We start from the raw sequence: 56,830 nt of genomic DNA, 5'->3' as shown, positions 1-56,830 counted from the left end.
GCAGCGCCGCGCCCGCCACACCGCCGAGGGCCGCGGCGGGCACGATGCGCATGAGCCACCCGCTCTGCCCCCGCAACTCTGGCTGTGAACCCAGTACCGAACCGATGCCGTTGAACACCAGCGACACCGTGTTCGTCACGTTGGCCGCCACCGGTGGCAGACCGGCGAGCAACAGGGCGGGATAGGTGGCCACCGACGCCAACCCGGCGATGCTGCCGGTGAGGCCGCCCAGGATGCCTGCGGCCAGCAACAGAGCGAATTCGGGCCAACCCATTGCGCAGACCTTAGTGCCGGGCGCCGTCGGCCTCTCGCGGCGGAAGTGCGGCGAGAAAGTGTTTGCACCGCGACCGCGCGGAGGTCTAGCATCGCCCACGTGCCAAGGCGACTCGTAGTAGCAACCCGCAGCGGGGTCTGATCCGGACCGACCCCTCGCTGTGGGTCGTTGCTACACCGTCGGTCACCTCCATCACGAGAAGACCGGCACATGACCAGCACATCGCCATCACCCGCCCTGACGCCCACATTCGCGTCCGTCGTTGCTGCTCCGCTGCCACGTGGACTGCGTGAGGAGGCCGACGAGATGACCTGGGAAGCGTTCCTCGACGAATACGCCCCGACGACCGGTCCGCTGCGGCTCGGTCAGTGGACCTGTACCGACACCGAACGCCCGGCGGGCCGGCTGGGCCCGCAGGCCCGCAACTACCAGGCGACGCTGGCGCTCGGCGACCGGATCAGCACCGCGACGGCCGCGGCGTGCGGTCCGATCGCGGCGCTGACCGCGATGCTGCACGACGAGGGCATCGCCGTCGAGACCGTGGACTTCCACCAGGTCCCCGCCGGGTCACACACCGCGACCTTCATCCGCGGCTCCGACGGTACGCGCACCGAATGGGCGCTGGGATGGTCGCAGGACGCCACTCAGTCCGCGTTGCGCGCTGTCATCGCCTGTGCCAACCGGCTGCTCGCCGCCTGACCCCCGCTCGGGGACCCGTCAGCGCAGGGGGCGCAGCACGATCGGCATACCGTCCATCGGCACCGGCATGCCCGCGTAGTCCAGCTTCGAGACGTAGCCGGGGCGCGGCGGCTCCAGCCGGTAGCGGCGCAGCAACCGGTGCATCACCGTCTTGATCTCCAGCTGACCGAACACCATGCCGATGCACTTGTGCGCCCCGCCGCCGAACGGCGCGAACGCGTACCGGTGCTGTTTGTGCTCGTTGCGTGGCTCGGCGAAGCGGGCCGGATCGAACTTCTCGGGGTCGGTCCACAGTTCGGGAAGGTGATGGTTCACCGAGGGCCAGAGCACCACATCGGTGCCGGCCGGAATGAAGTGGCCCAGCAGTTCGGTGTCGCGGACGGCCTGGCGCACGTTGAACGGCAGCGGCGTCACCAGCCGCAGCGACTCGTTGATCACCAGGTCGAGGGTCTCGAGCTTCTCCAGGGCCTCGATGTCGAGGGGACCGTCACCGAGGCGGTCGGACTCCTCGCGGCAGCGTTCCTGCCACTCCGGGTTGCGCGACAGGTGGTAGGCCATCGTCGTGAGCGTCGAGGTCGAGGTGTCGTGCGCCGCCATCATCAGGAAGATCATGTGGTTGACGATGTCCTGATCGGAGAACGTGTTGCCGTCCTCGTCGGCGGTGTGGCACAGGACCGTCAGCATGTCGGTGCCGTCGGAGCCGCGCTTCTCCTTGACCCGCTGCTCGAAGTAGGTGTCGAGCACCTTGCGGGCCTGCAGACCCCGCCACCACTTGAACGGCGGCAGTCCCGTGCGGATGATCGCCCCGCCGGCGCGGGTCGTCATCGTGAACGCGTCGTTGACCTTGGTGACCAGTTCCTTGTCGGTGCCCGGTTCGTGGCCCATGAACACCACCGACGCGATGTCGAGGGTCAGTTCCTTGACCGCCGGATAGAACAGGAAGCGCGGATCGTTCTCGACCCAGTCGTTCGCAATGACCTGCGAGGCGACCCGGTCGATGTGCTCGACGTACCCGGTCAGCCGGGTGCGGGTGAACGCCTCCTGCATGATGCGGCGGTGGTACATGTGCTCGTCGAAATCGAGCAGCATCAGGCCGCGATTGAAGAACGGCCCGATGACCGGATGCCAGCCCTTCTGTGAGTAGTCCTTGTTCTTGTTGGAGAACACCGCCTGGGTGGCGTCGGGGCCGAGCGCGACCACCGCCGGCAGCGCGGGGGAGTAGGCGTAGTGCAGCGGGCCGTAGGTCTTGTACACCTGCAGCAGGTAGTCGGGGCCGCCGCGGAAGGTCTCGATCATGTGGCCGAGCACCGGCAGCCCGGAATCGCCCATCACCGGCTTGAGTCCGCTGCCTGCAGGCGGTTCGGCCAGCACGAACTGCTTCCACTCCTGGTTCTGCAGTTTGTCGCGCAGGCGCTTCTCGACGATGCCCATGCCGGGGATGGTGTTCAGCGTCGGGGTGAACCGGCGCCTGGCCTGGTCGAGCAGGTACTCCGGGGTGCTGATGGTCGCCATCTGAACGCTCCTGGTCATCACAACGCTGTGGTGGACGTCACCGCCTCCACATCCTGACGGGCCGTCTTGACGCATGTCAAGTTTTGTTCTGGCGGGCCGCGGTGCCAAGGTTGAATGCCATGACCGCCGAATCCGCCACGCCCGAGATCCGCCGCAGCCGCGGCGACCGGCAACGCGACGCGATCGTGGCCGCGGTCCGGGCGCTGCTCGAGGAGCAGCCGTTCGCCGAGCTGTCCGTCAGCACCATCAGCGAACGGGCCGGTGTGGCGCGGTCGGGGTTCTATTTCTACTTCGACTCGAAATACGCCGTTCTCGCGGTGATCGTCGCCGAGGCGATGGCCGAACTCGACAAGCTCACCCACGACTTCGCACCCCGCGAGGCCGAAGAGTCGCCTGCCACGTTCGCGCGCCGGATGGTCGGTTACGCGGCCGCGGTGTTCGCCAGCAACAACCCGATCATGAGGGCCACCACGCTGGCGCGGAACACCGACGCGCAGATCCGCGAGATCATGAACGACTTCGAGGACACCGTCATCGACAAGGTCGTCGGGCTGGTGCGCCAGGACGACGGCGCCCGGCCGATCTCCGAGGACCTGCCCGCGCTGGTCCGGACGTTGATCGCGACGACGGCGCTGACCCTCTCCCACGACAGCGGCTTCATCGGTCGCGACGCGGACCCGGCGCGTGCGGTGGAGGTCGTCGAACGCCTGTGGCTGTACGGCTTGTGGGGCGGATCCGACCTGCGCGACGGCTGAGCGGCCGGGCCCGGCGGGTAGGGTCACCGCCATGACGCAGGGCAGCGGATTCACCGGTAAGCGTTGTCTCGTCACCGGTGCGGCCAGCGGCATCGGTCGCGCGACCGCCCTGCGGTTGGCCCGCGACGGCGCCGAACTCTTCCTCACCGACCGTGACGCCGACGGGCTGGAAACCACCGTGGCCGATGCGCGGGCGCTCGGAGGCGAGGTCGCGATGCACCGGGCGCTCGACATCTCCGACCACGACGCCGTCGTGCGGTTCGCCGCCGACATCCACCGCAGCCACCCCGCGATGGACGTCGTGATGAACATCGCCGGCATCTCGGCATGGGGCACCGTCGACCGTCTCACCCATCAGCACTGGAAGTCGATGATCGACGTCAACCTGATGGGGCCGATCCACGTCATCGAGACCTTCGTCCCGCCGATGATCGAGGCGCGCAGGGGCGGTCACCTGGTCAACGTCTCCTCGGCGGCCGGCCTCGTCGCGCTGCCCTGGCACGCCGCCTACAGTGCGAGCAAGTACGGCCTGCGCGGACTGTCCGAAGTGCTGCGCTTCGACCTCGCGCGCCATCGGATCGGGGTGTCGGTGGTGGTGCCCGGCGCGGTGAAAACCCCACTGGTGCAGACGGTTCAGATCGCCGGCGTGGACCGCGAGGATCCGAACGTGAAGAAGTGGACGGACCGGTTCGCCGGCCACGCCGTGTCCCCCGAGAAGGTCGCCGAGCGCATCCTGACCGGGGTGCGCCGCAACCGGTACCTGATCTACACGTCACCCGACATTCGGGCGCTGTACCTGTTCAAGCGCACGATGTGGTGGCCCTACAGCGTGGCCATGCGGCAGGTCAACGTGTTGTTCTCCCGCGCCCTGCGACCCAGCCGGTAGGTTTCAGCGCTTACCCCAGTCCCACGGCGGGGTGCTCAACAGTCCCTGGCCGTCGACCCGGGTCTCGCCGAATTCCTTGTACAGTTCGAGCCGGACGGCGTCGCCGTCCTGGTCCAGGGGTACGGCGCCCAGCAGGTCGATCATCGCGGGGGAGTGTGTGACGACGACGACCTGTGTCCGCGCGGCGGCCGCGGTCACCAGCGCGGCCAACGGGCCGACGAGGTCCGGGTGCAGCGAGGTCTCCGGTTCGTTGAGCACCATCAGCGTCGGCGGGTCCGGGCTGAGCAGCGCCGCCGCCCACAGCAGGAAACGCAGTGTGCCGTCGGACAATTCGGCGCATCGGAGGGGACGCAGCATGCCGCGCTGGCGCAACCGCAGGTCGAAGAGCCCGTCGTGGACGGCGATGTCGACTGTCGCACCGTCGAACGCGTCGGCGACCGCGCGGGCGAGGTCGTCGAAACCCGTCTCGATGATGGTCTGCACGGCGGCCGCCAGATCGCTGCCGTCCGCCGACAACACCGGTGTCCGGGTGCCCACCTGTGGACGGCGCGCGGGCGCCGCCGCGTCCACCCGGAACCCGTCGTAGAACCGCCAGTTGCGCAACCGGTCGTACACGGCCGTCAGTTCGGGGAGGGCACCGGTGTATTCGGCCAGCACGCTGCGGTACGACGGCAGCGACCGCGTCAGTTCGTCGAAGCCGCGTCCCGATTCGGCGCCGGCCTCGGCATACTGTCCGCCGCGCCGCACCAGTGTGGACGCGTTGCGCAGTACCGGACCGGCGAACACCGCTTCGCGTTTGATCTCCGGGTCGCGCGCGAACAGGGATCCCGGGCCGGCGTGCTGGGGCAGCCCGAGGTCGACGAGGTAGCCGACATCGTCTGCGGCATAACCGAGTTCGAGCGAAACGGGGCGGGTCCGCACGGTGCCTTCCGTGGTCCCGGTGCGCCGGGCGCCCGCGACCTGTTCGGGGCCGGCCCACAGCACCGACTCCAGCCCGCCCTCGCGCGCCAGCGATCCGATCACCTCACCGCGACCGCAGTCGGCCAGCAGGCCCAGTGCGCGGTACAGCGACGATTTGCCGCTCCCGTTGGCTCCGGTCACCACGGTCAGTCGGCGCAGCGGCAGCACCACGTCGCGCAGTGAGCGGTAGCCGCGGATCGCCACAGTCTGGAGCATGGGCTCCACGCTAGGGGTGGGCTCCGACGACCGGCATCGCCAGTTCGAGGCGGACGCCCAACAGTCGGATCGGCCGGTCGAGGTCGAACTGGGCGAGCACGTCGAGCGCGGTGGCGGTGACGACGTCGGAATCGGTGCCCGCGACGGGCAGCTTACGGATCTTCGTGCGGGTGTAGAAGCTGCTGGTGCGTACGGTCACCGCCACGCGGGTGACTACGCGGCCCGCCTCGACGACCTCGGTCAGCGTCCGCTCGGCCAGGCGCGTCACCTCGGCGTCCATCTCGGCGCGGTCGGTGAGATCTCGTGGGAACGTGATCACATGGCTGCGTGAGCGCGGCACCCATGGCTGCGCACTCACCTCGTCGTCGCCGCCGCCCTTGGCCAGCAACAGGATCCACAACCCGGTCGTCGGTCCGAACGCCGAAGTGAGCGCCGCGGCGTCGGTGGCGGCGAGGTCGGCCACGGTGGCGATGCCCATGGCGGCGAGCTTCTTTGCCGTCTTCGGCCCGACCCCCCACAGCGCGTCGACCGGGCGGTCGCCCATCACGGACATCCAGTTGGCGTCGGTGAGCATGAAGACCCCGGCCGGTTTCCCGAACCCGGTGGCGACCTTCGCACGCTGTTTGTTGTCGCTGATGCCGACCGAGCACGACAGGCCGGTGCCTGCGACCACCTCGCGGATGCGCTCGGCGACAGCAACGGGATCGGCCGTGTCGTCCAGGTCGGCACCGATGTAGGCCTCGTCCCAGCCCCACAACTCGACCGGGTGGCCCAGATCCCGCAACAGCCCCATCACCTGTTCGGACGCCTCGTCGTAGGCCGCGGTGTCCGACGGGAGGAACGTCGCGTCGGGACATCGCCGCGCCGCCGCGCGCAGCGGCATCCCGGCGTGGACGCCGAACTCGCGCGCCCGGTACGACGCGCAGGTGACCACCTTGCGCGGTTCGGTCGGGTCACCGCTGCCGCCGACGATGACGGGCAGCCCCTCCAGTTCGGGGTGCCTGCGCAACTCGACCGAGGCGAGGAACTGGTCGAGGTCGACGTGCAGGATCCAGCGCCGCACGCCTCACCGCCCGCACAGCTTGACGGCGACGTCCTCCCACGCGTCGGCGACCTCGTCGAGCGTGGCGCCGTCGGCGAGGCGGTGCTCGATGTAGTCGGCCTCCAGAAGGCCGGCGAGTGCGGAGGTCTGCGCGTCGAGGTCGCCGGTGGTGCCCGCCGACTGCAGCAGCATCCGCACGTGGGCGTGGTGCAACCGGAACGGTCCGTTGAACCGGGTCTGGGGATCACGGCCGGCATCGGAGAGCAGGGCGTGGTGGTCGTGGACGAATGTGTGCCGGGCGCGGCCGTACGCCAGTAACCGGTCCAGCGGCGGAGCGCCCGGCCCGAGCGGCGGCGGCCCGAACAGGAAGGCCTGCTGCAGCGCTTTCTCGTCCTCGTCCAGCAGGACCATCATCAGACCCGCCCGGCTGCCGAAGCGGCGGAACAGCGTGCCCTTGCCGACGCCCGCGGCCGCGGCGATGTCATCGGTGCTGACCGCGCCGGCGCCCCGTTCGGCGATCAGCCGGCGTGCCGCCTCGAGCAACAGCAGGCGGTTGCGCGCGGCGTCCCCACGCTCCTGTGGCGCGTCGGTCAGCGGGAGCGGGGCCATGCGGTCGGGGGCGCTCACGCTGTCGACTCTAGCCCGCCGGAATGAATCGGACCGTAGTCCGGTTGGCCTGAGGGAAGGTCAGCGATACGCGAAAGGAACTGTCATGTCGGATGTGAATGTCCTGGTCCTCGTCGGCAGCCTGCGGAAGGCGTCGATCAACCGTCAGCTCGCCGAGGTGGCGGTCGACTCCGCTCCGGACGGCGTCACCCTGCATGTCTTCGACGGGCTCGCCGAGGTGCCCTTCTACAACGAGGACCTCGACGCCGACCCGGTGCCCGAGCCGGTGCGGGCGCTGCGCGCCGCGGCCGCCGGCGCCGACGCGGCGCTGGTGATCACGCCCGAGTACAACGGGAGCATCCCGGCAGTGCTCAAGAACGCGATCGACTGGTTGTCGCGGCCCTGGGGCGACGGCGCGCTCAAGGACAAGCCGCTGGCGGTGGTGGGCGCCGCGCTCGGCCGCTACGGCGGGAAGTGGGCGCACGACGAGACGCGCAAATCCTTCGGCATCTCGGGTGTGCGGGTGATCGAGGATCTCGGGCTGTCGGTACCGGCGTCGTCGCTCGACGGCGCGCACCCCCGCGAGAACGCCGATGTCGTCGCGGCGCTGGGCGACATCGTGGGGAAACTGGTCGCCGCCGTCGGCTGACGCGTCAGGTGGCACGCTGCCCTGCATAACGACCGATGTGGCGAGGGCATACCGCCGCCATCGAGACGTCACCGGAGTAGTGCTCGAGGACCCGTCGGTCCATCACGCGCCGCCACCACGGCGGCACCGCAGCGATCAGCAGCATCGTCGCGTAACCGAATGGCAGTTGCGGTGCGCTGTCAGAGTGGCGCAACGTCTGATAGCGACGTTGGGGGTGCGCATGGTGATCCGAGTGCCGCTGAAGGTGGAAGAGGAAGACGTTGGCGATCACCGTGTTGCTGTTCCAGCTGTGTGAGTGCTGCACACGCTCATAGCGCCCGTCGGCGAGTTTCCGACGCCGCAGACCGTAGTGCTCGAGGTAGTTGACGGCTTCGAGGAGACACACTGCGACAACCGCCTGGCCGATGAGCCAGGGCAGCACGACAAGACCGAACCACACCACCATCACGGCGAAGAAGATGGCGCTGAGGAGCCACGCGCTCAATACGTCGTTGCGAAGACTCCACGGACTCCTGCTGATTCTCGCCAGGCGTGTGCATTCGATGCGCCAAGCGGATATCAGACCCCCCGTCACCGAGCGGGGGATGAAGCGATAGAGACTCTCGCCCAGACGTGAGCTGGCTGGGTCCTCTGGTGTGGCCACCCGTGCGTGGTGGCCACGGTTGTGTTCGACGTAGAAGTGCCCGTAGCAGGATTGCGCCAACGCCCACCTGCTCAGCCGCTTCTCGACAGTTTCCCGCCTGTGCCCGAGTTCATGGGCGGTGCTGATGGCAATGCCACCCACAATGCCCAGGGTGAGCATCAGCCCCCATCGGTCGACGAATGTCATCGTGACCCAACCGCCGCCGCTCCACAGCCAGCATGCGAGGACTACCGAGACGTACTGGTTCGGTACGTACAGGTAGGTGATCCATCGGTAGAACTTGTCTTCTTGCAGTCGATGCAGGGCGCTGTCGGGCGGGTTGTCCGCGTCCATGCCGACTACTCGATCGACGAGGGGAACGACTCCGAAGGGGAACAACGGCCCCCACCACCAGAACGCTTCGATTCCAGTCAGCAGAACGAGCAGCCAGGATTCCGCGACCAATGCGGGCACAACCGTCCCGAGTAGCCACAAGTGGCGCTTGGGGTCGCGCCAGGAGAGGCCGCAAACCGTCAGTCGTGCGTCCGGCATACCTCTCGATTGACGTCGTCTGTCGCCGAGTCTCATTTCCCCCCCTTGCGACGAGCTCGCGTAGCGGAATCGTAGGAAATTCAACCGCTTTCTTCAACACCCGAGCGAATTCATTATCCGATAGAGACCAGCAACGTCCTTTCGGAAAGGATTGAAGTGATCCGAGACCAATCTGGCGCGGTCCACTAAACGAGGATTTCCGGAAAAAGCCCAGATGGACAGACCGGAGGGACGGCATCGGCCACGGTTCGGGGCGCACCGATGCGGGTGCCGAGACTCGAATGACTTTTCCAAACGCAATTAATTCGACTCCGGGTGTCTCGGATTGTGCCGGGCAACCGTTGGCGGTCATTACTATTGACGGGTCGCCGTTGGCGAATGGCTCACGCTGACCGTCGAAGCTGTCGGATTCTCACGTAATTTTCGGAAGGTCTCGAATGGTCTCGTTATCTCGTCGGCAGTTGCTTGGATCAGCCCTCGGAGTTGCTGGAGTGGTCGCTGGCGCATCATTGTGGGACTTGCAACCGCGCCGAGCGCACTGGACCGCGATCGTCGTCGGCAGCGGGTACGGCGGAGGGGTGTCGGCACTGCGACTGGGCGAAGCAGGGGTGCGAACGCTCGTATTGGAGAAGGGCAGGCATTGGAACGTGCCGGACGAGGACGGCAGGCGGTTCTCGAAGATGCTTCCCGCGGACAGTCGAGCCGCATGGTTCTCGGAGGTTCCGCCGAGTCTCGTCTCGTCCTACCAGGGGTTGTCGGTCGAAGATGTCGCCCGCAACAATCCCTCACCACAGCCGGTGCAGGCGGGGATCTGCGAGAAGGTCGTTCACGGTGCCCACAGCGTTTTCCGCGGTGTCGCAGTGGGTGGCGGGTCCATGGTCAACGCAGGCATCGCGGCGGTACCGACGCCGGCGCAGGTGCACAGCACTTTTCCCGACATCGGCAGTTCGGAGTTCCTCGGCACGTATGTCGAGCGTGCTCTCGCGGGATTGCGGATCAACTATCGCGACATGGCGTGGTTCGAACGGACACCATGGTTCCAATATGCGAGAGTGGGCCGCCAGTACGCCGCCAACGCCGGTTACCCGGTCGACTACAACGGCAGCTCCTACTCGTTCGACTACATGAAGGGCGAGGAAGCGGGTGCAGTTCCGAGGTCGGCGTTCGACTTCGAGCAGCAGTTCGGCAACAACCACGGCCGAATGGGAAGTGTCGACCAGACCTACATCGCCGCGGCGCTCGCGACAGGCAACGTGTCACTGCGGCCCCTGACCGAGGTGATCAGTGTGCGCAGAGAGGACCGCGGATACGTGGTCACTGTCCGAGAAATCGACCGTTGGGGCAACGAGTTGGGGCGGGAGGAACTGGGCTGTGATCAGCTCTTCCTCGCTGCCGGGGTGCTCGGGACCAACCACATACTCCTCCGAGCGCGCGACAGTGGGGCGCTGCCCGATCTGAGTGAGGAGATCGGGCGCGGATACGGCAACAACGGGGATGTGATGGTGTCCCACATGCTCAAGGAAAGCGATCCGGCGGGGACGCAGCAATCGCTCATGGGCATGATCAACCTCGACGGCCGGGCCGACCCGGACAACCCGGTGTACGCGAGCATCTTCTCGATCCCACTGCCCGTCGAGACTCATGCACTCGGCTATTACGCGATGGTCGCGACCGGTGACCGGGCCGACATCGGGTACGACAAGGGAGCCGACTCGATCAGTATCGACTGGCCGGAGGCGCATACCGAACACTTGCAGGCGCGAGCCGCTGCGGTGTTCGACAGAATCACAGGTCGCAACGAGGTCGACTATCGCGATGACATCTTCTCGGGACAGGTGTTCGCGCCGAATACGGTTCATCCGCTGGGTGGGGTGATACGCGGAGCGGCAACAGACAATTTCGGGCGAGTCAAGGGCTACCCGAATCTGTTCGTGAACGATGCCTCGCTGATCCCCGGCCACCTCGGTTGCAATCCGTTCGTCTCGATCACGGCGCTCGCCGAACGCAACGTCGAAGCGATATTGCAGGACCGCCGGGAGGACTGAACGGCGGTCCGGCGGTCGTCACCGTCGCCCCGATCTCCCGGCCTGAGCGGTCGCGAGGAAACCGAAGGGCTCCACAGCAGCCGGCTTTCTCGACACCCTGGGTGCGTTTGCTGGCGCAGGCGGGTGCCATCGGCCCCGGGATGACTGTCGGTGCCCGGTGGTAGACCTACTCATATATAGCGACAGACGTCGCGTTCGGCGTGGCGACACGCCGGGCGGGCGGGTCTGCCGGAGCTTACGACCTGGGAATTCCATGAATGTTGTTCAGAACATCTTGTATCTGTCCGCGATGTCGGCCACTAGGTGTAGTGTCTTGCCTACCGACAGGCCACCAGGGTTCGGGGGCCGGCCGGAGCGCAGGATCCAGTGCAGTCGGCCATCCGGTCCGCCGGGGACGCAGGCAGCCGACCAGGAATTTCCGGAGCCTGCGGACCGCTGAACACCGTAGCGGCACGAAATACCGATGCAGTTGCCAGCCCGATTCGATCTCACCATCGCCGTTCGCGTAAGGAGCAGTACCGCAGATGACCGTCACCGTGTACACCAAGCCCGCATGCGTGCAGTGCAACGCCACCTACAAGGCGCTGGACAAGCAGGGCATCGCCTACGAGGTCGTGGACATCTCGCTCGACAGCGAGGCGCGCGACTACGTCATGGCGCTGGGTTACCTGCAGGCTCCCGTGGTGGTGGCCGGCAACAACCACTGGTCGGGCTTCCGTCCCGACCGGATCAAGGCGCTCTCCGGAGCGGTGACGGCGACCGCCTGACGGGTACGCGGGTTCTGCGGATCCGGCGGGAAGGACTGTGATGGGCAACCTGGTGTATTTCTCCAGCGTCTCGGAGAACACCCACCGCTTCATCGAGAAGCTGGGGTTGCCCGCGACCAGGATCCCCCTGCACGGCCGCATCGAGGTCGACGAACCGTACGTGCTGGTGCTGCCCACCTACGGCGGCGGCCACGCGAACGGACCCGATCCCGACGCCGGGGGTTACGTCCCCAAACAGGTCATCGCATTCCTCAACAACGAACACAACCGGTCGTTGATCCGCGGCGTCATCGCCGCGGGCAACACCAACTTCGGCGCCGAGTTCGGCTACGCGGGAGACGTGGTGTCCCGCAAGTGCGGCGTGCCGTACCTGTATCGCTTCGAACTGATGGGGACGACCGACGACGTCCTCGCCGTGCAAGCCGGTCTCGAGAATTTCTGGAAGGAACAGACGTGCCACCAACCGTCACAGCTGCAGAGCCTGTAACCACCGGCGCGCACGCGCTCCCCGGGGAGACCGACTACCACGCGTTGAACGCGATGCTGAACCTGTACGACAAGGACGGCAGGATTCAGTTCGACAAGGACGTGCTCGCGGCGCGGGAGTACTTCCTGCAGCACGTCAACCAGAACACGGTGTTCTTCCACAGCCAGGACGAAAAGCTCGACTACCTGATCGAGAAGGAATACTACGAGCGCGAGGTGCTCGACCAGTACTCCCGCAACTTCGTCAAGACGCTGCTGGATCGCGCCTACGCCAAGAAGTTCCGCTTCCCGACCTTCCTCGGGGCGTTCAAGTACTACACCTCCTACACGCTCAAGACGTTCGACGGGAAGCGCTATCTCGAGCGCTTCGAGGACCGCGTCGTGATGGTGGCGCTGACACTCGCCGCGGGTGACACCACGCTGGCCGAGAAGCTCGTCGACGAGATCATCGACGGCCGGTTCCAGCCGGCCACGCCGACGTTCCTCAACTCGGGCAAGAAGCAGCGCGGTGAGCCGGTCAGCTGCTTCCTGCTGCGCATCGAGGACAACATGGAGTCGATCGGCCGCTCCATCAACTCGGCGTTGCAGCTGTCCAAGCGCGGTGGCGGAGTTGCGCTGCTGCTGAGCAACATCCGCGAACACGGCGCCCCCATCAAGAACATCGAGAACCAGTCCTCGGGTGTCATCCCGATCATGAAGCTGCTCGAGGATTCGTTCTCCTACGCCAACCAGCTGGGCGCGCGGCAGGGTGCCGGCGCGGTGTACCTGCACGCCCATCACCCGGACATCTACCGGTTCCTCGACACCAAGCGCGAGAACGCCGATGAGAAGATCCGCATCAAGACGCTGTCGCTGGGTGTGGTGATCCCGGACATCACGTTCGAGCTGGCGAAGAAGAACGAGGACATGTACTTGTTCTCGCCGTACGACGTCGAGCGCGTATACGGCCTGCCGTTCGCCGACATCTCGGTGACCGAGAAGTACTACGAGATGGTCGACGACAGCCGGATCCGCAAGACGAAGATCAAGGCGCGCGAGTTCTTCCAGACCCTCGCGGAGCTGCAGTTCGAGTCGGGCTACCCGTACATCATGTACGAGGACACGGTGAACCGGTCGAACCCGATCGACGGCAAGATCACGCACTCGAACCTGTGCTCGGAGATCCTCCAGGTCTCGACGCCGTCGGAGTTCAACGACGACCTGTCCTACGCCAAGGTCGGCAAGGACATCTCGTGCAACCTCGGCTCGCTGAACATTGCGAAGGCGATGGACTCGCCGGACTTCGCGCAGACCATCGAGGTCGCCATCCGCGCGCTGACCGCGGTGAGCGACCAGACGCACATCACGTCCGTGCCGTCGATCGAGCAGGGCAACAACGACTCCCACGCGATCGGCCTCGGGCAGATGAACCTGCACGGGTACCTGGCCCGCGAGCGGATCTTCTACGGATCCGACGAGGGTGTGGACTTCACCAACATCTACTTCTACACGGTGCTCTACCACGCGCTGCGGGCGTCGAATCGCATCGCGATCGAACGCGGTACGCACTTCAAGGGGTTCGAGCGCTCGAAGTACGCCTCGGGTGAGTTCTTCGACAAGTACACCGAGCAGCCGTGGGAGCCCAAGACCGAACGGGTCCGCCGGCTGTTCGCCGACGCGGGTATCCGAATCCCGAACCAGGACGACTGGAAGCGGTTGAAGGAGTCGGTGCAGGCGCACGGCATCTACAACCAGAACCTGCAGGCCGTCCCGCCGACGGGGTCGATCTCCTACATCAACCACTCGACCAGCTCGATCCACCCGGTGGCCAGCAAGATCGAGATCCGCAAGGAAGGCAAGATCGGCCGCGTCTACTATCCAGCGCCGTACCTGACCAACGACAACCTGGAGTATTACCAGGACGCGTACGAGATCGGGTACGAGAAGATCATCGACACCTATGCGGCGGCGACCCAGCACGTCGACCAAGGGCTGAGTCTGACGCTGTTCTTCAAGGACACCGCGACCACGCGCGACGTCAACAAGGCGCAGATCTACGCCTGGCGCAAGGGCATCAAGACCCTGTACTACATCCGGTTGCGCCAGATGGCCCTGGAGGGAACCGAAGTCGAGGGCTGCGTCAGCTGCATGTTGTGACGTGCCGCGAGTGACGGGCTGTGCACCGAGGCGAACCAACAGGTCACTTTTCGCGAGCCTGTTCCGCACGCAGCGCCTTGAGACGTCGCTGCTCGCGCAGCACCTCCTGGTAGCTCTCTCGTTCGGCGACCAGCCACTCCGGCTTCTCCTCGAGCAGTCGATCGATCTGCTCGGTGGTCAGCGCGTTGTCGACCCCGTTGCGCGCGAGCGCGGCGATCGAGACGCCGAGCTTGGCGGCCACGAGGTTCTTCGGGTGCGGTCCGTCCTTGCGGAGATCCTTGAGCCACTGCGGCGGATCCGCCTGCAGGGCCGCCAGTTCGGAGCGGGTGATCGGGTTCTCCTGGAACTCGGCCGGTGTCGCGGGCAAGTACACGTCGAGTTTCTTCGCCGCCGTTGCGGGCTTCATGGACTGCGCGTTCGGCCTGCTCATGGCATCAGCGTATCGGTAGCCTGAGGCAGTGACCCCCTCGCTCACCCTCGGGTACATCCCCGGCGGGACGCCCGCGAAGTGGGCACGGAAATGGGCGGAGCGCCACCCCGACGTTCCCCTGCACGTGCGCGCCGTCGCCGCGGCGGATGCGGCCGCCGAAGTACGGGCCGGCACCGTCGACGTGGCGGTGCTGCGGCTTCCGGCCGACACGTCTGGCCTGGCGCTGATTCCCCTCTACGAGGAGACGACGGTGGCCGTGGTGCCGACCGATCACCTCCTCACGGCGGCCGACGACATCACCGCCGCGGACCTCGACGGCGAGCCGACGCTGCTGCCTCTCGACGACGTCGTCGACTGGCCGGACGTCCCCGGTACTCGTGTCGACCACCGGCCCGAAAACACCGAGGCGGCAGTGGAACTCGTCGCCGCAGGGGTCGGTGTGCTCATCGTGCCTCAGTCCTTGGCGCGGCTCCACCACCGCAAGGACCTCACCTACCGCCCGATCACCGATGCGCCCACCTGCCCGGTGGCGCTGGCTTTTCCGGAGGGGCCGCAGTCAGAGCTACTCGAGGAGTTCATCGGCATCGTGCGGGGCCGCAAACCCGGATCGTCGCGCGGTCAGGCCGAGCCGGCACCGAAGCGCACCGCACGCGAGAAGACCCTCGCCAAGCAGGCTGCCCGCGCCGCAGCGGGAAAGGTCGCCCGCAAACCGGGCCGGCCCGGACGCGGCCGCCGCTGACGCCTCAGCGCACGTGATCGGACCAGAACGCGACCGTCGGCTGGGCGGCGGGCGTCGTCGCACACCCACCCGGCGCGGCGAGCCTCGTGACGTAGTCGAGTAGGTTGGCGGCGGCGACCCGGATGTCGGCCTGATAGATCGACAACACGGGATGCCCGCGCGAACCGGGTCCGGCGGGCAGATAACAGTTCGAGTGCACTGGGACCAGTCGGGGAACGCGCGCCAACTGGTATGCGGCGCTGCGCAATGCGTGTTTCATCCGGGCCGGGCGCTCGCCCCACCCGTCGTCCCAGAACTGTTTCCACTCCACCGCGAACAGGACGCCGTCGACCGGAAGCTGCAGTTGCCGCTCTAGGGTCCGGTGTCCCTCGGCGCGCCAATCGGGCCAGCCCTCGCCGATGGGCAACCCCGCCGCGAGGAAGTCCCGGTGATCGTCGGCGAAGGCGAACCCGAACGTCGACTCGACGTGCGAGACCTCCTCGTCGGACAGGCCTGGCGCCATCGGCAACATGGTCTCAGGCTATGGCGCGTCCAGTGTGCGAACCCATACGGCCACCGGCGCGCCGCGGCCGAAACCGCACAGTCGGGGCGTCGGCGGAAAAGAAACGCCGGGTGCAGACCCGAAGGTCGGCACCCGGCGCGCGCCGACGACTCGGCGGGGCGGAAATCTCAGTACTTGTGCTGCGGGCCCTGCTCCTTCTTGTACAGCGCCTTGAGCATCCGGTCCCGGAAGAACGCGTTGTCGATCAGCTTGATGCCGTTGTTCGCGATGGCGGGGATGCCGGCCAGCTTGTGGAAGTAGCGGCCCCGCTTGTACTCCCGACCCCAGGCGGCTTCCATCCGCTGCGCGTAGTTCGTGAAGTCATCCGGCCCGCCGTTGGTCAGCGCGGCGATCGCACACTCACCGGCGGCCAACCCGGACTCGAGCGCCTTGGAGATCCCCGCGCCCGAGGCCGGTTTGCCCGCGCCGAGCGAGTCGCCGGTGAACAGCACGCCCGGACGCCACGGTGGCCAGGCCGTGAAGCCCATGGGCAACCGCCACGCCCGCACACTTTTGTTCTTCTTCAGTTCCTCGATCGGCGGCAGGTCCCACTCGCGCGGCAGCGTCCGCAGGAACTCGCCGAGGAACTGGGTGGCGTTGATCGACTGCCAGTTCTTGTAGCTGTTGACGTAGCCGAGGCCGATGTTGAAGATGCCGTCGCCCATCGGGAACACCCAGCCGTAACCGGGCAGCTGATCGCCCTGGAACGCGAGCTTGAGGTAGATGTCGAGGCTGTCGGAGTCCGGCCGGTTGGCGTGCATCTCCGACCGGATCGCGATCGCCGAGTAGCCGTTGTACTGCGAGTCGATCTTCAGGGCGCGCTTGATGGGGGAGTAGGCGCCGTCGGCGGCGATCACCGCATCGCCGTAGACCTTCTCGCCGCCCTTGAGCGTCACACCGATCACCCGGCCGTTGGCGTCGACCTCGGGGCCGGTGACCTCGGCGCCCTGGCGCACCTCTGCGCCCGCGGACTCGGCGTGCTTAAGCAGCAGCGTGTCGAGGTGCTCGCGGCTGACGGTGTGGCCGTGGTCGGGCATGCCGGGCCGCTTGGGGAACGACAGCTCCCACTGGCTGGGGCTGAAGACCGTCACGCGGTCGACCCGGTGGAACGTGGCGACCTCGTCGGCCAGGCCCATCTTCTGCAGGTAGCTCACGGCACGTGCGGTCAGGCCATCCCCGCACGGCTTGGCGCGCGGGAACACGGCCTTGTCCAGGACGACCACCTTGGCGCCGGTCTGCGCGGCCTGCCACGCCGCGGCCGAGCCCGAAGGGCCGCCACCTGCGATGACCAGGTCGTATCGCTGTGTCATGAATCTCGTCTCGTCTGTCGGGCTGTCGCGACAGATAGTACCCAAGGTACGTCGTGGCGGCTGCGCGGGCGAGCGCCCCACCGGCTTGCCTGCGACCTCGCCGCGAGGGGGTTCTGAGCAGGTCAGCGGCACCGAAGCGAGTACAGTGAGCGCGTGCGACGAGCTTCGAGAGCACGCACCGGGGGTGAACCGGGCGGCAAAGTGGACGCGCGCAGCGAACGCTGGCGCGAGCACCGCAAGAAGGTGCGCTCGGAGATCGTCGACGCCGCGTTCCGGGCCATCGACCGGCAGGGTCCCGAGGTCAGCCTGCGGGAGATCGCCGAAGAGGCCGGCACCGCCAAGCCCAAGATCTACCGCCACTTCACCGACAAGTCGGACCTCTTCCAGGCCATCGGTCAGCGGCTGCGGGACATGTTGTGGGCGGCCATCTTCCCGTCGATCGACCTGTCCGTGGACTCCGGGCGGGAGGTCATCCGGCGCAGCGTCGAACAGTACGTGCGGCTGGTCGACGAGCATCCCAACGTCATCCGGTTCCTGATCCAGGGCCGCTTCGCCGAGCAGAGCGAATCGACCATGCGCGCGCTCAACGAGAGCCGCGAGATCACGCTCGCGATGGCCGAACTGTTCGACAACGAGTTGCGGGAGATCGAGCTGGACGCCGCCGCGCTCGAACTCGCCGCCTACGCCGCATTCGGGTCGATCGCCTCGGCCACCGACTGGTGGCTGGGGGTCGAACAGGACAGTCCCCGGCGAATGCCTTCGGAAGAGTTCGTCGCCCACCTCACGACGATCATGATCGGGTCGATCAACGGGACGTGTGAACTGCTCGGCATTGCCATCGACCCGGACCTCCCCCTGCACGAGGGTGTGCGCCGACAGGAACACGTCGCCTGAGCGCGCGACACGCCACGAACCCAATATGTGGGGTTCGCTCGTGGTGTCGGCTACTACGAGTAGTGTCGGCAGTAGCCGCGGGGCCTGCGGCGAACTGGCGAAAACACCTGGTGAAGTGGGGTTCTGGTGAGTGATGGCATGAAGCTGATTGACCGCGTCTCGGCGATCAACTGGAACCGCCTGCAGGACGACAAGGACGCCGAGGTGTGGGAGCGGCTCACCGGCAACTTCTGGCTGCCGGAAAAGGTGCCGGTGTCCAACGACATCCCGTCCTGGGGCACCCTGAACGACCACGAGAAGCAGCTCACGATGCGGGTGTTCACCGGCCTGACCCTGCTCGACACCATCCAGGGCACCGTCGGCGCGGTCAGCCTCATCCCCGACGCGCTCACCCCGCACGAGGAGGCGGTGTACACCAACATCGCGTTCATGGAGTCGGTGCACGCCAAGAGCTACAGCAACATCTTCTCCACGCTGTGCTCGACCGCCGAGATCGACGAGGCGTTCCGCTGGTCGGAGGAGAACCCGAACCTGCAGCGCAAGGCGCAGATCGTCATGGACTTCTACAAGGGTGACGACCCGCTCAAGCGCAAGGTCGCCTCCACGCTGCTGGAGAGCTTCCTGTTCTACTCCGGCTTCTACCTGCCGATGTACTGGTCTAGCCGGGCCAAGCTCACCAACACCGCCGACATGATCCGGTTGATCATCCGCGACGAGGCCGTGCACGGGTACTACATCGGCTACAAGTTCCAGCGCGGCCTGGCCCTGGAGACCGAGGCCCGCAAGCAGGAGCTCAAGGACTACACCTACGAGTTGCTCTTCGAGCTCTACGACAACGAGGTCGAGTACACCCAGGACCTTTACGACGGTGTCGGCCTCAGCGAGGACGTCAAGAAGTTCCTGCGCTACAACGCCAACAAGGCGCTGATGAACCTCGGCTACGAGGCGCTGTTCCCGAAGGACGAGACGGACGTCAACCCGGCGATCCTGTCCGCGCTGAGCCCCAACGCCGACGAGAACCACGACTTCTTCTCCGGCTCGGGGTCCAGCTATGTGATCGGCAAAGCCGTGGTCACCGAGGACGAGGACTGGGACTTCTAGGCCCTGCTCAGCCACGGTCGCCCGCTGACCTCCAGCACCGTGCCGGTGAGGTAGCTCGCGTCGTCGGAGGTCATGAACAGGATCGGGCGCACCTGCTCCTCGACCGTGCTGTAGCGCATGAGGAAGGTGCTCTCGGTGCTCTGCACCACCGTCTCCTCGTGCCAGCGCTGTTCGTCGGCGCTGAGCGGTTCGGGGTCAGGCGGGATACCGGTTGATGCTCCGCGTCGCGTTCGACGAGACGTTGACGATCACGCCGGCTCCGCGGTCGATCATGTGCGGCAGCACCGCCCGTGAGCACCACAGCGTCGGCAGCAGCGACCGGTGCAGGTCCGCCAGGATCTGCTTCTCGTCGTAGTGCTCGAACGGCTTGCGCCAGATCGTGCCGCCGACGTTGTTCACCAGCACGTCGACGCGTCCGAACTGGGCGATCGCGACGTCCATCAAATCTGTTGCGCCGTAGTATGTTTCGAGACCGCACACGAACGCGCGGGCCTGGGCTCGGGTGCCGGCGATCTTCTCGCACGCGGCGTCGGCCGCGATACCGACGGCCACGCCCCGGCCGATACCCGGCGCCGCCGCGGACGCAGCGCCAGCGTGGCCAGCGCGGCGATCGCGAGCGGGACCGCGATCAGACCGAAATGGCCGCCGACACCGAAACTGCCCAGCATCCACCCGCCCAGTGCGGAGCCGATGCCCGTCGGTATCTGTCGGTGTTGAACGCCGACGGCAATGACGCACTCATCGAGCTGATGGCGCAGATACACCACAGCGGACGCGCCATGAAGGTCTTGGCGGCAACGGCGGTGCAGGCGCTCGACTTCGCCCAGCTGTCCGCGGACCGTCTCGGCGGCGATGTCCAGAAGTGGCTCGACGGGTCGGCGATGGCCCAGGACACCGCCGAGAACGACCGGGACGACACCGAACTCGGCGGCGAGGGATAACCTCCGGCGCACCCGCTGGCATGATGTGCCGGTGCCACACCCGGTGGCAGGGGAGGGGTGTGGCATGACGAGCGACGCCGTCGACACGGACCGCGCGGCCGGCGAGCTGGTGGGCGGTGTACCCCGCCGGCGCATCGTGATCGCCTCGATGGTCGGGACGACCATCGAGTTCTACGACTTCTACATCTATGCGACCGCGGCCGTGTCGGTCTTCCCGCACCTGTTCTTCCCGAAGAGCGACTCGACGACTGCGCTGCTGGCGTCGCTGGCCACGTTCGGTCTCGCCTTCGTCGCGCGCCCGCTCGGGTCCGTGCTGTTCGGCCATTTCGGCGACCGCGCGGGCCGCAAGACCACGCTGGTCGCCTCGCTGCTGGTGATGGGCATCGCCACGTTCGCGATCGGCCTGCTGCCGACCTACTCGCAGGTGGGAGTCATCGCCCCGGCGCTGCTGGCGATCATGCGTTTCTCCCAGGGCCTGGCCCTCGGCGGGGAATGGAGCGGTGCGGCCCTGCTGGCCACCGAAACCGCCAAACCCGGCAAGCGCGGCTGGGCCGCGATGTGGCCCCAACTCGGCGCCCCGCTGGGCTTCCTGCTGGCCAACGGGGTGTTCCTCGGGTTGATCCTCCTGCTCGGGCACAGCAATGTGAGCCCGGACATGGACGGCGCGTTCCTCACGTGGGGCTGGCGCGTGCCGTTCCTGCTGAGCGCCGTCATGGTCGCGCTCGGGCTGTACGTGCGCCTGCGCATCATGGAGACCCCGGTCTTCACCCGCGCGGTCGCCCGCGGCGAGAAGGTCAAGGCGCCACTGGCCAAGGTGTTCCGAACGAGCTGGCGGCAGCTGATCATCGGCACCTTCGTGATGCTCGCGACCTACACGCTGTTCTACATCGTCACGACGTGGGCGCTGAGCTTCGGCACCGGCAAGAAGCCGCCCGAGGGCACCGGCCGCGGCTTCCCGTACGTCGACTTCCTCGAGATGCAGCTGATCGCGGTGCTGTTCTTCGCGGCGGTCCTCCCGCTGTCGGGCCTGTGCGCCGACCGGTTCGGGCGACGCCGCACGCTGCTCGCGGTCACCGCGGGCATCATGGCCTACGGTCTGCTGTTCGCTCCGCTGCTCGGCTCCGCGGACACCTCACCGGCGACGATGGTGGTGTTCCTGATCATCGGCATGACGTTGATGGGTTTCACCTTCGGCCCGATGAGCGCCGTGCTGCCCGAGCTGTTCCCGACCAATGTCCGCTACACGGGATCCGGCATCGCCTACAACGTGTCGAGCATTCTCGGCGCGGCGGTGGCCCCGTTCATCGCCACCTGGCTCGCGACGACCTACGGCGTCGGCTGGGTGGGCGTGTATCTGCTGATTGCCGGTTCGCTCACGTTCATCGCGGTCCTGGTCATGCGCGAGACAAAGGACGCCCCGCTGGATTCGGTTCAGCCGGTCCGCTGAAGCCCGCGCGGTGCCTTCACCCGTTCGGATGATGTCTCGAGCGGCGCATCCCGCGACCATGGCGTAGGAGGCGGCACCGACGCGTGCTTTTGGGGGAGGCATCGATGACCAGAACCGGCCACGACGACTGGGACGTGTCGGAGAGCGTCGGTGCCACCGCGATCGCCACCGCCGTCGCGAGAGCCCGGGAGGCCGGCTTCCCGGAGCCGTTGTTCGCCGACCCGTACGCCCAGATGTTCCTCGATGCCGCGATGCAACGAGGTGCCGCGTCACAGTTCGGCGCCGTGCTCGCCGGGGTACACGACGACGATCCGCTGGCCTGGCGCAGGCTCGAGGCGTTGTGGGATTACATCGCGGCGCGCACCAGGTGGTTCGACGACCAGGTCCTCGCCGCCGGCGAGTCGGGAGTGCCGCAGGTGGTCGTTCTCGGCGCCGGACTGGACGCGCGGGCGTGGCGCCTGCCGCGACCCCCAGGAAGCGTGGTGTTCGAGATCGATCAGCCCGCTGTGCTCGCGTTCAAGAACGCAGTCCTGGACGAGCGCGGTGTCGTCCCCGCTGAGCCGTATGTTCCCGTACCGGTCGACCTACGCGACGAATGGTGTGACCCGTTGTGTCAGGCCGGTTTCGATCCCCGTCGAGCGACCCTGTGGCTCGCGGAGGGACTGCTGGTCTACTTCTCGGGAGCCGAACAAGACCAGCTGATGAATCGGCTCGATGGCCTGAGTGCGCCGGGCAGTCGGATCGCCGTCGACGTGCTCACCCCCGAGTTCTTCGAGCCGACGAATCTGGCCTTGATCAAGGATCGCTTCGACCAGGGGCGGGCGGCGGCGGCCAGAAGCGGCGGCGAGTTCCCCGATGCCTCGGCCCTCTGGGTCGTCGATGAGCGCGCCGACGTCGCGGACTGGCTGGCGGGACGCGGATGGACCGTCGACGTCGTCGACGTCCGCGACGCCATGGGCGGATACGGCCGGAAGGCCGACGACGACGTCGCCGACGTCGTCCCGCGCAGTGCCTTCATCAGCGGTCGGCGGTGACGCGACCTGCCTCGGAGTCCTCGGGCCGGCGCACCCGCAGCAGGCTCGCGAGGAGGAGCAGCAGGGCGGTCTGCGCCAGGATCCCGGGCGCGAGGGTCGGCGCAGGCCCGACGGCCTTGGTGATCGCCAGCCACCACTGCTCGGTCACCGGCATCGCCTCCCAGGTCTCCGCATACCGCTGATCGAGGGGTCCGGAATTGTGGTTGACCGCCACGTGGTCGACGACGCCGTAGATCGACGCGCAGACCACCAGGACCGCCAGCGCCCGCGCCAGCAGGTGCGCGGGCCCGCTGCGCAGACACGCGAGAACGAGCGCGACCGTGAGCACGGTCAGGGCGAACCAGGGGATGAACTGTTCCAAGCCGTTCCAGTGACGTTCCGAGGCCAGTTCGAATGCGGTCGCGAGGATACCGGCCAGCGTCAGCCCCAGCAGCGCCCGCCGCACGACCGTCGTCCCCGGGGCGGACGGCCTCGTCCGCGTGACCGTCACGGCGTCAGAGCCGAGACGATCTTGTCGACGGTGTCTTCACCGGGGTTGTATTTGGCGAGGTTGTCCCGCAGTTTCCGCAGATCCGGATCATCCGGCGGGTAGGGGCGATACTCGACGACCTCGTCCGCCCACCGCTGCGCATTGGGGACACCGGCAGCCTCCAGTCCGGCCGTGATGTCCTCCACCGATGCGGTGTTGGCCGACACCTTCTCGCCGAGCGGGCCCGCCTGCGCCGAGCTGGTTGCTGGACTCGCTGATCCGGTGTCTTCCGTCGTGGTCGAACCACCACAGCCCACCGCCGACAACGTCACGGCGAGGATCAGTGTGATCAAGGAAAGCCTTGCCTTACCAGGCATTTTCGTCTCCTTCCTGGTCGCGCCCCGAGTGTAGGACGCCTGCGCGCCGCCTCGGAGGGCTTTGATGATCTGCACGCTCGAGCACCGAGCGGCGTTCGCTGTCGTACGGAGCAGCGTCATGCGGAGGTGAACCGACGGAAACTCCGGGGACGCCGGCGTGTTTCGTTGACGTAACGCCGGGGCATCTCCGGGCGACGTATGAGGTGCGGCATCGGTTCAGCGATGAACCGCTTGCGAACGCGGCGTGCCGAGCAGGGGCACTGTCCGCTCACCTTTCCACGGAACGCCCGCCGCACCGGCGAGCCTCAAGAGGATGGCGAACACGAGATGAGATTCCTACAGAGTTTCCGGCGCAGGCTGATGGCCGGCGCCCTGGCAGCCCTCCTGCTGCCGGGCCTGATCGCCGTCGCCGGTGGTACGGCGACGGCCGGTGCGTACTCGCGTCCGGGACTGCCGGTCGAGACGCTCATGGTGCCGTCCGCGGCCATGGGCCGCGACATCCCCGTCAAGTTCCAAGGCGGCGGTAGCAAGGCCGTCTACCTGCTCGACGGGTTGCGCGCACGCGACGACAACAGCGGCTGGGACATCGAGACCGCGGCATTCGAGAACTACTTCGAATCCGGACTGTCGGTCGTCATGCCGGTCGGCGGCATGTCCAGCTTCTACACCAACTGGCAGGGTCCGGCCGTCGGCAACGGAACCACGTACAACTACCAGTGGGAGACGTTCCTGACCTCCGAGCTGCCGGCGTACCTGGCGGCCAACAAGGGCATCTCGCCCAGCGGCAACGCCGTCGTCGGACTGTCCATGTCGGGCAGCTCGGCGTTGATCCTGGCCGCCTACTACCCCGGGCAGTTCAGCTACGCGGGCTCGCTCTCGGGATTCCTCAACCTGTCGCAGGGCATCTGGCCGACGCTGGTCGGGTTCGCCATGCGCGACTCGGGCGGGTTCGACGCCACCGCGATGTGGGGCCCCGGCGGCGGCCCGGCGTGGCAGCGCAACGACCCGACGCTCCAGGCAGGCCGGCTGGCGGCCAACGGCACCCGCCTGTGGGTGTACACCGGCAACGGCAGGCCCGGTGACCTCGGCGGCGGCGGCGACATCCCCGGCCAGCTGCTCGAGAACATCACCCAGGACAGCAACCAGGCCTTCCAGCAGGCGTACCGGGGTGCCGGAGGCAGCAACGCGACCTTCAACTTCCCGCCCAACGGCACGCACGGGTGGGGCTACTGGGGTTCGCAGCTCAACGCGATGAAGGGCGACATCCAGCGCACACTGGGCGTCTGAGCCCGAAACGACAGCGGCCGGATTGCGGGATCACCGCAATCCGGCCGCTGTCGTCGGCGGTCAGCTCCGCAGTGCCGACGTGTCGATGACGAACCGGTAGCGCACATCGCTGGCGATCACCCGCTCGTAGGCCTCGTTGATGTAGGCCGGTTCGATCAGCTCGATCTCCGGACGCACCCCGTGCTCGGCGCAGAACTCGAGCATCTCCTGGGTCTCGGCGATACCACCGATCAGCGAGCCGGAAATACTGCGGCGGCCGCCGATCAGCGCGCCCGCGGCCACCGACATCGGATGCTCGGGCATCCCCAGTTCGACCAGCGTGCCGTCCACGCGCAGCAGGCTCAGCACGGCGCCGAGGTCGATGTTGGCCGAGACGGTGTTGAGGATCAGGTCGAAGGAGCCCTTCAACTCGCCGAAGGTCTCCCGGTCGGAGGTGGCGTAATACGCGTCGGCGCCCAACCGCAGACCGTCCTCCATCTTCTTCAGTGACTGGCTGAGGACGGTCACCTCGGCGCCCATCGCCTTGGCGATCTTGACCGCCAGGTGGCCCAGCCCGCCGAGGCCGATCACCGCGACCCGGCTGCCCGGGCCGGCGTTCCAGTGCCGCAGCGGCGAGTAGGTGGTGATGCCCGCGCACAGCAGCGGTGCGGCGGCCTCGAGGGGCAGGGCGTCGGGGATGCGCAGCACGTAGTTCTCGTCGACGACGATCGCGCCGCTGTACCCGCCCTGCGTGCGCTCACCGTCGCGGCCGACGGCGTTGTAGGTGCCGACCATGCCGGAGCCGGTGCAGTACTGCTCGATGCCGGCGCGACAGTTGTCGCATTCTCGGCACGAGTCGACGAAACACCCGACGCCCACCCGGTCGCCGACCTTGAACCCGGTGACCTCGGCGCCGACGGCGGTCACCACGCCGGCGATCTCGTGTCCGGGCACGATCGGATAGGTCGACCGGCCCCATTCACCCCTGACGGTGTGGATGTCGGAATGGCAGATGCCGCTGAAGTGGATGTCGAACGCCACATCGTGCGGGCCGACGTCGCGGCGGGTGATCGTGGTCTCGGTCAACGGTTCGGTCGCCGACGTGGCGGCGTACGCGGAAACAGTGGTGGCCATCGGTCCTCTTGTTCGGAATTCGCATTTCGGGCCGCGACGATGCGGCACCCCCGTCAGACCAACGGGTCGCGGGAACCGATCGATTCCCGATCGGGACGTGAAACCGATCCTAAAGGCCCGGCGCCCGGAAGGCCCCGTTGAACGACGTGCGCGTATACGACACCACCCCGGCCGTCGAGTACGGGTCCGCGGCCACGATCGCGTCGGCCTGCTCGGCGCTCATATCGCCGGTGACGAGCACGGCACCGGTCTGGGCCTCGACCCGGCCGGCCAGCAGGATCCGCCCCGCCTCGACCTCGCCGGCCAGCCACTCGAGATGGGCGGGCCGCGACTCGTCGATGACGTCGAGCGGTTTCAGATAGGTCAGGGTCAGCACGTGGAACACCGGCCGAAGGGTAGTCGACCGTGCCCGGTGACCGGAAAACCTGTCACATGACAGACACACCGGCACCGCTTTCTTAACGCCGCGGGAAAGATCAGTTACCTCGCGGCAACCACCGCCGGCCCGCTGCCACGAAAACTGTCAGGTGACAGAAATGCCGCCGTCGACGTCGGCTCCGCGAGCCCACGGGAGCACCGGTGACCAGCGATCTCCACCCGCCCGACGGCGCCGAGGCCCCGTCGTCGACCGCCACCACCGCGGGGGCCCGCGCGCATGCCCGCGCCCAACACGGACGCACGGCCGACCACATGCGCCACATCCCCGCGTCGAGCAGTCCGTGCGCACCCGACGGTGTCCCGACCGAGCGCCTGGTGTGGTCGGAGTCGGTGGCGCCGGGCGGCTACACCGCCGCGGTGCTGGCCCGCGGCACCCGCATCCGCCTGACCGACGTCGACGGCGACGCCTGCGCGCATCTGCTCCTGCACCGTGCCGACGCGCCACACGAACGGCTCAACGTCGCCGACACCGTCAAGGTGCCGTGGCAGGCCTACCTCGGGACGGGGCATCCGTTGCTCAGTGGATTCGGCCGGGTCCTGGCGACGGTCGTGGCCGACACCTCCGGACACCACGATGCACTGGCGGGGACGACGACGCGTGACGGCAACGACGCCAGGTACGGATCGGGCGCACCGCACTCCGCGACACCGGCGGGCCGCGAACTGCTGCTGCTCGCCGCCCTGAAAAACGGCCTGGGACACCGTGATCTGGTGCCCTCGGTGTCGTTCTTCCAAGGTGTGCGGGCCGACGCCGACGGAGTCCTGCGATGGCACGGTTCGGCGGGACCCGCCACGACGGTCGACCTGCTGCTGCACGTCGACACCATCGTCTCGCTCGCCAACACCGCCCACCCCCTCGACCCCCGCCCACAGTTCACCTGCACGACAGTGCGTCTGCACGCCTGGCCCGCCGCAACCGAACTCGAGTCGCTGGCCGCCGGCGAGCTCATCGGGGCGCTCGGCCCCGAGCACCGTCAGGCCATCGCCAACACCGACGCCGATCTCGCCGCCCGAGGAGCACTGTGACCCCCACCTCCGACACCGTCGCCGACGCCCTCGTGCCCGGCTGCGTCATCCTCGACGAGGCCGTCGCCGCCAGGGCGCCGTGGTCGGCGGTGGTGGCCGCGGGCGACGTGCTCACCATCGTCGACCTCGACGGCAATCAGGCCGTCGACTGCCTTCTCTACTCGGCCGCCGACACCACGGTCCGGTACTCGGCCCCGGAAACCATTGCGCGACAGGGCAAGATCGCGTTGACCACCGGATCGGTGCTGCGCGCCGACACCGGGGCGGCGCTGATGACCGTCGTCGCCGACGAGGTGGGAGTCCACGACACCCTCGGCGGCGCGTGCTCGAAGGAGTCGAACACGCTGCGCTACGGGCAGCACACCCGCGCCCAGCACGGCTGTATGGAGAACTTTCTCATCGAAGGCGCCCGCTACGGCCTGTCCGCGCGCGACCTGTCCGGCAACATCAACTGGTTCATGAACGTCCCGGTCGACCCCGACGGTGCGCTCGGCATCGTCGACGGGCTGTCCGGGCCCGGTAAGCGGGTTGCCCTGCGCGCCGACATCGACACCCTGGTGCTCATCTCGAACTGCCCGCAGATCAACAACCCCTGCAACGCCTTCGACCCCACACCCGTCCGGATGATCGTGACGCGCCCGTGAACACCGCCCTGATCGCCAACCGCGGCGAGATCGCCGTACGCCTCGTACGGTCCGCGCGCCGGCTCGGACTGCGCACCGTGGCGGTGTTCTCCGACGCCGATCGCGGGGCCCCGCACGTGCGGATGGCCGATCACGCCGTGCGGCTCGGACCGTCCGCGCCGGGGGAGAGCTATCTGCGGGTCGACGCCATCCTCGGCGCCGCACACGCCAGCGGTGCGGACATGATCCACCCCGGATACGGGTTCCTCTCCGAGGACGCCGAGTTCGCCGCGGCCGTGGAGGCCGCAGGGTTCGCATTCGTGGGGCCGACCCCCGAGCAGTTGCGGGTGTTCGGCACCAAACACACCGCCCGCGCCGCGGCGCGGGCCGCCGGAGTCCCGGTCTTTCCGGGCTCGGACCTGCTCGCCGACGCCACCGCCGCGCTCGACGCCGCTGAGTCCATCGGGTATCCGGTCATGCTGAAGGCGACCGGAGGGGGCGGCGGCATCGGGATGCAGGTGTGCCGCAACCCCGTCGAACTCCGCGCGGCCTTCGAGCGGGTGGCGCGGCTGGCCGAACGCAGCTTCGGCACGGCGGGGTTGTTCGTCGAGCGGTTCGTCGACAGCGCCCGCCACGTCGAGGTGCAGATCTTCGGGGACGGACGCGGCGGCGTCGTGTCGCTCGGCGACCGGGACTGCTCGCTGCAGCGGCGCAACCAGAAGGTGCTCGAGGAGGCCCCGGCTCCGGCGCTGCCCGACTCGGTGCGCACGCTGCTGCACGAGTCGTCACGCGCGCTGGCGGAGTCGGTGGCCTACCGTTCGGCAGGCACCGTCGAATTCGTCTACGACCCCGTCCGGCAGCAGGCGTCCTTCCTGGAGGTCAACGCCCGGCTACAGGTCGAGCACCCGGTGACCGAGTGCGTCACCGGAATCGACTTGCCCGCGTGGATGTTCCGTCTCGCCCGCGGCGAATCCGACGTGCTGGGCCCCTACCTCGACAGCGGTGCCGTGCCGGTGCGCGGCCATGCGGTCGAGGCCCGGGTGTACGCCGAGGATCCGTCGCGCGACCATCGACCGAGCACCGGAACCCTCACCGCCGTGAGCTTCTCCGACGACGTCAGGGTGGACACCTGGGTGGAGGACGGCACCGAGGTGTCGTCGTTCTACGATCCGCTGCTGGCCAAGGTGATCGCCACCGGCTCCGGACGGGACGAGGCGTTCGCGCGGTTGGGCGACGCACTGGACGATACGGTGCTGCAGGGCATCGAGACCAACATCGGCACACTGCGGGCCGCGGTCGTCCACGGTGACGTCCGCGCCGCCGGGCACAGCACCGCGACGCTGGCCGACGTCGCCGACCCGCGTCCCCGCATCACCGTCGAACGGCCCGGACTGCTGACCACCGTGCAGGATCTGCCCGGACGGATCGGCCTGTGGCACATCGGCGTTCCACCGAGCGGCCCGATGGACGACCTGTCCTTCCGGTTGGGTAACCGCGCGCTCGGAAACCCCGACGGCGCAGCGGGTCTGGAGTGCACCGCATCCGGGCCTGCCCTGCGCGTCAGCCATCCCACCACGGTGTGCGTGACCGGCGCCGAATGCACGGTCACCGTCGGCGGACGGCGCGTGCCGATGTGGGAACCGGTCGACGTCCCGGCCGGGGGAGTGCTCGACATCGGCGCGGCGGAGACGGTCGGCCTGCGCACCTACGTACTGGTGGCCGGAGGCCTGGACGTTCCCCACTACCTCGGCAGCGCCTCGACCTTCACGCTCGGACGGTTCGGCGGCCACGGCGGCAGACGGCTGGTGGTCGGCGACGTGCTGCGGGCCGGCGCGTCGGCCGAGATGCCGAGCGGCCGAGCCCCGGTCGAGCCGGCGACACGCCCCGCCCTGGTCTCCCAGTGGGAGTTGGCCGTCACCGAGGGCCCGCACGGCGCCCCCGACTTCTTCACCCGCGCCGACATCGACACGCTCGTCAGCGCGGAATACCGCGTGCACTTCAACTCCGCGCGCACCGGTGTGCGCCTCGAAGGACCCACACCGCGTTGGGCGCGACCCGACGGCGGCGAGGCCGGGTTGCACCCGTCGAACATCCACGACACCCCGTATTCGGTCGGCGCACTGGACTTCACCGGCGACACCCCGATCCTGCTCGGCCCCGACGGCCCCAGTCTCGGTGGTTTCGTGTGCCCGGTGACGGTGGTGGCCGCCGACCGGTGGAAGCTCGGGCAGCTGCGTCCCGGCGACACCGTGCGGTTCGTCCCGGTCCGCGCCGCCGGCGCACCCGCGCGCGGCGACATCGGCGCCACCCGCGGGGCCGCCACACCGGCGGTCCTCACCACCGGCGGTGACGGTGACGACGGCGTCCTGGGCCGGCGCGAGGGACTGCCCGGCGTGACGTATCGCCGCAGCGGCGACGACAACGTGCTGATCGAGTACGGCGACATGGTGCTCGACCTCGCGCTGCGCGCGCGGGTGCACGCGCTGCACACGCGGTTGTCCGAGGCTCGGGTGGACGGGATCGTCGACCTGACGCCGGGGATCCGGTCGTTGCAGGTCCACGTCGATCCGCAGCGGCTGCCGATCGACCGGCTGCTCGGGTTGCTGACCGAACTCGAGGACGACCTGCCCGCCACGTCGGAGCTCGTGGTGCCGAGCCGTGCGGTGCGGCTGCCGCTGAGCTGGGACGACCCGGCGACCCGGGAGGCCATCGCCCGGTACATGTCGGGCGTGCGGGACGACGCCCCGTGGTGCCCGTCGAACATCGAGTTCATCCGCCGCGTCAACGGACTGGCCTCTGCGGCCGAGGTCGCCGACATCGTGTTCGCCGCCGAATACCTCACCCTCGGCCTCGGCGACGTGTATCTCGGTGCGCCCGTGGCGACGCCGCTCGATCCGCGGCACCGGCTGGTCACCACGAAGTACAACCCCGCCCGAACGTGGACCGCCGAGAACTCCGTCGGGATCGGCGGTGCGTACCTGTGCATCTACGGTATGGAGGGTCCCGGCGGTTACCAGTTCGTGGGCCGCACGACGCAGGTGTGGAGCACCTACCGCCACACCGCGCCGTTCGAGGCCGGCAGCCCCTGGCTGCTGAGGTTCTTCGACCGCATCTCCTGGTATCCGGTGTCGGCCGAGGAGCTGCTCGACCTGCGCGCCGACATGGCCGCCGGCCGCGGCACGGTCGAGATCACCGAGGGCACCTTCTCGCTGGCCGACCACGAACGGTTCCTGTCCCGCAACGCCGACTCCATCACCGAGTTCCGGGCCCGTCAGAGCGCCGCGTTCTCCGCCGAGCGCGCCGCATGGGCCGCGGCGGGCGAGTTCGACCGCGTCGAACGGGCGCAGTCCCGTACCGCCGCCGCCACCGCCGATCTGGTCATCGACGACGGCGCCCAGCGCGTCGACGCACCGTTCTCCTCGAACGTGTGGAGAGTCGATGTGGCTGTGGGCGAACGGGTGTCGTCCGGTCAGGCGTTGCTGGCGCTGGAGGCGATGAAGATGGAGACCGTCGTGACCGCGCCGGCCGACGGTGTGGTGACCCACGTGCTGGTCGAGGCGGGCAATCAGGTGGACCCCGGCACACCGCTGGTCGTGCTCGACGCCGGGCGTGGCGTCGCGGAGATCCCCGCATGACGGCGGTCGAGCGGGTCCGTGCCGCCTACGCCACCATCGACGCCGCCGCGCGTCCCGAGGTGTGGATCTTCCTGCGTCCGTTCGCCGAATCGGTCGCCGACGCCGAAGCCGTCGACGCGGCCGTCGCCGCCGGCGGCGACCTCCCGCTGGCCGGGCTGACCGTGGCGGTCAAGAACAACGTCGACGTCGCGGGTCTGCCGACCACGGCGGGATGTCCCGGCTACGCGACGGCGCCCGCCGAGGCGGACGCGCCGGTGGTCGCGCGACTGCGGGCAGCAGGCGCGGTGGTGATCGGGGCGACCAACCTCGACCAGTTCGCGACCGGGCTGGTCGGCACCCGCAGCCCGCACGGCGCCGTCCGCGACGCGCGGCGCCCCGAATACATCTCGGGCGGTTCGAGTTCCGGGTCGGCGGTCGCGGTGGCACTCGGCATCGCCGACCTCGCGATCGGGACGGACACCGCCGGATCCGGGCGGGTACCCGCGGCGCTGCAGGGCATCGTCGGCATCAAACCCACCTACGGTGTCGCGCCCACCGACGGGGTGGTGCCCGCCTGCCGGTCCTACGACTGCGTCACGGTGTTCGCCCGCGATCTCGACACCGCCGACACCGCGATGGGCGTGATGGCGGGCGCCGACCCGTCGACCGGCGTGCGGGCGCGGGCGTTCCCGCCGGACGCCCCGCTCGCGGCGCCGGCCGTCCCGCTGGTGGCGGTGCCGCGCGACCTGCCCGGGTTGTCACCGGGCTGGCGGCATGCGTTCGGCGAGGCGCGGACCCGGCTCGAGCAGCAGGGCGTGACCGTCCGCGAGATCGACATGGGGGCGTTCCTCGAGGCGGCCAGGCTGCTCTACGACGGCGGCCTGGTGGCCGAACGACACGAAGCTGTCGGCGATTTCGTGGATGGGCACCGTGACGGGGTCGACCCCACCGTCGGGGCGATCATCGCCGCGGCCGGTTCGGTGCCGGCGACGCGACTGCTCCGCGACCGGGTGCGGCTGGCCGCACTCACCACCGCCGCGATGACCGAACTCGGTGACTGCGATGCGCTGCTGATCCCCACCACCACCGACCACCCGACCATCGCCGAGGTCGAGGCCGACCCGATCGGGGTCAACTCCCGTCTCGGCACCTACACGAACTTCTGCAACCTCCTCGACATGTGCGCGGTCGCCGTCCCGTCCGGGAACGCCGAGGGCGCCCAGTTCGGCGTCTCGGTGGTGGCCCGGTCCGGTGCCGACGCCGTGGCGCTCGACCTGGCGCGCCGCGTCACGACGCTGGAGAGCGCGAATCCCGTTGCCCCGCAGACACCGTGGCCGGTCCACGCCGGTCTCGGCGCGGCACCGCTGCTCGTGGTGGGGGCGCACCTGAGGGGCCAGCCGCTGGCGTGGCAACTCGAAGAACGGGGCGCGCGGTGGCTCGGCCCGGCCGTCACCGCACCGCTCTACCGGCTCGCGCGCCTGGACACCACCCCGGCCAAACCGGGTCTGGTGCGGGTGGGGGCCGACACCGGGACCGCGATCGGCGGTGAACTGTGGTTGCTCGGGACCGCTGCGCTCGGGGACTTCCTCGCCACCCTGCCGTCACCGATGATGCTCGGCCGCGCCACGCTGTCCGACGGCACCGAGGTCGTCGGGTTCGGCTGTGCTCTCGACGCGTGGCAGGCCGGTCAGGACATCTCGTCCTACGGAGACTGGCGCCGCTACCTGGACGACGCTCACCTCAGCGAGCGCGTGTAGCCCGCCACGGCCTCGCTGCTGCGGGCGCGCAGTGCGGCGGTGGCGCCGTCGGGGATCCCGAGCACCCGCAGGCAGGCGTCGGCGACGTGGACGGGCAGTTCGTCGCGCTGCCGGCCCGGCGGGGTCGACCACATGTTGACCAGCGACTCCACCAGGCGGAAGGGCAGATCAGCGGCGGCGGGGTGCACGCCGGTCTGGTCGACGACACCACGGCTGAGCGCAAGGTAGTGCAGCCGGAGCCGCTCGCGCTCGGACCAGAACGGTTCCAGCCGCGCATCCCTCAACTCGGGCAGCAGGTACAGCGCACCGAGATTCCACCGCCCGCTGAGCAACTGGTCACCGTCGAACACCGCCAGCGCATGGAGGTGCTCGGCGGCGGTCAACGCCGGCTGTGCGCCGAGCAGGCCGGGGATGAAACCCAGTGTCGGGCCGACGGTCTGGCTCAACAGGGCGCACAGGATGTCGTCCTTGGTGCTGAAGTAGTGGTACAGCGACGCCTGTCTGATGCCGACCAGCTCGGCGATGTGGCGCGTGGAGGTGCTCGCATATCCCAGAGTGGTGAACAATTCGCCTGCGGCGTCCAGGATTTCGTCGCGGGCGGTCATCCCGGGACGTCGCGCGGTGTGCAGGCGTGGGCGACCGGCCCGGGTGAGCGGCATGGTTCCATCGTGGACCATGAAGCCGCCGATCGGTACACCGCGGCGTTTCTGTCACACGACAGAAACGCTCGATACGCATCAGTTACGTGTGCCGTCAATTGGTTACGCGCGCGACACCCACCACGTCGGTGGCCGGACAAAACTGTCAAGTGACAGGCGGGCGGTTCACCGGTGTGCCGCCCCATCCCACGTCGAACCGGCCGGTTCAGGCCTCCTTCGACCACAGCCGCAGGAGCGTATGGATGGGCATCGCTGTCTCCGAAGCCGACGCGCCCGCCGCGGTGGCGTCGGCGCCGGACCCCGTCGCCACCGTCGGTGACCTGCGGGTGACGTTCCGCCGCAACGGGCGCGCGATCCACGCGCTGCGCGGTGTCTCCCTGGCCGTCGCCCCCGGCGAGATTCTCGGTCTCGTGGGTGAATCCGGCTCCGGCAAGAGCGTTCTCGGTTTCAGCCTGCTCGGACTGCTGCCCGACAACGCGACCATCGCCGGTACGGTCCGCGTGGCCGGATCCGACATGGTGCGCGGTGATGCGAAGGCGCTGCGCACGGTGCGCCGCCTCGACCTGGGTGCGGTGTTCCAGGACCCCATGACGTCGCTGAACCCGACCATGCGGATCGGCCGACAGGTGGCCGAGGCGGCGGGCAGCGACGCCGAGGCACTGCGCCTGCTGACCGCCGTCGGGATCCCCGAACCCGCTCGGCGGATGCGGGCGTTCCCGCACGAACTGTCGGGTGGGCTGCGCCAGCGGGTGATGATCGCGATCGCGATCGCGGGCGACCCCGACCTCATCATCGCCGACGAGCCGACCACCGCACTGGACGTCACCGTGCAGGCGCAGGTGCTGCGGCTGTTGCGGCGCCTGCGCGACGAGATCGGTTGCAGCATCGTGCTGATCACCCACGACCTCGGGGTGGCCGCGCAGATCTCCGACCGCATCGCGGTGCTCTACGCCGGGCGCATCGCCGAGATCGGCCCGAGCGCCGCGGTGCTCGCCGCCCCCGCGCACCCCTACACCCACGGTCTGCTGCGCTCGCGCCTGACGCTCGACACCGCGCGGGACCGCCCGTTGGCCGCACTCGCCGGCGCGGTGCCGAACCCGGTCACGCCCCTGCCCGGATGCGCCTTCGTGCCCCGGTGCGCGCTGGCAGGTGACGAATGCGCGACGGCCCCGCCCGATCCGTTGGCGGTGGCGCCCGGCCGGGTAAGCGCGTGCATCCGCCCGCCCGGCGAGGTCGTCGAGCGGTTGGGGTCCGCCGCGACCAACACCGACGCGTCGTTTCCGACCGCGGCCGCCGACCGGACACCGATGCCGCCCTCGGTGGTCCTGCGCGACGTCACCAAGACCTTCCCCGTGGCCCGCCGGTGGTTCGACCGGTCCGCCGACGGCGACGGAAGACTCCATGCGTTGCGGGGGGTCTCGCTGCGCGTCGGGCACGGCGAGTCGGTCGCGCTGGTGGGGGAGAGCGGTTCGGGCAAGTCGACGCTGCTGCGCGTCATCGCGGGTCTCGAACCGCCGTCGTCCGGGCTCGTAGACCTCGCGGGAGACCGGCGACCCCAGATGGTGTTCCAGGACGCGGGTGCCTCGCTCACCCCATGGCTGTCGGTCGGTGAGTTGATCGCCGAACGTCTGCGCGGCACCGGCCTGTCCCGGGGGCGGCGCCGTGACCGGGTGGCCGAGGTGCTCGAGCGCGTCGGGCTGCCCGCCGAGGTGGCGAAGTCGCGCGCGGGCCAGCTGTCCGGCGGTCAGCGCCAACGGGTCTCGCTCGCCCGCGCGACGGTGGTGCCGCCCTCGGTGCTGCTGTGCGACGAGCCGACCAGCGCGCTCGACGTCTCGCTGGCCGCGTCGGTGCTCAACCTGATCGGCGACCTGCGGCGCAGCCTCGACATGTCGGTAGTGTTCGTGACTCACGACCTGTCCGTCGCACGGGTGGTCGCCGATCGCATCGCGGTGATGTACCTCGGACGCATCGTCGAGGTCGGGCCCGCCGATGAGGTGATCGCCCGGCCCGCGCATCCGTACACCCAGGCCCTCGTCGACTCCATCCCCGATCTGGGCCGCGAACCGCGCTCCCTCGCCGGTGAACCCGCCAGCCCGCTGTCACCGCCCACCGGGTGCGCGTTCCATCCGCGCTGCCCGTCGGCGATCGACGCGTGCGGCGACACCGGGCTCGACGTCCGCCTCGAGGGATTCCCCGGCAACCCCCACCAGGTGGCCTGCATCGAGCGGAAGGCCGGCTGATGGCGGTCGCGCTGCCGGCACCGGCCATGGCGCGCACCCGGCGGCGGATGCCGGCGCTGCCGCAGTCGCGCTCGGCGCTGGTCAACTGGGTGGGGTTCTCGCTCATCGGCATCGTCACCCTGATCGCGATCGCGGTGCCGGTGCTCGCGCCCCACGATCCGCTGCTGCCGGTGGGGATGCCGCTGCGGGCGCCCGGGGTGGACGGATTCCTGCTCGGCACCGACAGCATCGGCCGCGACATCCTGTCCCGGGTGCTCTACGGCGCACGGTCGAGTTGGTTCGCCGCGCTGGCCGTGGTCGCGCTCGGACTGCTCGTCGGCGGTCTGGTCGGGCTGATCGCCGGAACGGCGGGGGGCTGGATCGACTCGGTGCTCATGCGGATCACCGACGCGTTCCTGTCGCTTCCCGCACCGGTGCTGGCGATCGCGGTGGTCGCCGCGCTCGGCCCGGGGTTCCTGCACACGCTGATCGCGGTGTCCATCGTATGGTGGCCGTTCTACGCGCGGCTGGTGCGCGGCGAGATCACCCGGCTCGCGGCCAGACCCCACGTAGAGGCCGCCAAACTCGCCGGCGTCGGACCCATCCGGCTCGCCCGCCGTCACCTGCTGCCCGGTGCGGTGCCCAACGCGGTCGTCGCGGCCAGCCTCGACATCGGCACGCTGATCCTCACTCTCGCCGCGCTGTCGTTCCTCGGCCTCGGTCAGTCCGCGCCGGCACCCGAGCTCGGCGCGGACTCGGCACGCAACCTCAGCTATTTCCTGCAGCAGTGGTGGATTCCGGTGATGCCCGGACTCGGTGTCCTGGTGCTCGCGCTGATCGGCAACGTGGCCGGCGACAGCCTGCGCAACCTGATGAAGACCACCTAGCAGGAGGACACGCACATGCGGACCTTCGTCACGACCCGGATCGCCGCCATGTTCGCGATCCTCGTCGCGCTGACCGGGGTGATGTTCGTCCTCGCCCACGTCTCGCCGCTCGACCCGGTCAAGGCCCAGTTGGGCGCGCAGGCCTCCCAGGAGGCCGTCGCCGCCCGCCGCGAGGCGCTCGGGCTCAACGACCCGATCCTCGTGCAGTTCTGGAACTATCTGACCGGCGCGGTGACCGGCGACCTCGGGACCTCGTACCGCACCCGCCATCCGGTGGCGTCCGATCTCGGCGACTTCCTGCCCGCCACACTGGAACTCGCGATGCTCGGAATGGCCATCGCCCTCGTGCTCGCCGCGCTGCTGGCGTTCAGCACTTCCCTGAAGTGGCGCGGCTCGGCGGTGTTGCGGGCCGTGCTGTTCACCGGATCGTCCGCGCCGATGTTCCTGCTCGGCATCCTCGGCCTGATCGTCTTCTACCAACAACTGGGCTGGGTCCCGGCCAACGGGCGCCTCGGCGTCGCGAATCCGCCGACCGGCCCCACCGGCCTGCTGACCGTCGACGGGCTGCTGCACGCACGGTTCGACGTCGTCGCCGACGCGCTGCACCACCTGATCCTGCCCGCGCTGGTGATCGCGATCGGCCCGGCGGTGGCGATCGGCCGGGTGCTGCGGTCGAGCCTGCTCGGTGACACCGACAGTGATTACGCCAGAACCGCACGCGCCAAGGGTCTTTCGGAGAGCCGGATCATGGTCGGGCACATCCTGCGCAACTCGGTCGGCGCGGCCCTGTCGATGACGGGTCTGCAGATCGGGCTGATGTTCTCCGGTGTGCTCGTCGTCGAGCAGGTGTTCGGGTGGCCGGGAATCGGCCAGTACATCGCCCAGAGCATCCCGGTCGCCGACTTCCCGGCCATCGCCGGCGTGACGCTGATGCTCGGCGCGCTCTACGTCTTCATCAACACCGTGGTGGACCTCCTGCAGGCGGCCGCCGACCCCCGTATCACCGTCAGAGGAGGATAAGTGCCCGAACAACCACTCATCGTGGGCAATCCCGTGCTCGTGGTCGTCGACATCCAGCAGGGCGGTGACATGCCGGCCGACGAGGTGGGCATTGCGCACATGTCCGGCCACGCCGAACGGGTCGCCCGCGCCGAACGGTTGGTGGCCGCCGCGCGCGCCGCCGATCTGCCGATCGTCTTCTTTCAGGAGGTGCACCGGCCCAGCGGCGTCGACTTCGGCCGCGAACTCGACGGCGCCGAGGGGGTGCACTGCGTCGAGGGACGAGCGGGCACCGACCTCGAACCGTCGCTGCGTCCGCGGCCCGAACGCGACGACAAGGAATTCCACATCGTCAAACGCCGCTACTCGGGTTTCATCGGCACCGAGTTCGACATCGTGTTGCGCGGTGTGAAGGCCTCCACCCTGATCCTCATCGGCGGACTGACCGACGTGTGCGTGCACTACACGTTCGCCGACGCCCATCAGCGTGACTACTACGTGCGCGTGGTGACCGACTGCGTCGGTGGGTCGTCGCAGTACCGCCACGACGCCGCCCTCGACGCGATGGAGTACCTGCAGACAGGGGCGATGCGGACCACCGACGAGATCCTCGCCGCATTCGCCGCGCTGGCGCCCACCGACACGCTCGTCCTCGAGGGAGCTGCCCGATGATCCGCCGCCTGACCACCGTCGCCGCGATCGCGGCCACCGCCGCCCTGACGCTGAGTGCCTGCGGCGGTTCGGATTCCGGTGGCGGCGCGCCGAACGCCGCACCCGCCGACAAGGTGCTGCACCTGTCGTTCCTGCAGGATCCCGGGCAACCGCCCGATCCGGACGTGTTCTACGCGGGGCAGGGACTGCTGCTGACGACCAACGTCTACGAGGGCCTGCTGCAGTACAAGGGCGGCACCGAGAAGCCGGAGATCGAACCGCTGCTCGCCACCGAGTGGACCGAATCGCCGGACCACCGCGTGTTCACCTTCAGACTTCGTGAGGGGGTGACGTTCCACGACGGCACACCGTTCACCTCCGCCGCGGTCAAGGCGTCCTTCGACCGCAGGCTGGCCGTCGACCAGGGGCCCGCGTACATGGTCCAGGACGTCGAATCCATCACCGCCGACGGGGACTACGCGGTCACGATCACGCTCAAGGCCCCCAACTCGGCGTTCCTGGACTACCTCGCCTGTCCCTACGGCCCGCGCATGCTGAGCCCGAAGGGGTTGCAGGACAACGCCGGTGGCGATCATGCGCAGAACTACCTGACGACCCACGACCTGGGCACCGGTCCCTACACGCTGGCCGCGGCCGAGGTGGGGTCGCGCTACGCGCTGACCGCCTACCCCGGATACTGGGGCGAGAAGCCGTATTTCGAGCAGGTCGAGATCCCCGTCATCACCGACGTGTCCGCGCAGCAGCTGCAGTTCAACAACGGCCAGATCGCCGCGATTCTGCACGACCTTCCGTCGTCGGCGGTCGAGTCGTATCTGAACGACGACAAGTATGCGCACTACTCGCTGCCGACGATGATGTCGAACTATCTCTACGTCAACCCGCGCCGCGGCATGCTCACCGATCCCAAGAACCGCGCCGCGCTGCTGGCCGCGATCGACGTCGACGCGCTGGTCGAACAGACCTACTTCGGGCGCGGCAAGAAGGCCGAACAGCTCTATCCGCCGAACATGATCGCTCCGGAGCTGGCCAGACAGAACGTGACCCACGATCCGTCGCTGCTGACCGAGATCGCGGCCGCGCTGCCCGCCGACCAGAAGACCGTCACCGTCGGCTACGACTCCTCCAACCCCGACAACCAACTGATCAACAACCTGATCCAGACCCAGTTGGCCGCGGCCGGGCTCACCGCCAAGGTGCAGAGCTACCCGACCTCGGAGATCTACGGCTGGATCGGTAACGACGCGCCGAACGCGCCCGACATCCTGACCTCCACCGCGTGGCCGGATGCGCCGTCGCCCTACACCTGGGGTCACATCACCTGGGACGCCGACGGCGGGCTGAACTACCTCGGCTGCTCCGCGCCGCCGGTCACCGGGGCACTGGCCCGCGGGCTCGAGAACGGTGATCCGCAGATGTTCTCGCAAGCCGCCGCGGCCGCCGCGGACACCGGATGCTGGCTCAACATCGCCGACGTCGACGACTTCATGGTCGCCCAACCGTGGCTGCAAGGGGTCGAGCAGGCGCACGTGGTGACGAACCCGAACTCGCTTCGGCTGTTCGAACTGTCGGTCGCCTGATGGCCACTCTGGTGGGGCGGAGCGGCGTCCGCCGCATCATCCTGCTGACGCTGGGCTGGGAGGAACTGCCCAAATCGGTGTCGGTTCACGGCGCGCCTGCGGATGAGCGGATGCGCGAACCGGTGCCGGGTGTGCTGCTGGAAACCGACGGCGGGTGGGTGCTCCTGGACACCGGTTTCAACACCGCGCTGGTGCGCGACCCGTATCTCTACCGGCGCTTCTTCCCGACGGTCGAATACCGGCCCGTGCTGCCGGGTCCCGGGGAGCCGATCGAACAGCGGCTGGCGGAAGTGGGTGTCGACATCGACCGGATCCACACAGTCGCGGTGAGCCATCTGCACCACGACCACGCCGGCGGGCTCAAGCTGTTCGCAGGCAAGGTCCCGGTGCACGCGCAGCGCCGCGAACTCGAATACGGGCTGTCGAATCACCCTGAGCCCGAACACCATGCGATCGTGCGGGTGGACTTCGACGATCCGCGCATCGACTGGCGGCTGGCCGACGGGGAGGCGGAGATCGCACCCGGGATCACGGCGGTGCCCACCTACGGGCACACCCCCGGACACCAGAGCTTCGTCGTGGAACTCGACTCCTCGGTCGGCGGGGACGGGTTCGTGTTCGCGTTCGACGCCGCCGACCTGACCGAGAACATCGAGCACGAACTGGCGATCGGCGGATTCATCGACGTCGAACCCGAGGAGACCGTCGAACCGATACGCAGACTCAAGAAGCTGGCCGCCGACAGAGGTTTCCCACTCATACCCGGCCACGACCCGCATGTGTGGCCGGAGCTCACCCAGCAGTTCCACGAGCGGTTCGGGCCGGTGAATCCGTGAACGACGTCGCGGTGGTGATGCAGGAGTGCACCGGGCTGTGGCGGCGCACCCTGCTGATCGAGGCCGACGGATCACGCGACACCGGCACCGATGTGGTGTGGCTGCAGGGCATATCGGCCTATGTCGATTCGCGGGGGTTCGCCGGGGTGCTCACCCAGCGCCGTACCGGACGCGACGACGTGTTCGAGTGGCGCCGCGACATCGACCTGCAGCCGCCCGGCGAGTTCCCGGATGCGGGTTCCATGCGCTGGCAGGGCGAGACCCTCGTCGAAGAAGGTGTGCACGCCGACTACGTCGAACACTGGGTGCGCGACGCCGGCACCGCCGGACCGAGTTGGGCGCTGTCGCTCACCTCCGGCGCCGAACCCGCGCTGTTGCTGTGTGTCGGGGACCGCTTCGGCTGGGCCGGCGGCGACTCCGTGCTCATCGGCACCGTCGGCGACGACCGGTGGAATGGGCTCGGCATCGCGATGTCAGGACAGTGTCTTCGCGCCAACGGTGTGCGCTGGGATGTTCAGCGAATCGAAGGGGAAGTGAATCTATGAGCGCAGCAACGTCGTTCACCTCCGTACCGACCGTCGACATCAGTGGGCTGCGGTCCGCCGACCGTGCCGACCACGAACGTGTGGCGGCCGACCTCGGCGCCGCCGCACGGGACGTCGGCTTCTTCTACGTCAGCGGAAGCGGTATCGACGAGTCGCTCTTCGACCGAATGCTGACCGCGACGAAGGAGTTCTTCGCGCTGCCGCTGGAGGAGAAGATGCGCAGCTACATCGGCCTGTCGCGGTGCCACCGCGGGTACGTGCCGGTCGGTGAGGAGGGTGTCGAGCAGGGCACACCGGACCTCAAGGAGGCGTTCGACACCGCGCTGGACCTGCCGGCCGACGACCCCGACTACCTGGCGGGCAATCCCATGCTCGGTCCCAACACCTGGCCCGACCTCCCGGGTTTCGCCGAATCCGTCACCGCCTACTACACCGCGGTGCTCGAGGTGGGGCAGCGGCTGCTGTGGGCGTTCGCGATCGCGCTGGGGGAGGACCCCGACGTGTTCACCCGGCACGCGACGAAGACGCCGAGCCAACTGCGGTTGGTGCACTACCCCCACAACCCGGACGCCGAGGACCACCTGGGCATCGGCGCGCACACCGACTACGAGTGCTTCACGCTGCTCAAACCGACCGCGCCGGGTCTGGAGGTGCTCAACGGGGCCGGGGAGTGGATCGACGTGCCCCCGGTGCCCGGCACCTTCGTCGTCAACATCGGCGACATGCTGGAACTGTGGACCAACGGCGCGTTCGTCGCCACCAGCCACCGGGTCCGCAAGGTCAAGGAGGAGCGGTACTCGTTCCCGCTGTTCTTCAACGTCGACTACCACACCGAGGTCAAACCGCTGCCGCAGTTCGCACCCCGCGACGGCCGGCCACGTCCGGCGCTGCGGGCCGGTGAGCATCTCTTCGCCCAGACCGCGCAGTCCTTCGCCTATCTGCGCCGCCGCCTCGACAACGGGGACCTCGTGCTGCCCGAGGGGTCCCTGGCGCTCGGCCAGTTCGGCCAGCAGGCGCTGCAGGGCACGATCAGTTGATCGGTGCGTTGACCCAGCGGAGATCGGCGAGCATGCTGCGTGCTGCCACGATGCCCTGACCGGTCTGCCACACCTCGTTGTTCACCACGTACACCCGGCCGTCCTGCGCGGCCGACAGCGCGCGCCAGGCGTCGCCGTCGAGGATCGCCGGTGCGTTGTCTCGAGCGGCCGGCGAGTCGAACGAGACGTAGACGATGTCGGCGTCGGCGATCGCGTAGTCCGGGGCGTCGCCGGTGCCGAGTTCCACGAACGGCTCGTCGGTGAAGCGCTGGGCGGCCGGCCGGTCGAGGCCCACCTCCGCCAGCACGCTGCCCGCGAAGTTGCGGGCCCCGAAGACCCGCACCGCGTCGTCGGTCAGTTGGACCACCGACACCTGGTAGTGGGCGGCGTCGTTGTCCGTCCCTGTCCTGCGGGCGACGTCGGCGAACCCGTCGAGCAGCCCGCCCGCGGCGCCGAACCGCCCGGTGGCGGCCCCGACCGTGCGCAGGTTCGCCTGCCAGTCGGCGCCCGAGGGCCCGGTGAACACCGTCGGCGCGATCTGTCCCAGGGCGTCGAAGAGCTCCGGGGTGAGCGCCTGCGACCCGAGGATCAGGTCCGGTGCGGCGGCCCGGATCGCCTCGAGATCGGGGGCCGACCGGGTGCCCGCCGGCGCGACGTCGTGGATCACCGCCCCGAGATACGACGGCTGCTCGTCTCGGCCGTCGGGCAGGGCGGCAGCCACGACGCGCGACTGCAGTCCCAGCGCACACAGCGCGTCGAGCTGGTCACCCGAGAGCGCCACGATGCGCTGGGGATCAGCCACCACCCGCGTCTCGCCGGCGGCGTGGCGCACCTCGCGCTGCGGTGGGCCGGGGTCGACCCGGGCGGGTTCGGGCGCGCACGACTCGTCGGGCCTGCGGTCGTTGCCGAGCACCCCGGCGCCCGCGATGCGGGTGGTGCTGGTGATGAGCGACGACATCGGCGCCGACGCGGCGGGGTCGGCGTCGGTCGATCCACACCCGGTCAGGCCCGTCACGAGCGCCGCGATCAGCGCCGCCGACACCGTCGTCCTCGCCCAGGTTGGGGTCCTCGTCTGCGGTCGGCCGATCAGCACGGGCCCGACGGTAACATCCTGGTCGTGACCCTTCGGGGGGCCGAGCCGTGGCGTGCCCGACGAGCGATTACGACACTTTGTAGGACCCAGGCTGACCCGGGCCGCGCCGAACGATAGGATTCGTGGCAGCAAGGCGGGGAATCGCCGACAGAACTTTTGGAGGACCTCTTGGTAGCCGAAGCGCCCCCAATCGGAGAACTCGAGGCACGTCGTCCGTTCCCGGAGCGCCTCGGTCCCAAGGGCAACCTGTTCTACAAGGTCATCACGACCACCGATCACAAGCTGATCGGCATCATGTACTGCATCGCCTGCTTCGCGTTCTTCTTGATCGGCGGGTTGATGGCGCTGTTCATGCGCACCGAACTGGCGGTCCCCGGCCTGCAGTTCCTGTCGAACGAGCAGTACAACCAGCTGTTCACCATGCACGGCACGGTGATGCTCCTGTTCTACGCCACCCCGATCGTGTTCGGGTTCGCGAACCTGGTGCTGCCGCTGCAGATCGGCGCCCCCGACGTGGCGTTCCCGCGCCTCAACGCGTTCTCGTTCTGGCTGTTCCTGTTCGGCGCGCTGATCGCGCTGGCCGGGTTCATCACCCCCGGGGGCGCCGCGGACTTCGGCTGGACCGCGTACTCGCCGCTGACCGACGCCATCCACTCGCCCGGTGCGGGTGGTGACCTGTGGATCATGGGTCTGGCCGTCGGCGGTCTGGGCACCATCCTCGGTGGCGTCAACATGGTCACCACCGTGGTCTGCATGCGCGCCCCCGGTATGACGATGTTCCGGATGCCGATCTTCACCTGGAACATCCTGGTGACGTCGATCCTGGTGCTGCTGGCCTTCCCGCTGCTGACCGCCGCGCTGTTCGGCCTGGCCGCCGACCGCCACCTCGGAGCGCACATCTACGACCCGGCCAACGGCGGTGTGCTGCTGTGGCAGCACCTGTTCTGGTTCTTCGGCCACCCCGAGGTGTACATCATCGCGCTGCCGTTCTTCGGGATCGTCAGTGAGATCTTCCCGGTGTTCTCCCGCAAGCCGATCTTCGGCTACACCACGCTGATCTACGCGACCATCGCGATCGCCGCGCTGTCGGTGGCGGTGTGGGCGCACCACATGTACGCGACCGGCGCGGTGCTGCTGCCGTTCTTCTCGTTCATGACCTTCCTCATCGCCGTGCCGACCGGTATCAAGTTCTTCAACTGGATCGGCACGATGTGGAAGGGCCAGTTGACGTTCGAGACACCGATGCTGTTCTCGGTGGGCTTCCTGCTGACGTTCCTGCTCGGTGGTCTGTCGGGTGTGCTGCTGGCCAGCCCGCCGCTGGACTTCCACGTCACCGACAGCTACTTCGTCATCGCGCACTTCCACTACGTGCTGTTCGGCACCATCGTGTTCGCCACCTACGCCGGCATCTACTTCTGGTTCCCGAAGATGACGGGCCGCCTGCTCGACGAGAAGCTGGGCAAGCTGCACTTCTGGCTGACATTCATCGGCTTCCACACCACCTTCCTGGTGCAGCACTGGGTCGGTGACGAGGGCATGCCGCGCCGCTACGCCGACTACCTGCCGTCGGACGGGTTCACCACGTTGAACATCGTGTCGACCATCGGCGCGTTCATCCTCGGGATCTCGACGCTGCCGTTCCTGTGGAACATCTTCCGCAGCTGGCGTTACGGCGAACCCGTCACCGTCGACGACCCGTGGGGTTACGGCAACTCGCTGGAGTGGGCCACCAGCTGCCCGCCGCCGCGGCACAACTTCACCGAGCTGCCCCGGATCCGGTCGGAGCGCCCGGCGTTCGAGCTGCACTACCCGCACATGGTCGAGCGGATGAGAGCCGAGGCCCACGTCGGCCGCGACCACCACGCGGACGAGCCCAAGCCGATCGACGCGTCCAGCTGATGGGCCGCTGCGGAAGCCGGGGGTGAACGCAGCTGCCAAGGTGTCGGTCCTCATCACCGTCACCGGAGTCGACCAGCCGGGTGTGACCTCGGCGCTGTTCGAGGTGCTGTCGCAACACCGTGTCGAACTGCTCAACGTCGAACAGGTCGTGGTCCGCGGGCGCCTCACGCTCGGTGTGCTGGTGGCGGCGGCAGAGGACGTGGCCGACGGCGACGCGTTGCGCACCGACGTCGAGGAGGCGATCCACGACGTCGGCCTCGAGGTGACGATCGAGCGCAGTGCCGACACCCCGGTGATGCGGGAGCCGTCCACCCACACGATCGTCGTGCTGGGCCGGCCGATCACCGCCGGCGCGTTCGGTGTGGTGGCCCGTGAGGTCGCCGAGCTCGGCGTCAACATCGACACCATCCGCGGGGTCTCCGACTACCCGGTCACGGGTCTGGAACTGCGGGTGTCGGTGCCGCCGGGCGCGGCTTATGGACAGCTGCAGAAGGCGATGGCCCGGGTGGCCGTCGACGAGGGCGTCGACATCGCGCTCGAGGACTACAGCCTGTCCCGACGGGCGAAACGGCTCATCGTGTTCGACGTCGACTCGACCCTGATCCAGGGCGAGGTGATCGAGATGCTCGCCGCGCGGGCCGGGGCCGAGGCCGCCGTCGCCGAGGTGACCGAGGCAGCGATGCGTGGCGAACTGGACTTCGCCGAATCCCTGCACCGGCGCGTCGCCACGCTGGCGGGCCTGCCGGCGTCAGTCCTCGACGACGTGGCCGAGCAGATCGAGCTCACCGCGGGCGCGCGCACGACACTGCGCACACTGCGCCGGCTCGGCTTCCACTGCGGCATCGTCTCCGGCGGCTTCCGCCAGGTGATCGAACCGCTGGCCCACGAGCTGATGATGGACTTCGTCGCCGCCAACGAACTCGAGATCGTCGACGGGAAGCTGACCGGCCGCGTCGTCGGTGAGGTCATCGACCGGCCGGGTAAGGCCAAGGCGCTGCGGAACTTCGCGCAGCAGGCCGGAGTGCCCATGGAGCAGACCGTCGCGGTCGGTGACGGCGCCAACGACATCGACATGCTCTGCGCGGCCGGGCTCGGCGTGGCCTTCAACGCCAAACCCGCGCTGCGCGAGGTCGCCGACGCCTCGTTGAGCCATCCCTACCTGGACACCGTGCTGTTCATCCTCGGCGTCACCCGCGGCGAGATCGAGGCCGCCGACGCCGTCGACGGGCTGCTGCGCCGCGTCGAGATCCCCGAGGACTGACCCGCCGGGTCAGACCACGACGACGCGCTGCGACACCGCCGTCGCACCGGTCACGGCGTGCCACGCCCGCGCCAGCAGGGTGACGGCCTCGGTCATCTGTTCCGGCGGCAGCGTGTAGGGAATGCGGATGAAGCGCTCCAGCGAACCGTCCACGCCGAAACGCGGGCCGGGCGGCACGTCCAGCCCCATCCGCGACGCCGCCGCCGACAGCGCCGAGCTCATCGGGGAGGGCAGCCGCACCCACAGCGCCAGACCACCGCCGCCGGGACACGGCTGCCAGTCCGGCAGGTGTTCGTCGAGCAGGGACACCATCAGCGCCCGACGGGTGCGAAGGATCTCGCGGCGCTCGGGCAGCACGTCGTGGCCGGCGCGCAGCAGTTCCGCCGCGGCGAGCTGTTCGAGGATCGGCGTACCCATGTCGATGGACGGACGCAGCGCCGCGATCGAGGCCAGCGTGGCCGGATCGGCGCGGATCCACCCGATCCGCAGCCCGCCCCAGAACGATTTGGACATCGACCCGATGGTCAGCAGCAGATCCCGGCGGCGGGTCATCGCCGTCGCGACCGGCGGAGGGACCGGCTCGTCCAGCCACACCTCGGTCATGGTCTCGTCGACGATGGTGCGGGTGCCGGTGTCGGCGATGAGCGCGGCGAGTTCCCGACGCTGCTCCTGCGGCATCGTCCGGCCGGTGGGGTTGTGGTTGTCGGGCACGAGGTAGGCGAGGGTGGGGGCGAGTTGGCGGATCGCGTTCTGCACCACCCCGAGGTCCCACCCGTCGTCGCCGATGGCCACCGGGACCGGGCGGGCGCCCGCGGTGGTGATCGCCGCGAGTGCGCCGTGATAGGTCGGCTGCTCGACGAGCACGCGGTCGCCGGGCTGCGTGTAGGTCGCCAGGATCAACCCGATCGCGTGCAGCGCCCCGGTGGTGATCATGATGTCGTCGGGTTCGGTGGGAAGTCCACGCGCGCAGTACTTTTCGGCGACCGCCTCGCGCAGGGGCAGTACACCGGCGAGTTCGATGCCGGTGTCGTGCAGGTAGGGCGTCATCTGCTGGGTGGCCGTGGTGAGCGCGGCCAGCACCGCGGGGGCCGGAGCGGCCAGCGCGGCGTTGGCCAGGTTGACCGCACCGCGGGGCGCGACGGGCGGGGCGGGGGTGTCGAGGGTGGCCGGGAGCGCGGTGGTGCTGCGGGCACCGCGGCGGGCCAGCAGGTACCCGTCCTCGCGTAGGTGGGCGTATGCGCTGGTGACCGTCGTGCGCGAGACCCGCAACCGGTCGGCGAGGGCACGCTCGCTCGGCAGGCGGGCGCCGACCGGAAGCCGCCCGTCGACGATGAGCATCCGGATGCCGTCGGCCAGGCCCTGATAGACCGGGCCACTGGAATTGGATGTGCGCCAGTTCCCCAGCTCGCGGGCCAGTCTCTCGACATCGAGCGTCCTGGCAGGCATTTCCAACGTCATCGTGGCCAGTATGCGCCAACTGGCTATTGAAGGGCAAGCCAAACGTTCGAACAATGGACCACATGACTTCAAACTGGATATTTCGACTTGGAACTGGCCTTTCATCACTGTTCACTTTTCGGCCCGGGGAGTTCGCCAGCCCCGAACTGGACGCCGATCTGCGCCGGATGCGCAGCGAACTGGATGCCATCCGGATCCGCTTCCCGGACCACTCCTAGTGCGGGTACGGCCCGCGACGGGCGCGGCGCGGGCCGCGCTCCTGCTCGTCGGACTGGTTCTCTACGGCTTCTCCATGGCGCTCATGGTGCGCGCCGGCCTCGGACTCGACCCGTGGGACGTCTTCCACCAGGGCCTGGCGCGGCGCACCGGCGTGAGCATCGGCACCGCGACGGCCCTGGTCGGCGTGGTGGTACTGCTGGCCTGGATCCCGCTGCGCAACCGGCCAGGGGTGGGGACGGTGGCCAACGTCGTGGTGATCGCGGTGACCGTCGATGCGGGCCTGGCCGTCATGCCCGACGCGTCGACGCTGCCTGTACAGGTCGTGTGGATGCTCACCGCGGTCGTGCTCAACGCGCTCGCGACCGTGCTCTACATCGGCGCCGGACTCGGACCGGGCCCACGCGACGGACTGATGACGGGGCTGGTCGCCAAAACCGGCCTATCCGTGCGGCTGGTGCGCACCGCGATCGAGGCGACCGTGCTCACCGCGGGATGGCTGCTCGGCGGCACGGTCGGCGTCGGGACCGTGGTCTACGCGTTCGGGATCGGGCCGCTGGTGCAGCTGTTCATGCGGCTCGGCGAATTCGGTGCGCACCGCCGCGCCGAGCGCCACCGCACACCCCCGGATGGCGGGGGTGACCCGCAGGTTGCACCACCCGCCGGGTACGGCACGATGGTCGGGTGCCCGAAGAAGACGCAGCCGACGGTGCCCCCGACGAGGATCTGCTGATCGACTTCACCAAAGTCAGCCTGCGCCGCGGCGGCCGGACGCTGGTGGGCCCGCTGACATGGGCGGTCGAACTCGACGAGCGGTGGGTGGTCATCGGACCCAACGGAGCGGGCAAGACGTCGCTGCTGCGCATCGCCGCCGCCACGGAGCACCCGTCGTCCGGGGTGGCGTACGTGCTGGGCGAGCGGCTCGGCCGCACCAACATGGCCGAGCTGCGGTCCCGCATCGGGTTGTCCAGTTCGGCGCTCGCGCAACGAATCCCGCCGGGTGAAGTGGTGCGGGACCTGGTCGTGTCCGCCGGTTACGCCGTGCTGGGGCGGTGGCGGGAGCGCTACGACGAGGTCGACTACGCGCGGGCGGTCGACATGCTGGAGAGCGTCGGCGCCGAACATCTGGCCGAGCGGATCTACGACACCCTGTCCGAGGGCGAACGCAAGCGGGTGATGATCGCGCGCTCGCTGATGACCGATCCCGAACTGTTGCTGCTCGACGAGCCGGCCGCCGGCCTCGACCTGGGTGGGCGCGAGGAGCTCGTCGCCCGCCTCGCCGACCTCGCCGCCGACCCCGATGCCCCCGCGATGGTGCTCGTCACCCACCACGTCGAGGAGATTCCGCCGGGGTTCAGCCACTGCCTGATCCTCTCCGAGGGTCAGGTCGTCGCCGCCGGTCTGCTGCCCGACGTGCTGACCGCCGAGAACCTGTCGAAGGCCTTCGGTCAGCAGATCGCCCTCGACGTCATCGACGGCCGTTACTTCGCCCGTCGCACCCGCACCAGGGCCGCTCACAGGAGACGCGCATGACCGAGCCCACCGAGAAGCCGACGCCCGATCCGCTCGTCCCGCGGCCCGCGGCCACCGTGATGCTGATCCGGTCCGCCCGTGGCATACCGGAGGATCTCGAGGTCTTCCTGATGCGCCGGCACGCGGGCATGGACTTCGTCGCCGGGGTGATGGTGTTCCCGGGCGGCGGCGTCGACGACCGGGACCGCAACGCCGACATCGCCTGGGCCGGGCCCGGACCGGACTGGTGGGCCGACCGACTCGGGGTGGACGAGGGGTTGGCCGAGGCCCTGGTGTGCGCGGCCGCCCGCGAGACCTTCGAGGAGTGCGGCGTACTGTTCGCCGGCGCCGCCGACGATCCGGACGTCCTCGTCGACGATGCCTCGGTGTACCGGGACGCACGGCAGGCGCTGATCGACCGGTCGCTGTCGTTCGCCGACTTCCTGCGCAACGAGAAACTGGTGCTGCGCGCCGACCTGCTGCGGCCGTGGGCGAACTGGGTGACCCCCGAGGAGGAGCGCACCCGCCGCTACGACACCTACTTCTTCGTCGGGGCGCTGCCCGACGGTCAACGCGCAGACGGGGAGAACACCGAGACCGACAAGGCCGGGTGGATCACCCCCGAGGAGGCGCTGCGCGACTTCGCCGACGGGCGCTCGTTCCTCCTGCCGCCGACGTGGACGCAGCTCGATGCGCTGGCCGGTCGCACCGTGGCCGAGGTGCTCGCCGTCGAACGCCGCATCGAGGCGGTGCAGCCCACCCTCGCCGTCCACAACGGCAACTGGGAGATCGAGTTCTTCGACAGCGACCGGTACAACGCGGCGCGCAACCACCGGGCACCGGCGGGCAGGAGCGAAGCGACCGGGGAATCGACCGAGTGACGCCGTGAGGGAATTCGTCGGCGTCCACACCAGCGACGAGCAGCCGGGGATCGCCACGCTGCTGCTGTCGCGCCCGCCGACCAATGCGCTCACCCGCCAGGTGTATCGCGAATTGACCTCGGCCGCCGAGGAACTGACCGGCAGGGACGACATCGCCGCGGTCATCGTGTTCGGCGGTCATGAGATCTTCTCGGCCGGCGACGACGTCCCCGCGCTGCGCGCGCTGGACCCCCGGGAGGCCGCCGCCGCCACCGAGGCGGCCCGCCGGGCCCTCGCCGCGGTCACGGCCGTCCCGAAACCGACCGTCGCCGCGGTGACCGGCTACGCCCTCGGCAGTGGACTGACGCTGGCCCTGGCCGCCGACTGGCGCATCAGCGGGGACAACGTCAAGGTGGGCTCGACGGAGATCCTCGCCGGCCGGGCCCCGAACCCGGACGCCACCGCGCGCCTGGCGCAGGCGATCGGCCTGAGCAAGGCCAAGGACCTGGTGTTCTCCGGACGCTTCGTCGGCGCAGAAGAAGCCCATGCGCTGGGGTTGCTCGACGAACTGGCCGCACCCGACGGCGTGTACGACGCCGCCGTGGCCTGGGCGAGGCGCTTCACCGACTACCCACCGCAGGTGCTGGCTGCCGCCAAGGCGTCCTTCGCCGGTTAGGCTGCCAGCCATGACGAGTATCGACCACACGTCCACCGACCTGCCCGCGTCCAACCCGCACGCGACCGCCGAACAGGTCGAGGCCGCGATGTCCGACTCGAAGCTCGCCCAGGTGCTCTACCACGACTGGGAGGCCGAGACCTACGACGAGAAGTGGTCGATCTCCTACGACCAGCGCTGCGTCGACTACGCCCGGGGCCGCTTCGACGCCGCCGTGCCCGAGAAGGTGCAGCGCGAACTGCCCTACGACCGGGCGCTGGAGCTCGGCTGCGGCACCGGCTTCTTCTTGCTCAACCTGATCCAGGCCGGCGTCGCCCGGCGGGGCTCGGTGACCGACCTGTCGCCGGGCATGGTGAAGGTGGCCACCCGCAACGGACAGTCGCTCGGTCTCGACATCGACGGGCGGGTCGCCGACGCCGAGGGCATCCCGTACGACGACGACACCTTCGACCTGGTGGTCGGCCACGCGGTGCTCCACCACATCCCCGACGTCGAACTGTCGCTGCGCGAGGTCATCCGCGTGCTCAAACCGGGCGGCCGGTTCGTGTTCGCGGGGGAGCCGACCACCGTGGGCAACCGCTACGCGCGCGAGCTGTCGACGCTGACGTGGCGGATCGCCACCAACGTCACGAAGCTGCCGATGCTCTCGGACTGGCGCCGCCCGCAGACCGAACTCGACGAATCGTCGCGTGCGGCCGCCCTGGAGGCCGTGGTCGATCTGCACACCTTCGACCCGGCCGACCTCGAGCGCATGGCCAGTTCCGCCGGAGCCGTCGAGGTGCATACCGCCAGTGAGGAATTCACCGCCGCGATGCTGGGCTGGCCGGTCCGCACTTTCGAGGCCGCCGTACCACCCGGCCGATTGGGTTGGAACTGGGCTAAATTCGCGTTCGGCAGCTGGACGACGCTGAGCTGGTTCGACGCCAACGTGTGGCGCCGCGTCGTCCCGAAGGGCTGGTTCTACAACGTGATGGTCACAGGGGTCAAGCCGTCCTAGCGTTCGACCTCGAGTCGGTCGCCTACCTGCGCGGCGACGAGGGCCGCGGCGCGCTGGCCGACGTCGCGGCGCTGCCGCTGACCCCCTCCAGCCTGGTCGCCGACATCGCTTCGGCGCGAACACGTTTCGGCGAACGTGCGGGCATCCTGGTCGAAACGGTGCGGTTGCGCCGCAAAGCGGCGGACAAGCTGCCCGGCACCGCCGACTGGCTGTTCACCGACGAGGCACTGCAGCAGGCCACCGCCGGTGTCGTCGCCGCGCACCGGGCCGGCCGGTTGACCGGAACTCGGGTGCACGACGCGACGTGCTCGATCGGCACCGAACTTGCGGCACTGGCCGATCGCGCAGCGTACGTGGTCGGCAGCGACCTCGATCCGGTGCGGCTGGCGATGGCCCGGCACAACCTCGACCGGCGTGGCGCCGGGGTGCCGCTCCTGCGCGCCGACGCGCTGCGGCCCGTGACCCGCGACACCGTCGTCCTGCTCGACCCGGCCCGCAGGCGCGGCGGCCGGCGCACGTTCGATCCGCAGCAGTACACGCCGCCACTGGACGAGGCGCTCGACGTCTACGCGGGCCGGGATGTCGTCGTCAAATGCGCTCCGGGAATTGATTTCGGCGCGCTGCGACACCTCGGTTTCACCGGCGAGATCGAGATCACCTCCTATGCGGGCAGCGTCCGGGAGGCCTGCCTCTGGTCGGCCGGGTTGACACCGGCGGGAGTCACCCGCCGTGCGAGCGTCCTCGACCGCGGCGAGGACCTCACCGACGCCGAACCCGACGACTGCCCGGTCGCGCCCGCGGGCCGCTGGATCGTCGACCCCGACGGTGCGATCGTGCGCGCCGGGCTGGCCCGCCACTATGCGGCACGGCACGGTCTGTGGCAGCTCGACCCCGAGATCGCCTATCTCTCGGGCGATCGGCTGCCCGACGGCGTCCGTGGTTTCGAGGTGCTCGAACAGGTCGCCTACCAGGAGAAGCGGCTACGGCAGGCGCTCGCGACTCACGACGCCGGGGCCGTCGAGATCCTGGTCCGCGGCGTCGACGTCGACCCCGACGCGCTGCGCCGCAGGCTCAAACCCCGCGGCAGCGCCGCCGTGTCGGTGGTCGTGACCCGGCTGGGCAGCGGGACCGCAAGCCGGGCAACAGCCTTCATATGCCGACCGTCACACTGAACCGGCACGTACTCTTGCGGTGATGACACGCTTCACTTCGATCGCGGCGCTGCTGACCGCCACCGTCCTGGCCGGGTGGACCGGTCCCTCGGTGGCATCGGCGCAGACCGCGTGCGCCGACCTCGGCGGCGCTCTCAACGCCGAGCAGTCCTGTCAGGTCCACGCCGCGACCGCGGCCTACACCGTCGACTTCAGCTTCCCTGCCGGCTACCCCGACGAGCAGGCGGTGTCGGCGTACCTCACCCAGACCCGCGACGGGTTCGTCAACGTCTCCGAGATGCCCGGCGCACGGAACCTGCCGTACGTCCTGGACGCCAAGGGGTCCGCGCACCACTCGGGGCTGGCCCCGCGCGGCACCCAGAGCCTCGTGCTGGAGGTCTACCAGAACGTCGGTGGCGCACACCCGCAGACGTGGTTCAAGGCCTTCAACTACGACCTCGGGAAGCGCGCGCCGATCACGTTCGACACGCTGTTCCGGCCGGGCACCCGTCCGCTGGACGTGGTGTATCCCGCCGTGCAGCGCGATCTGCAGGCCAAGACCGGCATCGATCAGCCGGTGCCGCCCGCCGACGGACTCGACCCGCAGAACTACCAGAACTTCGCCGTCACCGACGATGCGGTGATCTTCTTCTTCGGACAGGGCGAACTGCTGCCCGAGGCGGCAGGCGCCCTGCAGGCCACGGTGCCGCGGGCAGCGCTCGCCCCCATCCTCGCGGTTTAGACCGACGACGTCTGGGCCTGTTCCGGCTATTCCGGCGCGAACCCGTAGACCTGGCCGTCACTGGTGGCGGCGACGACGCGGCCGTCCTGCCCGAGCGAGACCCCGACCGGCCATCCGGTCGCCTCGGGCAGGGGATAGCTGTTGACGGTACGGCCGTCGGCGGTGTCGAACACAGTCAGGTCCTGGCCGCCGTCGGGTGCCTCGGTCACCGCGTAGCCGAGGGCGCCGGCGCGGCTCGACGTGGTCAGCGTGGCGATGTCCTCGCGGGTCCACACCACCTCGCCGCGGTCGCCCTCGTCGCGGATCGCCGTCAACTTCGCTCCCGGTCCGCCACCGGCGATGATCGAGCCGTCCGGTGACACCGAGGGCGGCGTCTGCGGCAGGTAGTCCAGGGGGACCGACCACTTGGCCTCGCCGTCGGCGGTGTCGAGCGCCCACAGGTGTCGGTCCCGGCCATTGACGTACACCGTCGATCCGTCCGCCGAGAGCACCGGACTGGCCAGCGGACCCTTTTCCACTGCGTCACTGGTCCATTCGCGCGACAAGAGCGGCGTCTGGCCCGGCCGGTAGCGCAGGCCGACCAGAACCGGTTTGTCGGCGCCGGGCTCCCACAGGCTCAGCACCACGATGTTGCCTGCGGCCGAGAAGGCGGGGGCTGCCGCCACCGGGCACTGCGGCCGGGCCGGTCCGCAGTCTGCGAGGCCCCGTTCGGAGTTCCTGGGGTCGACACCGGTCACCAAGTCCAGGGGGGCGCCCTCGACGGTGCCGCGGTGGGCGTCGAAGACGAGGACCTGCCCCAGGTGGGTGATCACGAGCAACTGGCCGGGCGCCATGATCCGAGGTGTCGTCGGCGCGCCGATCACGGGTTTGCGCCAGCGGATCCACTGCGTGCGCGGAAACGACAGGATCGCACCCGGTTGCCCGACGTAGACGTTGTCGAATCCGTCGATCAGCGGGCTGGCTGCGCCCGCGCCCTGCACGAGGCGCGAACACCACCGCTGCCGGCCGTCGTTGTCGGCCTCCCAGACCATGAGCGAGCAACCGGCCGGGCTCTGGGCGTTGGCGACCAGGTAGCCGCCGGCGCCCAGCGCCACCGCAGCGCCGAGGTCGCCCTTGACCGACCGGCTCCACTCCAGCTTCAACGTCTCGGCGCCCTCGCCGGCGACGAAGCTGCTGTTGGCGGCGTCGCCGTACTGCGCCGGCCATCCCGGCGCGGCCTTCGCCTCCACCCATGACGACGTGTCACCGCATCCTGCGGACACAACCACCAGCAGCGCTGAAACCGCGAGCACGAGGAATCGCCGGAACACGGTGTCCTTTCACGTCGCTGATGAGCCCACGTGAGGGTAACCCGGACGCCTGCGCGCCCTCGCGTAGGCTTTGCGGCCATGACGACGATGTGGGGCGCTCCGCTGCACAAGCGTTGGCGGGGCTCGCGGCTGCGTGACCCGCGCCAGGCCCGGTTCCTGACGGCGGCTTCGGTGCGATGGGTGCTGGCCAACCGCGCCTACACCCCGTGGTACCTGGTCCGGTACTGGCGGCTGCTCAAGTTCAAACTGACCAATCCGCACGTGATCACCCGCGGCATGGTGTTCCTCGGCAAGAACGTCGAGATTCAGGCGACACCCGAACTGGCGCAGCTCGAGATCGGGCGCTGGGTGCACATCGGCGACAAGAACACCATCCGCGCCCACGAGGGCTCGCTGCGCATCGGCGACAAGGTGGTGCTGGGCCGCGACAACGTCATCAACACCTATCTCGACATCGAACTCGGAGACTCCGTGCTGATGGCCGACTGGTGCTACGTCTGCGACTTCGACCACAAGATGGACAACATCGAGATGCCGATCAAGGACCAGGGCATCGTCAAGAGCCCGGTGCGCATCGGCCCGGACACCTGGGTCGCGACGAAGGTCACCGTTCTGCGCGGTACCACCGTCGGCCGCGGCTGCGTGCTGGCCGCCCACGCGGTGGTCAAGGGGGACATCCCCGACTTCTCGATCGCGGTGGGCGCCCCGGCGAAGGTGGTCAAGAACCGCAAGCTGGCGTGGGAGACGTCGGCGGCGCAGCGCGCGGAACTGGCTGCGGCGCTGGCCGACATCGAGCGCAAGAAGGCTGCGCGCTGAGAGTTCTCGGCCCCCACGCCGAGTGCGGCTCAGTTGACGGTGGGTGGTGGGGGTTGGTAT

The 56,830-nt window shown here is 69.0% G+C and carries 57 protein-coding genes (1 of these 57 cut by a window edge); 38 read left to right on the top strand and 19 right to left on the bottom strand.

Annotated elements, in window-relative coordinates; translation table 11 throughout:
• On the bottom strand, positions 1–274 hold the 5' end (the start) of the coding sequence (locus AU196_RS20840) for a sulfite exporter TauE/SafE family protein (RefSeq protein ID WP_059096979.1). 476 nt of this gene lie to the left of the window's left edge; only the first 274 of its 750 coding nucleotides appear in the window; it begins with the start codon at positions 272–274; the stop codon falls past the left edge of the window.
• 210 nt (positions 275–484) lie between these two features.
• On the opposite strand from AU196_RS20840, the gene AU196_RS20835 reads away from it, so the two are divergent.
• Positions 485–973: a 2-isopropylmalate synthase gene (locus AU196_RS20835; RefSeq protein WP_059096978.1), complete on the top strand. Its 489-nt coding sequence runs from the start codon at positions 485–487 to the stop codon at positions 971–973.
• An 18-nt stretch (positions 974–991) separates the two neighbouring features.
• Here AU196_RS20835 and AU196_RS20830 read toward each other — a convergent pair whose 3' ends face one another.
• Positions 992–2,485 carry a cytochrome P450 gene (locus tag AU196_RS20830; RefSeq protein WP_059096977.1) on the bottom strand — a complete coding sequence of 498 codons (1,494 nt, stop codon included), beginning with the start codon at positions 2,483–2,485 and terminating at the stop codon, positions 992–994.
• A gap of 119 nt (positions 2,486–2,604) precedes the next feature.
• On the opposite strand from AU196_RS20830, the gene AU196_RS20825 reads away from it, so the two are divergent.
• Entirely contained in the window at positions 2,605–3,240 is a 636-nt protein-coding gene (locus AU196_RS20825; RefSeq protein WP_059096976.1) for a TetR/AcrR family transcriptional regulator, read from the top strand.
• Positions 3,241–3,271: 31 nt separating this feature from the next.
• Complete coding sequence (locus AU196_RS20820) at positions 3,272–4,126, top strand: SDR family oxidoreductase (RefSeq protein ID WP_059096975.1); 855 nt, start codon at positions 3,272–3,274, stop codon at positions 4,124–4,126.
• Positions 4,127–4,129: 3 nt separating this feature from the next.
• Here the strand turns inward: AU196_RS20820 and AU196_RS20815 are convergent, their stop codons facing one another.
• Genes AU196_RS20815 through AU196_RS20805 form a run of 3 tightly spaced genes read right to left on the bottom strand, consistent with a single transcriptional unit; the run spans position 4,130 to position 6,971 of the window.
• On the bottom strand, positions 4,130–5,302 hold the full coding sequence (locus AU196_RS20815) for an AAA family ATPase (RefSeq protein ID WP_059097155.1): 1,173 nt from the start codon (positions 5,300–5,302) through the stop codon (positions 4,130–4,132).
• A 10-nt stretch (positions 5,303–5,312) separates the two neighbouring features.
• A complete protein-coding gene (locus AU196_RS20810; protein WP_059096974.1) occupies positions 5,313–6,365 on the bottom strand; it encodes a DNA polymerase IV in 1,053 nt (350 codons plus the stop codon).
• Between the two features lie 3 nt (positions 6,366–6,368).
• Positions 6,369–6,971: a TetR/AcrR family transcriptional regulator gene (locus AU196_RS20805; RefSeq protein WP_082695816.1), complete on the bottom strand. Its 603-nt coding sequence runs from the start codon at positions 6,969–6,971 to the stop codon at positions 6,369–6,371.
• An 85-nt stretch (positions 6,972–7,056) separates the two neighbouring features.
• On the opposite strand from AU196_RS20805, the gene AU196_RS20800 reads away from it, so the two are divergent.
• Positions 7,057–7,599, top strand: a complete 543-nt coding sequence (locus AU196_RS20800; RefSeq protein ID WP_059096972.1) for an NAD(P)H-dependent oxidoreductase — start codon at positions 7,057–7,059, stop codon at positions 7,597–7,599.
• A 4-nt stretch (positions 7,600–7,603) separates the two neighbouring features.
• Here the strand turns inward: AU196_RS20800 and AU196_RS20795 are convergent, their stop codons facing one another.
• On the bottom strand, positions 7,604–8,773 hold the full coding sequence (locus tag AU196_RS20795; protein ID WP_082695815.1) for an alkane 1-monooxygenase: 1,170 nt from the start codon (positions 8,771–8,773) through the stop codon (positions 7,604–7,606).
• A gap of 437 nt (positions 8,774–9,210) precedes the next feature.
• Between AU196_RS20795 and AU196_RS20790 the strand changes: the two genes are divergently transcribed.
• The 4 genes from AU196_RS20790 to nrdE all read left to right on the top strand — a co-directional run bounded on the left by AU196_RS20790 (position 9,211) and on the right by nrdE (position 14,207).
• The gene (locus tag AU196_RS20790) at positions 9,211–10,818 is read left to right on the top strand and encodes a GMC oxidoreductase (protein ID WP_059096970.1); all 1,608 of its coding nucleotides are present in this window, start codon (positions 9,211–9,213) and stop codon (positions 10,816–10,818) included.
• A gap of 524 nt (positions 10,819–11,342) precedes the next feature.
• A complete protein-coding gene (locus AU196_RS20785) occupies positions 11,343–11,585 on the top strand; it encodes a redoxin NrdH (RefSeq protein ID WP_059096969.1) in 243 nt (80 codons plus the stop codon).
• A gap of 40 nt (positions 11,586–11,625) precedes the next feature.
• Positions 11,626–12,072, top strand: coding sequence for a class Ib ribonucleoside-diphosphate reductase assembly flavoprotein NrdI (nrdI, locus tag AU196_RS20780; protein ID WP_059096968.1), 447 nt, complete (start codon positions 11,626–11,628; stop codon positions 12,070–12,072).
• Entirely contained in the window at positions 12,039–14,207 is a 2,169-nt protein-coding gene (gene nrdE, locus AU196_RS20775; protein WP_082695814.1) for a class 1b ribonucleoside-diphosphate reductase subunit alpha, read from the top strand. The genes nrdI and nrdE overlap by 34 nt, the downstream gene beginning before the upstream one ends.
• A 43-nt stretch (positions 14,208–14,250) precedes the next feature.
• Here nrdE and AU196_RS20770 read toward each other — a convergent pair whose 3' ends face one another.
• Positions 14,251–14,637, bottom strand: a complete 387-nt coding sequence (locus tag AU196_RS20770; RefSeq protein ID WP_059096966.1) for a DUF5997 family protein — start codon at positions 14,635–14,637, stop codon at positions 14,251–14,253.
• A gap of 28 nt (positions 14,638–14,665) precedes the next feature.
• On the opposite strand from AU196_RS20770, the gene AU196_RS20765 reads away from it, so the two are divergent.
• A complete protein-coding gene (locus AU196_RS20765) occupies positions 14,666–15,376 on the top strand; it encodes a LysR family transcriptional regulator substrate-binding protein (RefSeq protein ID WP_059096965.1) in 711 nt (236 codons plus the stop codon).
• A gap of 4 nt (positions 15,377–15,380) precedes the next feature.
• Here AU196_RS20765 and AU196_RS20760 read toward each other — a convergent pair whose 3' ends face one another.
• Positions 15,381–15,878 (bottom strand): hypothetical protein, encoded by a 498-nt coding sequence (locus AU196_RS20760; protein WP_059097154.1) that lies wholly within the window; start codon positions 15,876–15,878, stop codon positions 15,381–15,383.
• 167 nt (positions 15,879–16,045) lie between these two features.
• Positions 16,046–17,227: an NAD(P)/FAD-dependent oxidoreductase gene (locus AU196_RS20755; protein WP_059096964.1), complete on the bottom strand. Its 1,182-nt coding sequence runs from the start codon at positions 17,225–17,227 to the stop codon at positions 16,046–16,048.
• 153 nt (positions 17,228–17,380) lie between these two features.
• Between AU196_RS20755 and AU196_RS20750 the strand changes: the two genes are divergently transcribed.
• Positions 17,381–18,121: a TetR/AcrR family transcriptional regulator gene (locus tag AU196_RS20750; protein WP_059096963.1), complete on the top strand. Its 741-nt coding sequence runs from the start codon at positions 17,381–17,383 to the stop codon at positions 18,119–18,121.
• A gap of 138 nt (positions 18,122–18,259) precedes the next feature.
• Positions 18,260–19,222: a class 1b ribonucleoside-diphosphate reductase subunit beta gene (gene nrdF / locus AU196_RS20745; RefSeq protein WP_059096962.1), complete on the top strand. Its 963-nt coding sequence runs from the start codon at positions 18,260–18,262 to the stop codon at positions 19,220–19,222.
• Here the strand turns inward: nrdF and AU196_RS26175 are convergent.
• Together AU196_RS26175 and AU196_RS26170 are read right to left on the bottom strand one after the other, a co-directional pair.
• On the bottom strand, positions 19,219–19,368 hold the full coding sequence (locus AU196_RS26175; RefSeq protein ID WP_157546563.1) for a hypothetical protein: 150 nt from the start codon (positions 19,366–19,368) through the stop codon (positions 19,219–19,221). The genes nrdF and AU196_RS26175 overlap by 4 nt on opposite strands.
• 49 nt (positions 19,369–19,417) lie before the next feature.
• Positions 19,418–19,774 carry an SDR family NAD(P)-dependent oxidoreductase gene (locus AU196_RS26170; RefSeq protein WP_059096961.1) on the bottom strand — a complete coding sequence of 119 codons (357 nt, stop codon included), beginning with the start codon at positions 19,772–19,774 and terminating at the stop codon, positions 19,418–19,420.
• Between the two features lie 86 nt (positions 19,775–19,860).
• Between AU196_RS26170 and AU196_RS20735 the strand changes: the two genes are divergently transcribed.
• The 3 genes from AU196_RS20735 to AU196_RS20725 all read left to right on the top strand — a co-directional run bounded on the left by AU196_RS20735 (position 19,861) and on the right by AU196_RS20725 (position 22,644).
• Entirely contained in the window at positions 19,861–20,163 is a 303-nt protein-coding gene (locus tag AU196_RS20735) for a hypothetical protein (protein ID WP_059096960.1), read from the top strand.
• A 64-nt stretch (positions 20,164–20,227) separates the two neighbouring features.
• On the top strand, positions 20,228–21,610 hold the full coding sequence (locus AU196_RS20730; protein WP_059096959.1) for an MFS transporter: 1,383 nt from the start codon (positions 20,228–20,230) through the stop codon (positions 21,608–21,610).
• A 104-nt stretch (positions 21,611–21,714) separates the two neighbouring features.
• The gene (locus AU196_RS20725) at positions 21,715–22,644 is read left to right on the top strand and encodes an SAM-dependent methyltransferase (protein WP_059096958.1); all 930 of its coding nucleotides are present in this window, start codon (positions 21,715–21,717) and stop codon (positions 22,642–22,644) included.
• Here the strand turns inward: AU196_RS20725 and AU196_RS20720 are convergent.
• Entirely contained in the window at positions 22,628–23,134 is a 507-nt protein-coding gene (locus tag AU196_RS20720; protein WP_231737664.1) for a hypothetical protein, read from the bottom strand. The two genes, AU196_RS20725 and AU196_RS20720, sit on opposite strands and share 17 nt — an antisense overlap.
• Positions 23,131–23,565, bottom strand: coding sequence for a hypothetical protein (locus AU196_RS20715; RefSeq protein WP_231737663.1), 435 nt, complete (start codon positions 23,563–23,565; stop codon positions 23,131–23,133). The genes AU196_RS20720 and AU196_RS20715 overlap by 4 nt, the downstream gene beginning before the upstream one ends.
• Positions 23,566–23,817: 252 nt before the next feature.
• Here AU196_RS20715 and AU196_RS20710 point away from each other — a divergent pair, with 252 nt between their 5' ends.
• Positions 23,818–24,777: an esterase family protein gene (locus tag AU196_RS20710; RefSeq protein ID WP_059096956.1), complete on the top strand. Its 960-nt coding sequence runs from the start codon at positions 23,818–23,820 to the stop codon at positions 24,775–24,777.
• A 60-nt stretch (positions 24,778–24,837) separates the two neighbouring features.
• On the opposite strand, the gene AU196_RS20705 is transcribed toward AU196_RS20710, so the two are convergent.
• The gene (locus AU196_RS20705) at positions 24,838–25,890 is read right to left on the bottom strand and encodes an NAD(P)-dependent alcohol dehydrogenase (protein WP_059096955.1); all 1,053 of its coding nucleotides are present in this window, start codon (positions 25,888–25,890) and stop codon (positions 24,838–24,840) included.
• Between the two features lie 109 nt (positions 25,891–25,999).
• Positions 26,000–26,275 carry a YciI family protein gene (locus tag AU196_RS20700; protein ID WP_059096954.1) on the bottom strand — a complete coding sequence of 92 codons (276 nt, stop codon included), beginning with the start codon at positions 26,273–26,275 and terminating at the stop codon, positions 26,000–26,002.
• A gap of 194 nt (positions 26,276–26,469) precedes the next feature.
• Between AU196_RS20700 and AU196_RS20695 the strand changes: the two genes are divergently transcribed.
• Genes AU196_RS20695 through atzF form a run of 4 tightly spaced genes read left to right on the top strand, consistent with a single transcriptional unit; the run spans position 26,470 to position 33,348 of the window.
• Complete coding sequence (locus AU196_RS20695) at positions 26,470–27,354, top strand: urea amidolyase associated protein UAAP1 (RefSeq protein WP_059096953.1); 885 nt, start codon at positions 26,470–26,472, stop codon at positions 27,352–27,354.
• The gene (locus tag AU196_RS20690; protein ID WP_059096952.1) at positions 27,351–27,998 is read left to right on the top strand and encodes an urea amidolyase associated protein UAAP2; all 648 of its coding nucleotides are present in this window, start codon (positions 27,351–27,353) and stop codon (positions 27,996–27,998) included. Before AU196_RS20695 ends, AU196_RS20690 begins: the two co-directional genes overlap by 4 nt.
• Positions 27,995–31,612 carry an urea carboxylase gene (gene uca / locus AU196_RS20685; protein WP_059096951.1) on the top strand — a complete coding sequence of 1,206 codons (3,618 nt, stop codon included), beginning with the start codon at positions 27,995–27,997 and terminating at the stop codon, positions 31,610–31,612. Before AU196_RS20690 ends, uca begins: the two co-directional genes overlap by 4 nt.
• Positions 31,609–33,348, top strand: a complete 1,740-nt coding sequence (gene atzF / locus AU196_RS20680; protein WP_059096950.1) for an allophanate hydrolase — start codon at positions 31,609–31,611, stop codon at positions 33,346–33,348. The genes uca and atzF overlap by 4 nt, the downstream gene beginning before the upstream one ends.
• Here the strand turns inward: atzF and AU196_RS20675 are convergent.
• Positions 33,327–34,007 carry a TetR/AcrR family transcriptional regulator gene (locus tag AU196_RS20675; protein ID WP_059097152.1) on the bottom strand — a complete coding sequence of 227 codons (681 nt, stop codon included), beginning with the start codon at positions 34,005–34,007 and terminating at the stop codon, positions 33,327–33,329. The genes atzF and AU196_RS20675 overlap by 22 nt on opposite strands.
• 242 nt (positions 34,008–34,249) lie before the next feature.
• Between AU196_RS20675 and AU196_RS20670 the strand changes: the two genes are divergently transcribed.
• From AU196_RS20670 to AU196_RS20635, 8 genes are read left to right on the top strand one after another with little or no spacing between them, the layout of a single operon-like run.
• A complete protein-coding gene (locus AU196_RS20670; RefSeq protein WP_059096949.1) occupies positions 34,250–36,247 on the top strand; it encodes a dipeptide ABC transporter ATP-binding protein in 1,998 nt (665 codons plus the stop codon).
• Entirely contained in the window at positions 36,247–37,113 is an 867-nt protein-coding gene (locus tag AU196_RS20665; protein ID WP_059096948.1) for an ABC transporter permease, read from the top strand. The genes AU196_RS20670 and AU196_RS20665 overlap by 1 nt, the downstream gene beginning before the upstream one ends.
• Before the next feature lie 15 nt (positions 37,114–37,128).
• On the top strand, positions 37,129–38,133 hold the full coding sequence (locus AU196_RS20660) for an ABC transporter permease (protein WP_059096947.1): 1,005 nt from the start codon (positions 37,129–37,131) through the stop codon (positions 38,131–38,133).
• Positions 38,134–38,784: a cysteine hydrolase family protein gene (locus tag AU196_RS20655; protein WP_059096946.1), complete on the top strand. Its 651-nt coding sequence runs from the start codon at positions 38,134–38,136 to the stop codon at positions 38,782–38,784.
• Positions 38,781–40,361: an ABC transporter substrate-binding protein gene (locus AU196_RS20650; RefSeq protein WP_059096945.1), complete on the top strand. Its 1,581-nt coding sequence runs from the start codon at positions 38,781–38,783 to the stop codon at positions 40,359–40,361. The genes AU196_RS20655 and AU196_RS20650 overlap by 4 nt, the downstream gene beginning before the upstream one ends.
• Complete coding sequence (locus tag AU196_RS20645; protein ID WP_059096944.1) at positions 40,361–41,197, top strand: N-acyl homoserine lactonase family protein; 837 nt, start codon at positions 40,361–40,363, stop codon at positions 41,195–41,197. Before AU196_RS20650 ends, AU196_RS20645 begins: the two co-directional genes overlap by 1 nt.
• Complete coding sequence (locus AU196_RS20640; RefSeq protein WP_059096943.1) at positions 41,194–41,742, top strand: hypothetical protein; 549 nt, start codon at positions 41,194–41,196, stop codon at positions 41,740–41,742. The genes AU196_RS20645 and AU196_RS20640 overlap by 4 nt, the downstream gene beginning before the upstream one ends.
• Complete coding sequence (locus AU196_RS20635) at positions 41,739–42,779, top strand: isopenicillin N synthase family dioxygenase (protein WP_059096942.1); 1,041 nt, start codon at positions 41,739–41,741, stop codon at positions 42,777–42,779. Before AU196_RS20640 ends, AU196_RS20635 begins: the two co-directional genes overlap by 4 nt.
• On the opposite strand, the gene AU196_RS20630 is transcribed toward AU196_RS20635, so the two are convergent.
• Entirely contained in the window at positions 42,772–43,872 is a 1,101-nt protein-coding gene (locus AU196_RS20630) for an ABC transporter substrate-binding protein (protein ID WP_231737662.1), read from the bottom strand. The two genes, AU196_RS20635 and AU196_RS20630, sit on opposite strands and share 8 nt — an antisense overlap.
• Before the next feature lie 168 nt (positions 43,873–44,040).
• On the opposite strand from AU196_RS20630, the gene ctaD reads away from it, so the two are divergent.
• Both ctaD and serB read left to right on the top strand, forming a co-directional pair.
• A complete protein-coding gene (gene ctaD / locus AU196_RS20625; protein ID WP_059097151.1) occupies positions 44,041–45,771 on the top strand; it encodes an aa3-type cytochrome oxidase subunit I in 1,731 nt (576 codons plus the stop codon).
• Between the two features lie 22 nt (positions 45,772–45,793).
• A complete protein-coding gene (gene serB / locus AU196_RS20620) occupies positions 45,794–47,032 on the top strand; it encodes a phosphoserine phosphatase SerB (protein WP_059096940.1) in 1,239 nt (412 codons plus the stop codon).
• Between the two features lie 9 nt (positions 47,033–47,041).
• Here serB and yczR read toward each other — a convergent pair whose 3' ends face one another.
• Positions 47,042–48,490, bottom strand: a complete 1,449-nt coding sequence (gene yczR, locus AU196_RS20615) for a MocR-like transcription factor YczR (RefSeq protein WP_059096939.1) — start codon at positions 48,488–48,490, stop codon at positions 47,042–47,044.
• A 62-nt stretch (positions 48,491–48,552) separates the two neighbouring features.
• On the opposite strand from yczR, the gene AU196_RS25655 reads away from it, so the two are divergent.
• The 8 genes from AU196_RS25655 to AU196_RS20580 are packed head-to-tail and all read left to right on the top strand — an operon-like array spanning position 48,553 to position 54,644.
• Positions 48,553–48,708, top strand: coding sequence for a hypothetical protein (locus tag AU196_RS25655; protein WP_157546560.1), 156 nt, complete (start codon positions 48,553–48,555; stop codon positions 48,706–48,708).
• A complete protein-coding gene (gene yczE, locus AU196_RS20610) occupies positions 48,708–49,439 on the top strand; it encodes a membrane protein YczE (protein ID WP_059096938.1) in 732 nt (243 codons plus the stop codon). The genes AU196_RS25655 and yczE overlap by 1 nt, the downstream gene beginning before the upstream one ends.
• On the top strand, positions 49,391–50,239 hold the full coding sequence (locus tag AU196_RS20605; protein WP_059096937.1) for an ABC transporter ATP-binding protein: 849 nt from the start codon (positions 49,391–49,393) through the stop codon (positions 50,237–50,239). The genes yczE and AU196_RS20605 overlap by 49 nt, the downstream gene beginning before the upstream one ends.
• A complete protein-coding gene (locus AU196_RS20600) occupies positions 50,236–51,099 on the top strand; it encodes an NUDIX hydrolase (RefSeq protein WP_059096936.1) in 864 nt (287 codons plus the stop codon). Before AU196_RS20605 ends, AU196_RS20600 begins: the two co-directional genes overlap by 4 nt.
• Positions 51,100–51,103: 4 nt before the next feature.
• Complete coding sequence (locus tag AU196_RS20595) at positions 51,104–51,754, top strand: enoyl-CoA hydratase (protein WP_059096935.1); 651 nt, start codon at positions 51,104–51,106, stop codon at positions 51,752–51,754.
• Positions 51,755–51,764: 10 nt separating this feature from the next.
• Complete coding sequence (locus tag AU196_RS20590) at positions 51,765–52,751, top strand: class I SAM-dependent methyltransferase (RefSeq protein WP_059096934.1); 987 nt, start codon at positions 51,765–51,767, stop codon at positions 52,749–52,751.
• Complete coding sequence (locus AU196_RS20585) at positions 52,709–53,923, top strand: THUMP-like domain-containing protein (RefSeq protein WP_502687280.1); 1,215 nt, start codon at positions 52,709–52,711, stop codon at positions 53,921–53,923. The genes AU196_RS20590 and AU196_RS20585 overlap by 43 nt, the downstream gene beginning before the upstream one ends.
• Before the next feature lie 22 nt (positions 53,924–53,945).
• Positions 53,946–54,644, top strand: a complete 699-nt coding sequence (locus AU196_RS20580) for an esterase (protein WP_059096933.1) — start codon at positions 53,946–53,948, stop codon at positions 54,642–54,644.
• A 26-nt stretch (positions 54,645–54,670) separates the two neighbouring features.
• On the opposite strand, the gene AU196_RS20575 is transcribed toward AU196_RS20580, so the two are convergent.
• Positions 54,671–55,954, bottom strand: coding sequence for an outer membrane protein assembly factor BamB family protein (locus AU196_RS20575; protein ID WP_059096932.1), 1,284 nt, complete (start codon positions 55,952–55,954; stop codon positions 54,671–54,673).
• 78 nt (positions 55,955–56,032) lie between these two features.
• Here AU196_RS20575 and AU196_RS20570 point away from each other — a divergent pair, with 78 nt between their 5' ends.
• Positions 56,033–56,770 (top strand): acetyltransferase, encoded by a 738-nt coding sequence (locus AU196_RS20570; RefSeq protein WP_059096931.1) that lies wholly within the window; start codon positions 56,033–56,035, stop codon positions 56,768–56,770.
• Positions 56,771–56,830: the final 60 nt, after the last annotated feature.

The organism is Mycobacterium sp. IS-1742 (genome assembly GCF_001500125.1).
GTDB lineage: Bacteria > Actinomycetota > Actinomycetes > Mycobacteriales > Mycobacteriaceae > Mycobacterium.
The sequence above is the reverse complement of the archived record's forward strand: the minus strand, read 5'-3'. Positions and strand labels throughout refer to the sequence as shown.

Excerpts from the sequence above, each read along its gene's own strand:
- AU196_RS20815 (WP_059097155.1), bottom strand. The coding sequence starts at position 5,302 with ATGCTCCAGACTGTGGCGATCCGCGGCTACCGCTCACTGCGCGACGTG.
- AU196_RS25655 (WP_157546560.1), top strand. The coding sequence starts at position 48,553 with ATGACTTCAAACTGGATATTTCGACTTGGAACTGGCCTTTCATCACTG.
- yczR (WP_059096939.1), bottom strand. The coding sequence starts at position 48,490 with ATGACGTTGGAAATGCCTGCCAGGACGCTCGATGTCGAGAGACTGGCC.
- AU196_RS20570 (WP_059096931.1), top strand. The coding sequence starts at position 56,033 with ATGACGACGATGTGGGGCGCTCCGCTGCACAAGCGTTGGCGGGGCTCG.
- AU196_RS20590 (WP_059096934.1), top strand. The coding sequence starts at position 51,765 with ATGACGAGTATCGACCACACGTCCACCGACCTGCCCGCGTCCAACCCG.
- AU196_RS20705 (WP_059096955.1), bottom strand. The coding sequence starts at position 25,890 with ATGGCCACCACTGTTTCCGCGTACGCCGCCACGTCGGCGACCGAACCG.
- atzF (WP_059096950.1), top strand. The coding sequence starts at position 31,609 with ATGACGGCGGTCGAGCGGGTCCGTGCCGCCTACGCCACCATCGACGCC.
- AU196_RS20650 (WP_059096945.1), top strand. The coding sequence starts at position 38,781 with ATGATCCGCCGCCTGACCACCGTCGCCGCGATCGCGGCCACCGCCGCC.
- AU196_RS20670 (WP_059096949.1), top strand. The coding sequence starts at position 34,250 with ATGGGCATCGCTGTCTCCGAAGCCGACGCGCCCGCCGCGGTGGCGTCG.
- AU196_RS20735 (WP_059096960.1), top strand. The coding sequence starts at position 19,861 with ATGGCCGCCGACACCGAAACTGCCCAGCATCCACCCGCCCAGTGCGGA.
- AU196_RS20760 (WP_059097154.1), bottom strand. The coding sequence starts at position 15,878 with ATGGCGCCAGGCCTGTCCGACGAGGAGGTCTCGCACGTCGAGTCGACG.
- AU196_RS20790 (WP_059096970.1), top strand. The coding sequence starts at position 9,211 with ATGGTCTCGTTATCTCGTCGGCAGTTGCTTGGATCAGCCCTCGGAGTT.
- AU196_RS20820 (WP_059096975.1), top strand. The coding sequence starts at position 3,272 with ATGACGCAGGGCAGCGGATTCACCGGTAAGCGTTGTCTCGTCACCGGT.
- AU196_RS20635 (WP_059096942.1), top strand. The coding sequence starts at position 41,739 with ATGAGCGCAGCAACGTCGTTCACCTCCGTACCGACCGTCGACATCAGT.
- AU196_RS20825 (WP_059096976.1), top strand. The coding sequence starts at position 2,605 with ATGACCGCCGAATCCGCCACGCCCGAGATCCGCCGCAGCCGCGGCGAC.
- AU196_RS20795 (WP_082695815.1), bottom strand. The coding sequence starts at position 8,773 with ATGCCGGACGCACGACTGACGGTTTGCGGCCTCTCCTGGCGCGACCCC.
- AU196_RS20785 (WP_059096969.1), top strand. The coding sequence starts at position 11,343 with ATGACCGTCACCGTGTACACCAAGCCCGCATGCGTGCAGTGCAACGCC.
- nrdI (WP_059096968.1), top strand. The coding sequence starts at position 11,626 with ATGGGCAACCTGGTGTATTTCTCCAGCGTCTCGGAGAACACCCACCGC.
- AU196_RS20675 (WP_059097152.1), bottom strand. The coding sequence starts at position 34,007 with ATGCCGCTCACCCGGGCCGGTCGCCCACGCCTGCACACCGCGCGACGT.
- AU196_RS20800 (WP_059096972.1), top strand. The coding sequence starts at position 7,057 with ATGTCGGATGTGAATGTCCTGGTCCTCGTCGGCAGCCTGCGGAAGGCG.
- AU196_RS20580 (WP_059096933.1), top strand. The coding sequence starts at position 53,946 with ATGACACGCTTCACTTCGATCGCGGCGCTGCTGACCGCCACCGTCCTG.
- AU196_RS20600 (WP_059096936.1), top strand. The coding sequence starts at position 50,236 with ATGACCGAGCCCACCGAGAAGCCGACGCCCGATCCGCTCGTCCCGCGG.
- AU196_RS20725 (WP_059096958.1), top strand. The coding sequence starts at position 21,715 with ATGACCAGAACCGGCCACGACGACTGGGACGTGTCGGAGAGCGTCGGT.
- AU196_RS20770 (WP_059096966.1), bottom strand. The coding sequence starts at position 14,637 with ATGAGCAGGCCGAACGCGCAGTCCATGAAGCCCGCAACGGCGGCGAAG.
- AU196_RS20835 (WP_059096978.1), top strand. The coding sequence starts at position 485 with ATGACCAGCACATCGCCATCACCCGCCCTGACGCCCACATTCGCGTCC.
- AU196_RS20665 (WP_059096948.1), top strand. The coding sequence starts at position 36,247 with ATGGCGGTCGCGCTGCCGGCACCGGCCATGGCGCGCACCCGGCGGCGG.
- AU196_RS20645 (WP_059096944.1), top strand. The coding sequence starts at position 40,361 with ATGGCCACTCTGGTGGGGCGGAGCGGCGTCCGCCGCATCATCCTGCTG.
- AU196_RS20660 (WP_059096947.1), top strand. The coding sequence starts at position 37,129 with ATGCGGACCTTCGTCACGACCCGGATCGCCGCCATGTTCGCGATCCTC.
- nrdF (WP_059096962.1), top strand. The coding sequence starts at position 18,260 with ATGAAGCTGATTGACCGCGTCTCGGCGATCAACTGGAACCGCCTGCAG.
- AU196_RS20730 (WP_059096959.1), top strand. The coding sequence starts at position 20,228 with ATGACGAGCGACGCCGTCGACACGGACCGCGCGGCCGGCGAGCTGGTG.
- AU196_RS20830 (WP_059096977.1), bottom strand. The coding sequence starts at position 2,485 with ATGGCGACCATCAGCACCCCGGAGTACCTGCTCGACCAGGCCAGGCGC.
- AU196_RS20755 (WP_059096964.1), bottom strand. The coding sequence starts at position 17,227 with ATGACACAGCGATACGACCTGGTCATCGCAGGTGGCGGCCCTTCGGGC.
- AU196_RS20710 (WP_059096956.1), top strand. The coding sequence starts at position 23,818 with ATGAGATTCCTACAGAGTTTCCGGCGCAGGCTGATGGCCGGCGCCCTG.